The sequence below is a fragment of the Dickeya sp. NCPPB 3274 genome, assembly GCF_000406205.1.
Classification (GTDB): Bacteria; Pseudomonadota; Gammaproteobacteria; order Enterobacterales; family Enterobacteriaceae; genus Dickeya; species Dickeya fangzhongdai.
Map to the genome: position 1 here is coordinate 3,324,266 of NZ_CM001979.1, position 57,542 is coordinate 3,381,807.

Annotated in this window: 46 protein-coding genes (1 of these 46 cut by a window edge); 6 read left to right on the top strand and 40 right to left on the bottom strand. The window is 57.7% G+C overall.

Annotated elements, in window-relative coordinates:
• Nucleotides 1–458: the start of a formate dehydrogenase accessory protein FdhE gene (fdhE, locus tag DXX3274_RS14855; RefSeq protein ID WP_042860449.1), read on the bottom strand. 496 nt of this gene lie to the left of the window's left edge; 458 of the gene's 954 nt are visible here — the first part of the coding sequence; the start codon lies at nt 456–458; its stop codon lies off the left edge, out of view.
• Nucleotides 459–841: 383 nt separating this feature from the next.
• Between fdhE and DXX3274_RS14860 the strand changes: the two genes are divergently transcribed.
• Nucleotides 842–2,146, top strand: coding sequence for an MFS transporter (locus DXX3274_RS14860; protein WP_042860450.1), 1,305 nt, complete (start codon nt 842–844; stop codon nt 2,144–2,146).
• A 357-nt stretch (nt 2,147–2,503) separates the two neighbouring features.
• Here the strand turns inward: DXX3274_RS14860 and fdoI are convergent, their stop codons facing one another.
• From fdoI to DXX3274_RS14955, 19 genes are all read right to left on the bottom strand, one after another.
• On the bottom strand, nt 2,504–3,139 hold the full coding sequence (gene fdoI / locus DXX3274_RS14865) for a formate dehydrogenase cytochrome b556 subunit (RefSeq protein ID WP_042860451.1): 636 nt from the start codon (nt 3,137–3,139) through the stop codon (nt 2,504–2,506).
• Nucleotides 3,126–4,028, bottom strand: a complete 903-nt coding sequence (fdxH, locus tag DXX3274_RS14870) for a formate dehydrogenase subunit beta (protein ID WP_042860453.1) — start codon at nt 4,026–4,028, stop codon at nt 3,126–3,128. Before fdxH ends, fdoI begins: the two co-directional genes overlap by 14 nt.
• Nucleotides 4,029–4,043: 15 nt before the next feature.
• A complete protein-coding gene (gene fdnG / locus DXX3274_RS14875) occupies nt 4,044–7,094 on the bottom strand; it encodes a formate dehydrogenase-N subunit alpha (RefSeq protein WP_071603968.1) in 3,051 nt (1,016 codons plus the stop codon).
• Between the two features lie 834 nt (nt 7,095–7,928).
• Entirely contained in the window at nt 7,929–9,350 is a 1,422-nt protein-coding gene (locus DXX3274_RS14880) for a PLP-dependent aminotransferase family protein (protein ID WP_042862147.1), read from the bottom strand.
• 11 nt (nt 9,351–9,361) lie between these two features.
• Complete coding sequence (locus tag DXX3274_RS14885; RefSeq protein ID WP_071603969.1) at nt 9,362–10,087, bottom strand: glutamine amidotransferase; 726 nt, start codon at nt 10,085–10,087, stop codon at nt 9,362–9,364.
• 126 nt (nt 10,088–10,213) lie between these two features.
• Nucleotides 10,214–10,699: a YlaC family protein gene (locus DXX3274_RS14890; protein ID WP_042860454.1), complete on the bottom strand. Its 486-nt coding sequence runs from the start codon at nt 10,697–10,699 to the stop codon at nt 10,214–10,216.
• 94 nt (nt 10,700–10,793) lie between these two features.
• Nucleotides 10,794–13,094, bottom strand: a complete 2,301-nt coding sequence (gene hypF, locus DXX3274_RS14895) for a carbamoyltransferase HypF (RefSeq protein WP_042860455.1) — start codon at nt 13,092–13,094, stop codon at nt 10,794–10,796.
• A 373-nt stretch (nt 13,095–13,467) separates the two neighbouring features.
• Complete coding sequence (hypE, locus tag DXX3274_RS14900; protein WP_042860457.1) at nt 13,468–14,496, bottom strand: hydrogenase expression/formation protein HypE; 1,029 nt, start codon at nt 14,494–14,496, stop codon at nt 13,468–13,470.
• Entirely contained in the window at nt 14,496–15,611 is a 1,116-nt protein-coding gene (hypD, locus tag DXX3274_RS14905) for a hydrogenase formation protein HypD (protein WP_042860458.1), read from the bottom strand. The genes hypE and hypD overlap by 1 nt, the downstream gene beginning before the upstream one ends.
• On the bottom strand, nt 15,598–15,885 hold the full coding sequence (hybG, locus tag DXX3274_RS14910; RefSeq protein ID WP_038667529.1) for a hydrogenase maturation factor HybG: 288 nt from the start codon (nt 15,883–15,885) through the stop codon (nt 15,598–15,600). The genes hypD and hybG overlap by 14 nt, the downstream gene beginning before the upstream one ends.
• A 2-nt stretch (nt 15,886–15,887) precedes the next feature.
• Complete coding sequence (gene hypB / locus DXX3274_RS14915) at nt 15,888–17,009, bottom strand: hydrogenase nickel incorporation protein HypB (protein WP_050569886.1); 1,122 nt, start codon at nt 17,007–17,009, stop codon at nt 15,888–15,890.
• A 66-nt stretch (nt 17,010–17,075) separates the two neighbouring features.
• Nucleotides 17,076–17,417 (bottom strand): hydrogenase maturation nickel metallochaperone HypA, encoded by a 342-nt coding sequence (gene hypA, locus DXX3274_RS14920; RefSeq protein WP_042860459.1) that lies wholly within the window; start codon nt 17,415–17,417, stop codon nt 17,076–17,078.
• A 4-nt stretch (nt 17,418–17,421) separates the two neighbouring features.
• Nucleotides 17,422–17,973 (bottom strand): hydrogenase-2 assembly chaperone, encoded by a 552-nt coding sequence (gene hybE / locus DXX3274_RS14925; RefSeq protein ID WP_084478804.1) that lies wholly within the window; start codon nt 17,971–17,973, stop codon nt 17,422–17,424.
• Complete coding sequence (locus tag DXX3274_RS14930; protein ID WP_042860460.1) at nt 17,966–18,466, bottom strand: HyaD/HybD family hydrogenase maturation endopeptidase; 501 nt, start codon at nt 18,464–18,466, stop codon at nt 17,966–17,968. The genes hybE and DXX3274_RS14930 overlap by 8 nt, the downstream gene beginning before the upstream one ends.
• Nucleotides 18,466–20,172, bottom strand: a complete 1,707-nt coding sequence (gene hybC / locus DXX3274_RS14935) for a hydrogenase 2 large subunit (RefSeq protein ID WP_042860461.1) — start codon at nt 20,170–20,172, stop codon at nt 18,466–18,468. Before hybC ends, DXX3274_RS14930 begins: the two co-directional genes overlap by 1 nt.
• Entirely contained in the window at nt 20,150–21,349 is a 1,200-nt protein-coding gene (gene hybB, locus DXX3274_RS14940; RefSeq protein WP_042860462.1) for a Ni/Fe-hydrogenase cytochrome b subunit, read from the bottom strand. The genes hybC and hybB overlap by 23 nt, the downstream gene beginning before the upstream one ends.
• Nucleotides 21,336–22,352: a hydrogenase 2 operon protein HybA gene (hybA, locus tag DXX3274_RS14945; protein ID WP_038667515.1), complete on the bottom strand. Its 1,017-nt coding sequence runs from the start codon at nt 22,350–22,352 to the stop codon at nt 21,336–21,338. Before hybA ends, hybB begins: the two co-directional genes overlap by 14 nt.
• 3 nt (nt 22,353–22,355) lie before the next feature.
• Nucleotides 22,356–23,483 carry a hydrogenase 2 small subunit gene (hybO, locus tag DXX3274_RS14950; RefSeq protein WP_071603970.1) on the bottom strand — a complete coding sequence of 376 codons (1,128 nt, stop codon included), beginning with the start codon at nt 23,481–23,483 and terminating at the stop codon, nt 22,356–22,358.
• Between the two features lie 592 nt (nt 23,484–24,075).
• Nucleotides 24,076–25,668, bottom strand: a complete 1,593-nt coding sequence (locus DXX3274_RS14955; protein WP_042860463.1) for an ABC-F family ATPase — start codon at nt 25,666–25,668, stop codon at nt 24,076–24,078.
• Nucleotides 25,669–25,879: 211 nt separating this feature from the next.
• Between DXX3274_RS14955 and DXX3274_RS14960 the strand changes: the two genes are divergently transcribed.
• Complete coding sequence (locus DXX3274_RS14960) at nt 25,880–26,761, top strand: PhzF family phenazine biosynthesis protein (RefSeq protein ID WP_042860464.1); 882 nt, start codon at nt 25,880–25,882, stop codon at nt 26,759–26,761.
• Nucleotides 26,762–27,150: 389 nt separating this feature from the next.
• Here DXX3274_RS14960 and DXX3274_RS24295 read toward each other — a convergent pair whose 3' ends face one another.
• The 16 genes from DXX3274_RS24295 to lrhA form a co-directional block, all read right to left on the bottom strand.
• Nucleotides 27,151–28,392, bottom strand: a complete 1,242-nt coding sequence (locus DXX3274_RS24295) for a multicopper oxidase domain-containing protein (RefSeq protein ID WP_238556046.1) — start codon at nt 28,390–28,392, stop codon at nt 27,151–27,153.
• Nucleotides 28,393–28,435: 43 nt separating this feature from the next.
• Complete coding sequence (locus DXX3274_RS24300; protein WP_238556047.1) at nt 28,436–29,572, bottom strand: multicopper oxidase domain-containing protein; 1,137 nt, start codon at nt 29,570–29,572, stop codon at nt 28,436–28,438.
• A gap of 185 nt (nt 29,573–29,757) precedes the next feature.
• Entirely contained in the window at nt 29,758–31,215 is a 1,458-nt protein-coding gene (nuoN, locus tag DXX3274_RS14970) for an NADH-quinone oxidoreductase subunit NuoN (protein WP_042860465.1), read from the bottom strand.
• A 6-nt stretch (nt 31,216–31,221) separates the two neighbouring features.
• Complete coding sequence (gene nuoM / locus DXX3274_RS14975) at nt 31,222–32,757, bottom strand: NADH-quinone oxidoreductase subunit M (RefSeq protein WP_038669442.1); 1,536 nt, start codon at nt 32,755–32,757, stop codon at nt 31,222–31,224.
• A 96-nt stretch (nt 32,758–32,853) separates the two neighbouring features.
• A complete protein-coding gene (gene nuoL / locus DXX3274_RS14980; protein WP_042860466.1) occupies nt 32,854–34,704 on the bottom strand; it encodes an NADH-quinone oxidoreductase subunit L in 1,851 nt (616 codons plus the stop codon).
• On the bottom strand, nt 34,701–35,003 hold the full coding sequence (nuoK, locus tag DXX3274_RS14985; protein WP_012769142.1) for an NADH-quinone oxidoreductase subunit NuoK: 303 nt from the start codon (nt 35,001–35,003) through the stop codon (nt 34,701–34,703). The genes nuoL and nuoK overlap by 4 nt, the downstream gene beginning before the upstream one ends.
• Nucleotides 35,000–35,551 (bottom strand): NADH-quinone oxidoreductase subunit J, encoded by a 552-nt coding sequence (gene nuoJ / locus DXX3274_RS14990; protein ID WP_038667497.1) that lies wholly within the window; start codon nt 35,549–35,551, stop codon nt 35,000–35,002. The genes nuoK and nuoJ overlap by 4 nt, the downstream gene beginning before the upstream one ends.
• Nucleotides 35,552–35,561: 10 nt before the next feature.
• Nucleotides 35,562–36,104, bottom strand: a complete 543-nt coding sequence (gene nuoI, locus DXX3274_RS14995) for an NADH-quinone oxidoreductase subunit NuoI (protein WP_013318702.1) — start codon at nt 36,102–36,104, stop codon at nt 35,562–35,564.
• 16 nt (nt 36,105–36,120) lie between these two features.
• Complete coding sequence (gene nuoH / locus DXX3274_RS15000; protein ID WP_042860467.1) at nt 36,121–37,095, bottom strand: NADH-quinone oxidoreductase subunit NuoH; 975 nt, start codon at nt 37,093–37,095, stop codon at nt 36,121–36,123.
• Nucleotides 37,092–39,818, bottom strand: coding sequence for an NADH-quinone oxidoreductase subunit NuoG (gene nuoG / locus DXX3274_RS15005; protein ID WP_042862152.1), 2,727 nt, complete (start codon nt 39,816–39,818; stop codon nt 37,092–37,094). The genes nuoH and nuoG overlap by 4 nt, the downstream gene beginning before the upstream one ends.
• A gap of 113 nt (nt 39,819–39,931) precedes the next feature.
• Nucleotides 39,932–41,281 (bottom strand): NADH-quinone oxidoreductase subunit NuoF, encoded by a 1,350-nt coding sequence (gene nuoF / locus DXX3274_RS15010; protein WP_013318705.1) that lies wholly within the window; start codon nt 41,279–41,281, stop codon nt 39,932–39,934.
• Nucleotides 41,278–41,808, bottom strand: coding sequence for an NADH-quinone oxidoreductase subunit NuoE (nuoE, locus tag DXX3274_RS15015; RefSeq protein WP_042860468.1), 531 nt, complete (start codon nt 41,806–41,808; stop codon nt 41,278–41,280). The genes nuoF and nuoE overlap by 4 nt, the downstream gene beginning before the upstream one ends.
• A gap of 2 nt (nt 41,809–41,810) precedes the next feature.
• Nucleotides 41,811–43,610, bottom strand: coding sequence for an NADH-quinone oxidoreductase subunit C/D (gene nuoC, locus DXX3274_RS15020; RefSeq protein ID WP_042860469.1), 1,800 nt, complete (start codon nt 43,608–43,610; stop codon nt 41,811–41,813).
• A 117-nt stretch (nt 43,611–43,727) separates the two neighbouring features.
• Nucleotides 43,728–44,402: an NADH-quinone oxidoreductase subunit B family protein gene (locus tag DXX3274_RS15025; protein WP_012885398.1), complete on the bottom strand. Its 675-nt coding sequence runs from the start codon at nt 44,400–44,402 to the stop codon at nt 43,728–43,730.
• An 18-nt stretch (nt 44,403–44,420) separates the two neighbouring features.
• On the bottom strand, nt 44,421–44,864 hold the full coding sequence (locus DXX3274_RS15030) for an NADH-quinone oxidoreductase subunit A (RefSeq protein ID WP_038667485.1): 444 nt from the start codon (nt 44,862–44,864) through the stop codon (nt 44,421–44,423).
• A 637-nt stretch (nt 44,865–45,501) separates the two neighbouring features.
• Complete coding sequence (gene lrhA, locus DXX3274_RS15035; protein WP_042860470.1) at nt 45,502–46,452, bottom strand: transcriptional regulator LrhA; 951 nt, start codon at nt 46,450–46,452, stop codon at nt 45,502–45,504.
• A gap of 1,329 nt (nt 46,453–47,781) precedes the next feature.
• Here lrhA and DXX3274_RS15040 point away from each other — a divergent pair.
• Together DXX3274_RS15040 and yfbR are read left to right on the top strand one after the other, a co-directional pair.
• Nucleotides 47,782–48,996, top strand: a complete 1,215-nt coding sequence (locus DXX3274_RS15040) for a pyridoxal phosphate-dependent aminotransferase (RefSeq protein ID WP_042860472.1) — start codon at nt 47,782–47,784, stop codon at nt 48,994–48,996.
• Between the two features lie 146 nt (nt 48,997–49,142).
• Nucleotides 49,143–49,742 (top strand): 5'-deoxynucleotidase, encoded by a 600-nt coding sequence (yfbR, locus tag DXX3274_RS15045; RefSeq protein ID WP_038667475.1) that lies wholly within the window; start codon nt 49,143–49,145, stop codon nt 49,740–49,742.
• A 68-nt stretch (nt 49,743–49,810) separates the two neighbouring features.
• Here the strand turns inward: yfbR and DXX3274_RS15050 are convergent, their stop codons facing one another.
• The 4 genes from DXX3274_RS15050 to yfbV form a co-directional block, all read right to left on the bottom strand.
• Entirely contained in the window at nt 49,811–51,646 is a 1,836-nt protein-coding gene (locus DXX3274_RS15050) for an SLC13 family permease (RefSeq protein ID WP_174213748.1), read from the bottom strand.
• Nucleotides 51,647–51,792: 146 nt separating this feature from the next.
• Nucleotides 51,793–52,449, bottom strand: a complete 657-nt coding sequence (locus tag DXX3274_RS15055) for a sugar phosphatase (RefSeq protein ID WP_042860473.1) — start codon at nt 52,447–52,449, stop codon at nt 51,793–51,795.
• A gap of 36 nt (nt 52,450–52,485) precedes the next feature.
• The gene (locus tag DXX3274_RS15060; protein WP_038667469.1) at nt 52,486–52,980 is read right to left on the bottom strand and encodes a YfbU family protein; all 495 of its coding nucleotides are present in this window, start codon (nt 52,978–52,980) and stop codon (nt 52,486–52,488) included.
• A 136-nt stretch (nt 52,981–53,116) separates the two neighbouring features.
• Entirely contained in the window at nt 53,117–53,572 is a 456-nt protein-coding gene (gene yfbV / locus DXX3274_RS15065) for a terminus macrodomain insulation protein YfbV (RefSeq protein WP_038667467.1), read from the bottom strand.
• Nucleotides 53,573–54,037: 465 nt separating this feature from the next.
• Here yfbV and ackA point away from each other — a divergent pair, with 465 nt between their 5' ends.
• The gene (ackA, locus tag DXX3274_RS15075; protein WP_038919647.1) at nt 54,038–55,240 is read left to right on the top strand and encodes an acetate kinase; all 1,203 of its coding nucleotides are present in this window, start codon (nt 54,038–54,040) and stop codon (nt 55,238–55,240) included.
• A 91-nt stretch (nt 55,241–55,331) separates the two neighbouring features.
• Nucleotides 55,332–57,473 (top strand): phosphate acetyltransferase, encoded by a 2,142-nt coding sequence (gene pta, locus DXX3274_RS15080; protein WP_038667461.1) that lies wholly within the window; start codon nt 55,332–55,334, stop codon nt 57,471–57,473.
• The last annotated feature ends 69 nt before the right edge of the window (nt 57,474–57,542 follow it).

Consider the following 57,542-nt stretch of genomic DNA (forward strand, 5'->3'; position numbering starts at 1 on the left):
ATCAGCGCGTCCGCCAGTGCGTCCCACTGCTGCGCCGGCATCTTTTCCAGGTTTTCCAGCGTGGTCAATACCTGGCCGCTGGCGGTGGCTTTCAGTTCTTCAATCAACGCCTGCAGCAGAGTATGCCAGTGCGGATCGCGCGCAAACGTGGCGGCGTCCAGCGGCGGGCGGCGGGCGCTGTTTTGCTCGTGACTGTTGTGCACGCTATCGTGCAACAGGCCGGCGAGGTCCTTATCCAGCGGATGGTCATGCCGCACTTTTTCCTGCGCGTCCACCACTTCGGCGGCAAACAGCAGGTAATCCGCCAGCGGGTGATCCTGCGCCAGCTGGCGCAGGCGCTCGGCACGACCGCTGTACAGGCTTTTTAGGTTAGCGAACAGCAAGGGAGGAATCGTGCCGATGGTTGAGGTTTTCTCACTGTCGGCCAGTTGCTCCTGCGGCACAATACGAATACTCATCAGGTTATGTTTCCTGTTTATCCACGTGGCAGGGGCCGTGCGAATACCACGCCGGCCCCCGTTCTGATGCCCTCATGTTAGCAGGTTATTCCTCACAATAAGGAGTGATTTTCCGAGCCGTGCCTGGGAATGGAAAACATCAGCCAAACTGGATAGACACGACCGGCTATCGACAGCAAAATTGGGTGGCTGTCTTTCGCCGACAGAACTCAGGCTGTGCCGTTACGATTAGCGTCGCTGGCGCGCCGGCAGGCACGCGGCGGCGATCCGTCGCACAGGTTCAAACACCGGGTGAAAGGACGTCAGTCACGGATGCGCACGACCAAGGGACACCGCCTGATTAGGTATAACGATAACTCCGTCTAATGCTGGAAACGACATACATGACCGCAGTTTATTCTCAGACACCCACGCCGGGCGCTATCGCGTCGGTTTACCGCAAAATCACCTGGCGGCTGATCCCGTTCCTGTGCCTGTGTTATCTCGCCGCTTACCTTGACCGCATCAATATCGGTCTGGCGAAACTGCAGATGGCGAGTCAGCTGGCGCTCAGCGATGTCGCCTTCGGCCTCGGCGCCGGGCTGTTCTTCGTCGGCTATATTCTGTTCGAGGTGCCGAGCAACCTGATTCTGCAACGTGTCGGCGCCCGAATCTGGATCGCGCGCATCATGATCAGTTGGGGATTGCTGTCCGCCGCGACGATGTTTGTCACCACGCCGGTTCAATTCTACGTGCTGCGTTTTCTGCTTGGCGCGGCGGAAGCCGGTTTTCTGCCCGGCGTGCTGTATTACCTGACGCGCTGGTTCCCCTCCTGGCGGCGCAGTCGCATCATTTCGCTGTTCATGATCGGCCTGCCGCTTTCCAGTGTGGTGGGCGGCCCGTTGTCAGGCTGGATTATGTCGCATTTTGATTCGGCCCACGGGCTGCACGGCTGGCAGTGGATGTTTCTGCTGGAGGGGCTGCCGAGCGTACTGCTTGGCGTGCTGACCCTTTGGCTGCTGCCGGACGGCGTCGATCAGGCGCGCTGGCTGAGCGAGACGGACAAAGCGCAGGTGCGCGCCGACCTGGCGATCGACGCCCGCGAAGCGCCGTATATGAAACACCGCTTTCGCGACGGTTTCCTCAACCTGAAAGTCTGGATGCTGGGCGGCATCGATTTCTCGATTCTGTTGTGCGCCTATGCCATGGGGTTCTGGTTGCCGACCTTCATTAAAAAAGCCGGCGTGGCCGATCTCGGGCAGATTGGCCTGCTGACGGCGATCCCCAGCATTGCGGCGCTGGCCGGTATGGTATTGCTCGGCGCCAGCTCCGACCGGCTGCGCGAACGGCGCTGGCACATCATCGTGCCGTTCTGGCTGGGCGCGGCGGCGATGGTGGCGAGCACCTTCTTCACCCAGAATATCGTGATGACGGTGCTGCTGTTCTCGGTGGCGCAGGCCACCATCATTGGCACCGTGCCGGTGTTCTTCAGCCTGCCCGCCACCTTCCTCACCGGCACCGCCGCCGCTACCGGCTTTGCGCTGGCCTGCTCGCTGGCGAATATCGCCGGTCTGGTCAGCAATTCAATCATGGGTTTCGCTATGGAGCTAACCGGCAGCGGCAGCGGCGCGCTGTGGTTCTTCGCCTTCTGTCTGCTGCTCAGCTCGCTGCTGGTGGTGGCGCTGCCGGCAAAACTGGTAAATCGCTAAGTTGGGCTGTAGGCAAACAGCCGTGTTGCTTTGTGAACGGTTAAGTTTGTCTGATCAGGGAATAGTTTCGTGCGAGATAAACGGTGTCGTTTCTTTGTTATCTCATCGCACGCACGACAAGGAGAGGCTCAGCGCCGCCTCTCCTTGACCTCTGGCTGACGGCTAAACTGTGCCGCTGACGCGGTCCCTTCGGCGTTCGCCTTCGCTGTTCGGACCGCCTGTGACGTGCTCCCAGCACGGCACAGGCTTTCGCGGCGTCCATGCCGCTCATCCGGCGAAGTCGCCCACCTCAGCACAGTTTTTGACGCTGAAAAACCTCACCATCAACCACAGACTTCACCAGTTTGCGAATTAGGATCAGTGCTGCTTATCCTGCGCTTTGGATTGCAGCTCGCGATACCAGCGCGGATGGTGTTTCTTCGCCCAGGAACTGGAAACCCAGCCCTCCACCATCGCGGTGATGGTGCCTTTCACCCACAAGGCGGCGTACACATGCACCATGATGGTCAGGATCAAACCTACCGCGGACACCGAATGTACCACCAGCGCCGCCCGGATCACCGGGATGGAGAACGACGGCGCGAAGTACGGCCGCCAGATCACGATCCCGCTCGCCAGCAACAGCAGCAGACAGCTAATCGCCAGCCAGAACACGCATTTCTGACCGAAGTTATAGCGACCGGTATCGCCGACTTCTTCGTTACGGGCGATCTTGTGGATGTTTTTCGCCCACTCCAGGTCGCTGCGCTCAATCAGGTTGTGTTTCCAGTAACGTAAAAACATCAGCAGGAAAGCAACAAACATCACCACCCCGACAAATGGGTGCAGGATGCGCGCCAGCTGCGGCGTACCCAGCACATTCATCAGCCAGTTGAGCGACGGGAAGAAAAACCCCAGCCCGCTCAGTGCGGCGAACACAAAGCAGAACGCCACAATCCAGTGATTAATGCGCTCGGGTGCGCTGTAACGCTGAATCCGATTACTCTTTTTCATGCTGCTTGCCCTCGTGGTGCGCGTCGTCATCGTCTTCCACCCGGTTCGGCCCGATACCCACGTAGTGGAATACGCTGGCGGCGAAGGTGGCGGCAAAACCGATAGCGGCCAGCGGTTTCCAAATGCCTTTCCAGAAGGTCACCGCCGGGCTGATGCTCGGGTTGGCCGGCAGGCCGTTGTACAACTGCGGCCTGTCGGCGTGATGCAGCACGTACATCACGTGCGTACCGCCGACGCCGGCCGGGTCGTACAGACCGGCATTGCTGTAACCGCGGCTGTTCAGGTCTGTTACCCGTTCGGCCGCCAGCACTTTCATCTCTTCCTTGGTACCGAAATGAATCGCCCCGGTCGGGCAGGTCTTCACGCAGGACGGTTCCTGCCCAACCTCCACGCGGTCGACGCACAGGGTGCATTTGTACACCTTGTTGTCGTCCTTGTTCATGCGCGGCACGTCGAACGGACAACCGGCGATACAGTAGCCGCAGCCGATGCAGTGCTCCGACTGGAAGTCGACGATGCCGTTGGCGTACTGGATGATCGCTCCTTCCGACGGGCAGGCCTTGAGGCAGCCCGGATCGGCGCAGTGCATACAGCCGTCCTTGCGGATCAGCCATTCCAGTTTGCCGTTTTCCTCGAATTCGGCGAAACGCATCACCGTCCAGGATTTGGCGCTGAGATCGGTAGGGTTGTCGTACACCCCGACGTTGTGCCCGACATCATCGCGGATGTCGTTCCACTCGGAACAGGCCACCTGACAGGCTTTACAGCCGATACAGGTGGTCACGTCGATCAGTTTGGCGACCTGTTCTTTGTGATTGCGGGCCTGCGGCGGCGGCGTCAGTGAGTTGGTCGCAGAGCGACGGATGATATCTTGTGATTGCATTGCCATAGTGTTTCTCCGCGACTACGCCTTTTCCACATTGACCAGAAACGCCTTGTACTCCGGCGTCTGACTGTTGGCGTCACCGACATGCGGCGTCAGGATATTCGCCATAAAGCCTTTCTGGGTGGTGCCCTCAAAGCCCCAGTGACAGGGCACGCCGATGGTTTCCACCGGTTTGCCCTGAATCGTCAGGGTGCGGATACGCTTGGTAACGACGGCTTTCGCTTTGATGTATCCCCGCTTGCTGCTGACCTTCACCACATCGCCGGCCTGAATCCCCTTCTGCTTCGCCAACCCTTCGCCGATTTCGACAAACTGCTCCGGCTGCACGATGGCGTTAAGGCGCGCATGCTTGGTCCAGTGGCGGAACAACTCGGTGATCGAATACGTGGTGGCGACGAACGGGAACTCATCTGCCGTTCCCATACGCGAGCGGTCCGCCTCCAGAATACGCGCCACCGGATTAATCAGCGCCTTGCTGTACACCGGGTTGGTTTTCAACGGCGATTCGGTCGGTTCGTAATGCGCCGGGAACGGGCCTTCCGCCATTTTGTCGATGGCGAACAAACGGCCCAGCCCTTCGGCCTGCATAATGAACGGCCCGGCGGCGCTGCCCGGCGGCACGGTGGCGGCGAAGTCCGGCACGTCGATACCGCTCCACTTCTGACCATTCCAGCTCAACAGCACGCGTTTCGGATCCCACGGGCGGCCTTGTTCGTCCGCCGAGGCGCGGTTGTAGAGAATGCGGCGGTTCTGCGGCCAGCACCAGGCCCAGCCCGGCGTACAGCCCAGACCAGACGGATCGGCGTTGTCGCGTCGCGCCATCTGGTTGCCCGCCTCGGTCCAGGAACCGGCGTAAATCCAGCAAAAACTGGCGGTGGAGCCGTCATCGCGCAGCAGGGAGAAATCAGGCAGCAGTTGCCCTTTCTTCAGCAACAGGTTGCCTTTGTCATCGAACAGATCCGCCAGCGCGCGACCGTTGGCCTCTTTGGTGATCTCCTCGGCGGACGGATCGTCCGGCTCCAGATAATCCCAGCTCATGTTCAGCACCGGCGCCGGGTTGGCGCCGCCTTCTTTGGCGTACAGCTCGCGCAGACGCAGGAACAAACCGGCGATAATCACGCCGTCGTGGCGCGCTTCACCCGGCGGCTCGGCGCCCTGATAGTGCCACTGCAACCAGCGGCCGGAGTTGACGATGGAGCCGTTTTCCTCGGCGAAACAGCTGGACGGCAGGCGGAACACCTCGGTCTGGATTTTGCTCGAATCGACATCGTTCAGTTCGCCGTGGTTTTGCCAGAAGTTGGAGGTTTCTGTCGCCAGCGGGTCGATGACCACCATATATTTCAGTTTCGCCAGCGCGTCGCGCGCCTTGTTGGAGTCGGCAAACGCGGCTATCGGGTTAAAGCCCTGCACGATGTAGCCGTTGACCTTGCCGTCCAGCATCATGCGGGAGTAAGCCAGCGCATCGTAGCTCTTGTCCCATTTCGGCAGCCAGTCGTAGCCCCAGTCGTTTTCTTTCTGCGCCTTATCGCCCCAGAAGCTCTTCATCATGCTGATAAAAAACTTGGGCGTGTTCTTCCAGTAGTTGACCTGATCCGCCAGCAGCGCTTTCGGGGTGATCTGGTCCAGATAATCTTTCAGCGAGGTCTGTTTTTCCGACGGCAGCGGCATGTACCCCGGCAGGTTCAGCGACAGCAGCCCCAGGTCGGTATAACCCTGAATGTTGGAGTGGCCGCGCAGCGCATTCACGCCGCCGCCCGCCATGCCGACATTGCCCAGCAACAGCTGGATCATCGCCGCGGTGCGGATCATCTGGGCGCCGGAGGTGTGCTGCGTCCAGCCCAGCGCGTACATGATGGTGGCGGTACGATCCGGCACGCTGGTGGAAGCCAGCAGGTCGCAGATGGTGAGAAAGTCCTGCTTTGGCGTGCCGCAGACACTGGTCACCAGATCCGGCGTATAGCGGCTGACGTGCGTCTTAAGCAGGTTCCACACACAGCGTGGATGGCTTAGCGTCATATCGCGTTTAGCAAAACCGTTCTCATCCAGTTCGTACTGCCAGGAGGTGCGGTCGTACTTGCGTTCTTTCTCGCTGTAGCCGCTGAAAATCCCCTCGTCGAAACTGAAGTCGTCGCGCACGATCAGGCTGGCGTTGGTGTATGCCTGCACATACGGCATCTGCACCTTGTCGTGGCTCAACAGGTAGTTCACCACGCCGAGCAGAAAGGTGATATCGGAGCCGGCGCGAATCGGCGAATAGAGATCCGCTACCGCGGCGGAGCGGTTAAAACGCGGGTCGACCACGATCAGCTTGGCGCCGTTTTTCACCTTGGCTTCCACCGCCCACTTAAAGCCGACCGGGTGCGCTTCCGCCGGGTTGCCGCCCATCACCAGAATGATGTTGGCGTTCTTGATGTCCACCCAGTTGTTGGTCATGGCACCGCGACCGAAGGTCGGCGCCAGCGCCGCCACGGTCGGGGCGTGGCACAGGCGCGCCTGGGTATCGATGCCGACCATCCCCAGCGCGCGGGCAAATTTCTGATCCAGAATGCCGGTTTCATTACTGGCCGCCGACGAGCACAGCATCCCGGTGGTCAGCCAGCGGTTAACCGTCACCCCGGCGCTGTTTTTCTCGATGAAGTTGGCGTCGCGGTCTTTTTTCATCAACCGGGCGATGCGATCAAACGCCTCTTCCCAGCTGATGCGCTGCCACTTGTCGGAGCCGGGCGCGCGGTATTCCGGGTATTTCAGGCGCTGGTCGCTATGGATGAAGTCCACCAGTCCGGCACCTTTCGGGCACAACGAGCCGCGACTGACCGGATGATCCGGATCCCCTTCGATGTGGTAAATGGACGCTTTGGCGTTTTTGGCGCCGTCGCCGAGACTGTACATCAGAATCCCGCACCCGACTGAACAGTAGGTGCAATTATTCCGGGTTTCTCTGGCGCGTAATAATTTATATTGCCGCGTTTCGGCTAACGCGGCACTGGGAGAAAAGCCGAGCGCGGTGACCGTGGTTCCGGCCATACCGCCTGCGCATATTTTAAAGAACTGCCTTCTGCTGACCTGCATGGAGATTCCTCGCACGACATCACTCAGAGCGATACCCTTCATACTTCAAGTTGCAGGTGCGTTGGCTTTATTACTCGGCCCATCCCTGGGCCTCGCCCCTTCGGGGCCGCTGTCAGCAGCGTTCAACTCTGCGCCCGGCAGAGTTGTCACTCACCCCAGTCACTTGACTTCAGTAAGCGCCTGGGGATTCGCTGCGTCGCCGCCTTCCTGCAACTCGAATTATTTTGGGTATACATCGTATTTATGTATTAATGCTTTATTGATATGAATGGATGATGGCAGGAATAACGCATAAACCCCCACCAAACATATGTATTATGAACTGATGAATAAAAAGCGCCAATTAATTATCTCAACAACAACAAATCCATCACAATTCACCACAGACAGGCTGTTTTTTAACGTTATCACTAGCTTAAATAGAATAATTCTCATTACCAAATCGAGCTAACATGCTGTGTCGTTGTATATTTTTTTACATAGCGACTACAAAAAACGGCCGCAGCGATGTTATTCCAACTGGAAATAATTAAGAGTTTCTTTATAAAAAACCCGCTATCTATACCCTATTTTTAGGCCTTCGCTAATAACAAGAAAATAACGACGATAATCTTCCGGCTGAAAATAAATAAACCAGTCAGATTGAAAAGAAATAAATCAGAAAATTAAATAATAATATTTCCGCCAGCGCTTACGCCGAAAACCGGCAGCCATCGTTACCGGAGTAAAAATAAAAATGAACGTCCTGATAGGAATAAACGACCTGTATCTATGCGGCAGTAAACGGGGGAGTAATGAGTCGACGCCGTCGGGCATCCAAACAGCGCGTCGGCGTCAGGAAGAGGACAGCCTTTTTCTCAGCAAAGCGGCCAGCGCGATGATGGCGTTTTCCGTTTTTTCCTGCCATTCGAAAGACGTATTGATGCGGAAATAGCGGTCAAATTTATCGCCGGTGGTGAACATTCTGCCCGGCGCAATGCTGACGCCCTGCGCCAGCGCCTGCTGATACAGTTCAATGCTATTGAACGCTTCCGGCAGTCCCAGCCATAGAAAATAGCCGCCTTCGGCGTAATAAATGTCCACTCCGGCGGGGAAATGCGCCTTCATCGCCTGATACAACCGGTGTTTACGCTGCTCCAGCGTACGCCGTAAACGCCGCAAATGGCTGTCGTAGCTGCTGGTGGCCAGATAATCCGCCACCGCCAGTTGCATCGGCGCGCTGGCGGAGAGCGTACTCATCAGTTGCAGCCGCTGAATACCTTGCGCCCACCGCCCCGCCGCTACCCAGCCAACCCGGAATCCCGCGACCAGATTCTTCGAAAAGGACGAACAGTGCAGCACCTGCCCGTCACTATCAAGCGCCTTGACCGGCAGCGGGCGATGGATGCCGGCGTACAGTTCGCTGTAGACATCATCTTCAATCAGCGGCACCTGATGCTCGCGCAACAGCGCGGCCAACTGCTGCTTTTTCTCCCACGCCAGCGTGCAACCGAGCGGATTGTGAAAATTGGTCATCAGCCAACAGGCGCGAATCGGATAATCGTGCAGCGCCTGGCGCAACGCCGCCAGATCGACGCCGGTGTGCGGATGGGTGGCGATAGCGATGGCTTTCAGTTGTAAACGTTCAATCGCCTGCAACGCGCCGTAAAACGACGGCGACTCCACCACCACATAATCACCGGGCCGGGTCAGCATCTGCAGGCTCAGATTAAGCGACTCCATCGCGCCGCTGGTGATCACGATCTCGTCCGGCGACACGGCGATGCCCTGCAGCGCGTAGCGCTGGGCGATCTGCTTGCGTAGCCGCTCGTTGCCGGGCGGCAGGTTGTCCACCGCGTTTTCAGGTTGCATACGGCGCGCCACCGTCGCCAGCGAGCGGGTCAACTGGCGCTGGGGAAACAGCCGCGGATCGGGAAAAGCGGAACCGAACGGCACCACGCCGGGCGAGCGGCTGGCGTGCAGCACATCGAAGATAAAACGGTTGACGTCAACGTGTTCCGTCAGGTGAACCGCGTCGCCGCTGGCGGGCGGCGCGACCGGCCGTTCGATACGCGGCGCGGCGTAGTAGCCGGACTGCGGGCGTGAAATGATCCAGCCCTGACTTTCCAGCAACTGGTAGGCATGCAGCACCGTCATCAGGCTCAGACCGGAATGCACCGCCTTTTCGCGCAGCGACGGCAATTTTTCTCCCGGTTGCCAGATGCCGGCCTGTAACTGCGCCTGCATCTGGTCGGCCAGTTGTTCGAATTTCGCCAGCGGAGAACTCCTTAGCGGGACAACGCCAGCCGGACAAAATCCAGCAGCAACCGCCGCGCCCACACCGGCTCGGCGCTGTCGGCCATTTCCGGCAACGCGCAATGACGCAGACAGGCATTCATCACCGCCGCATCCATCTCCGGGTGGAACTGAAATGACAAGGTATGCGGCGTATAGCGGATAATCTGGCAACCATCCTGTTCCGATGCCGCCAGCACCTGTGCGCCGGGCGGCGGCGCCACTACCGACTGAAGATGGCTGAGGTAGGCGCTGAACTGCGTCGGTATCGCCGTCAGCAGCGCGTCGTCAGCGGCGTCGTGATGCAGCGTCACGGTCTTCAAGCCCATTTCCCGGCCATTCGGGTTATCCGCTACCGTGCCGCCCAGCGCATGCGCCAACAGCTGATGGCCGTAGCACACCCCCAACACCGGCAGCCCGGCATCCACACTCTGGCGCAACCAGTCGGCGGTGCGTTCGCTCCAGTCCAGCCGGTCGGTCACCATCGACCAGGAGCCGCTGATGATGGCGGCGTCATGCTCGCCGGGATTCGGCAAAGCATCGCCGGCGTCCGGCCGCACCACATGCAGGCGCACGCCTTCATCGGCCAGCGCGCTGCCGAACCAGTCGGCCTGCTGGCCGACGGCGTGAGCGATCGGTTCGGGCGGTTCGCCCATCTGCACAATAAGCAGTGAAGGCGGTCGGGATGAAGCGGGGAAATTCGCGGTTAACGTCGTCATGGCACGTCGCTTGCCTCGGGGACTTTAAACAAGATGAGTTTTGAACGTACCACGCGGGGCGCGCCCTGTCACCGCCTCATGCCGTTGATCTTTATTCATATCGGCAACAGACGGCGACCCTATCGATCAGCCGGGGATTGACCGGGCGGATGAGCGGTATGCCAGAGAAAAGACGTCGTAAAAATAGAGGTAACCCTTGGTCTGCAACAGCCTGGCGACGCCGTCTTTAACCGGCCCGGCCACCTGCGGGCTCTGCAGCAGCAACTCCAGCGTCTGGGGCGACACATGGCGGCGGTTGTACCACTCGCCGTTGTAACATACCCGCAGATCCAGCGCGTCGATATCTTCGAAACGGTAGCGCGGGTTGATATCCATCGACATCGCCAGCGACATCAGCAACAGAAACAGCGTAAACCCAGCCACATAAGGGGCACCGAAATAAGGCGCGTACCACAGAATCAGCGCCACCGGCACATAGCTCACCAGCATACCGCCGAACAGATAGGGGTGGCTCACCATGAATTTACGGCTAAAGCGGATGCGATTGTCGCGCCGTTCTTCACGGTTCAGACGCTCGATTTCTTCGCTCAGAATACGTTTGACTTCGTCCACGCTAATCCTCCCGGCACAGCGTTATTCGTGCGAGAAGATAGCATAGACGCGTAAATCAGAACAGATACAGTCTGGCGTGAAAAAACCATAACAGTTAGTGCTGCGCTGACAGGCGGCTGGCGGCAATCAGCGCCTGACCCAACGCCAGTCCGCCATCGCCGGCCGGCAAACGCGACGGCATCAGCAGGGTAAAATCCGCCAGCCTCTCACGTAACAGATTGACCAGCAAACGGTTATGCATCACCCCGCCGGAACACGCCACCGTATCCAGGCCCTGTTCCCGCGCCGCCTGACGCACCAGCGCCGCCAGCCCGTCGGCCAGCGCCAGATGAAAGGCAAAGGCGCGGTCGGCCGGCGCAGCGTGATACGCCAGCCACTGCCGCCAGAACGTCGCCAGATCCAGTTGCTTGCCGGAAAGCGGCATGGTCACCGGCGGCGTTTCATCATGATGCTGCCGGGCCAGCGCTTCCAGCCAACAGGCCGCTTCGCCTTCCCAGCTTTGCTCGCTGGTAAACCCACAGGCGGCGGCCACTGCGTCGAACAACCGCCCGGCGGACGACGCCAGCGGCGCGTTGAGACCCCGCTCGATAGCGCGCGTCAACAGCGGCGTCGCGTTGGCGGGGATCGCGCCGGCTTGCGGTAAGGTTTCCCAGTTCGGCACAAACGCCAGAAACTGCGCCAGCAGATTGCGCCACGGCTGACGCGCCGCCAGATCGCCGCCCGGCAGCGCCACCGCAGGCAAACCGCCCAGATGCCGGCACTGCGCGTAATCCACCCGCAGGCATTCGCCGCCCCACCAGCGGTTATCGCCGCCGTAGCCGATGCCATCCAGCGCCAGCCCGATCACCGGCCCGGCATCGCGCGGCCACTGGTGCTCGGCCATGCAGGCGACGATATGCGCGTGATGGTGCAGCACCTCAATGCAGGGTATCCCCAACTGCGCCGCCTGTTGCTGCCCCAGACGGCGGCTGGCGTAACCGGGGTGCGCATCCACCGCGATGGCTTGCGGTGTAAACCGGTAGATATCGGCGAACAGCGCCTGCGCCTGCCGGTACTGCTGCTCCACCTCGTCATCCGCCAGATCGCCCAGATGCTGGCTGACGATCGCGGACCTATCGCGCAGCAGGCAGAAGGTATTTTTGAGATCTGCGCCCATCGCCAGCAACGCCGGCTGCGCGCTGAACCCCGGCGGCAGCGGCAAGGCATTCGGCACATAGCCGCGCGCACGCCGCAGCATTTCCGCCCGATCGTCCTGCATCCGCACCACCGAGTCGTCGGCCCGCTGCACGATATCACGATCGTGCAGCAACCACAGGTCGGCGATGCCCGCCAGATCGGCCAGCGCCGACGTATTATCCAGCGCCGGCGGCTTACCACCGGCATTGCCGGAGGTCATCACCAGCGGCCGCGCCACCGCCGCCAGCAGCAGATGCTGCAACGGATTGGCGGGCAGCATCAATCCCACTTCATCCAGACCGGGCGCAATGCCTGCCGCCAGCGCGCCATCCTGCCGCAGCGGCAGCAGCACAATCGGCGCCGCAGGGCTTTGCATCATGCGCAGCGCCGACGCGGGCTCCGCAACCGAGCTGCACTGCGCCAGCCAGCTGGCGTCCGGCAACATCACCGCCAGCGGCTTGGCCGGGCGATGCTTGCGCGATCGCAACCGCGCTACCGCCTGCGCATCAGTGGCGTCGCAGGCCAGATGAAACCCGCCCAGCCCTTTTATCGCCACGATTCGCCCGGCGCACAAGGCTGCCGCCGTCTGCATGATGGCGTCATCGCCGTGGGCCACGATGCGGCGAGCGTCGCTCAGCCATACCTGCGGGCCGCAGGCATGGCAGGCGTTGGGCTGAGCATGAAAGCGCCGCTCCGCCGGGTGCTGGTACTCCTGCCGACACGTCGGACAAAACGGGAACGCCGCCATCGCGGTATTGGGGCGGTCGTAGGGCATCCGGCGAATGATGGTAAAACGCGGGCCGCAGTGGGTGCAGTTGATAAACGGATAACGGTAGCGGCGGTCATGCGGGTCAAACAACTCCTGACGACACGCCCCGCAGGTGGCGGCATCCGGCACGATGTGGGTATCCATCTGCCCGGCGCCGCTGTGCTCAATCACGAAATCGCCCGGCGGCGTCTCCCAGCAATAGGGCTGGCATACTACCTGGTCGATCTGCGCCAGCGGCGGGCATTCGGCGTACAATGCCGCCACGAAAGCGGCCTCAGCGCTCGCCGGCCACAGCCGGATCAGCACGCCCGCGCCGTCGTTGAGCACGCTGCCTTTGGCGCCAAGACGATGGGCGATTTGCCAGACATAGGGGCGAAACCCCACCCCCTGCACCTTACCTTTAACGCGGATTTCAACGCCTGATGTCGTAGTTACATGAATAGCTGACATAGGTAAGAACCTATATTGGGGATCTGTAGGGTGGATTTTCTGTAGCAAAGATGCCGATGTTCGTTTTTTTGGCGTCAAAAACTGTGCTGAGGTGAACGGCTTCGCCGGGTGAGCCGCATGGACGCGGCGAAAGCCTGTGCCGCGCCGGGAGCGCGTCACAGGCGGCCCGAACAGCGAAGTCGAACGCCGAAGGAACCGCGCTAGCGGCACAGTTTAGCCACCAGCCAGAGGTCAAGGAGAGGCGGCGCTGAGCCTCTCCTTGTCGTGCGAGTGATGAAATAACAGAGAAACAATGTGGCTTATCCCGCACGAAACCTCCCACTATATTGCCGATGCGATGAAAACAGTACGGCTGTTTACCAACAGCTGCGTGTCAGCAAATCCTCGGCATCGGTTCGCTGTGGGGTAAATCCAGCAGCCGAGAGGCGCCGAACACGCCGCACAGGCGCACCTGTTTTTTATCGGTGACGCTGCCGATGACCGCGGCATCGCGCCCCAGCGGATGCGACCGCAAGGCGTCGAGCACCCGGCTTTCCGCCTCCGGCGACACCACCAGCACCAGCTTGCCTTCGTTGGCGAAATTCAGCGCCTCCAGCCCCAGCAGTTCGCAGATGCCGCGCACCGCCGGTTTGACCGGCAAGGCGCTCTCCTGCACTTCCATACCGCAGCCGCTGGCCTGAGCGAACTCATGCAGGATCGCCGTCACCCCGCCGCGGGTGGCGTCACGCAGGGCGCGAACGCCGTCAATCTGACGCAACGGCGCAATCAGCGGCGTCAGCACTGCGCAATCGCTGGTCAGCTCCGCTTCCAGCCCCAGCTTCTCACGCAGATTCAGAATCGTGGCGCCGTGATCCCCCAGCGTACCGCTGACAATGAGACGATCGCCGGGACGGATTTCACCAGTACCCCAGCGCAGGTGGTGAGGAATCACGCCGATACCGGCGGTATTGATGAAAATTTTGTCCGCCGCGCCGCGCGGCACCACTTTGGTATCACCGGTAACAATCTGAATCCCGGCGTCGCGGGCGGTCTGCGCCATTGAGGTGACAAGACGCAGCAACGTCTCACCCGCCAGCCCTTCTTCCAGAATAAAGCCGCAGGAGAGATAACGCGGCAGCGCGCCGCTCACCGCCAGATCGTTAACCGTGCCGCACACCGCCAGTTTGCCGATGTCGCCGCCGGGAAATTCGATCGGATCGATGACGTAGCTGTCGGTGGTAAACGCCAGCCGGTCGCCCTGCTCGCTTAATGCGGCCAGCGGCAAACGCGCCTGATCCTCGCGCTCCGCCAGCAACGGATTATCAAACGCCTGCAGAAACAATCCTTCGATCAGTTGCTGCATCGCCTGCCCGCCGCTGCCGTGCGCCAGGGTAATCTCTTTGGGTAATAACGTGTTCTTCATCAGGCGCACTCCCGGCGATACTGATAATAAGCGGCGCAGGCGCCTTCCGAGGACACCATCAGCGCGCCGATAGCGTTTTGCGGCGTGCAGCGTTGGCCGAACAGCGGGCAATCGCCCGGTTTGCAACGCCCGGTGAGCACCTCGCCGCAGCGCGACAACGGCTCGTCCGCCACCCGCTGTTGCTGCGGATTGAAGCGGCGCTCGGCGTCGAATTCAGCGTATTCCGCCCGCAGTTGCATGCCGGAATCGGCGATTTCCCCCAGTCCGCGCCACTCGCTGCTGGCTTTGGTTTCGAACACCTCCGCCATCGCCTGCTGCGCCAGCGTATTGCCGCTGTCCGGCACGATGCGCCGGTACTGGTTTTCCACCTCGCAGCGCGCGTCGTGCAGTTGCTGCACCAGCATCAGCAGCGCCTGCAGAATATCCAGCGGCTCGAAACCGGTGACCACAAACGGCTTGTGGAACTGCTCGCACAGCGGCTGATAGGGATAAGCGCCAATCACCATGCTGACGTGCCCCGGCGCCAGAAAGCCGTCGATACGCAGATCCGGCTGTTCCAGCAGGCTTTTCAGCGTGGGAATAATGGTGATGTGCTGGCAGAACAGCGAAAAATTACCGATACCGCGGCGTTTGGCCTGTTGCAGCGTCAGCGCGGTGCTCGGCATGGTGGTTTCGAACCCCAGCCCGAAAAACACCACCTGCCGGTCAGGAAACTGTTCCGCCAGCGCCAGCGCGTCCAGCGGCGAGTAGACTACCCGCACATCGGCGCCGTGGCGGCGGGCGTCCTGCAACGATCCGTTGCGGCCCGGCACCCGCATGGCGTCGCCGAAGGTGCAGAAAATCACCTCCGGACGGGCGGCGATCTCCAGACAGGCGTCAATCCGCCCCATCGGCAACACGCACACCGGGCAGCCCGGCCCGTGCACAAACTCGATTTCCGGCGGCAATAACCGGTCGATACCGAATTTAAAGATGGCGTGGGTATGCCCGCCGCACACTTCCATCAACTGCAACGGGCGCGTTTTCAGTTGCGGCATCGCGTCGACCAGCGCCTGAATGCGCTGCAACAGCGCTTTCGCCAGCTCAGGATCGCGAAATTCATCAACGTACTGCATAAATGGCTCCGGTTTGCCGTACTTCATCCAGCTCCAGCCCGACCGCCTGCATGGATTGCAGCGCCGCCAACGTCTCCTGCGCTTCCTGCTCGTCCAGCAGGCTCATGGCGAAGCCGACGTGCACCAGCACCCACTGCCCCACCAGCGCCGCCGGGTCGCCCTCGCATACCAGCGCGATATTCACCTCGCGCTGCACGCCGCAGACATCCACCCGCGCCGGGTAATGCAGATCCGGCCCGACCGCGACCACTTTTCCGGGAACGCCCAGGCACATGATTAGGCTCCTGATAACAGCGACGGTTGTGAAGGCGTATTCGCCAACTGGGTTCCCAGCAACTGTGCTTCCAGCCAGGCCAGCCACGCTTCCATCCCCTCGCCGGTGCGGGCGGACAGCGCAATCACCTTGATGTGCGGATTGACGCGGCGCGCATTGGCGACACAGGCTTCCAGATCAAAATCCAGATACGGCAGCAGGTCGATCTTGTTAATAATCATCAGCGAGGCAGCGGCAAACATATGCGGGTATTTGAGCGGCTTGTCTTCCCCTTCGGTCACCGACAGCACCGCGATCTTGTGACGTTCGCCCAGATCGAAACCGGCCGGACACACCAGATTGCCGACGTTCTCGATAAACAGCAGGCTGTGCGCCGGCAGTTGCAGCCGATGCATGGCGTCATGCACCATTTGCGCGTCCAGATGGCAGCCTTTGCCGGTGTTGACCTGAATCGCCGGAACGCCGGTAGCGCGGATACGCTCGGCGTCGTTGGTGGTCTGCTGGTCGCCTTCAATCACCGCGCACGGCACCTGTTCACGCAGCAGATGCAGCGTACTGGTCAATAGCGTGGTTTTACCGGAACCGGGGCTGGACACCAGATTCAGCGCCAAAATCTGATCGGCGTCGAAATGCTCGCGGTTGTGCGCCGCCAGTTGGTTGTTTTTGCTCAGCACATCCATCTCGATCTGCAACAGGCGTTGTTGACCTATGCCCGGCGCGTGGGTGCCGGCCGCCCCTTGCCCATAGTGCAAATGCTGCTCCCGCTCCACCGGCTGAAAGCGCGCTTCCGACTGGGCGTGCTCATGTGCATGATGAGAGTGCGAATGATCATGATGAGAGTGTGAGTGATCATGCGCGCGACGCGACGCCAGCGGACGTGACGCGCCGTGATAATGGTGATGCACATCGCCGTGATGATAATAGTAGTGGTGATGATGAATGATCACGCCGGGCGCGGTCGACGCATCGTCATGTTCATGGTGATGGGGATGCGAGTGGACATGGTCATGACTGTGGCTATGTTCGTGGTGGTGATCGTGCGTATGGGGATGGTCGTGTGAATGGGTCAGCTCATCGCCTTCGATTCGACGTTCTCCCTCGCCACAACCGCATGTGGTACACATTGATACGACTCCTCCGGTCAAGCAGACCGTTTTTTACTGATTGCACGCCGGCATGGCGACGGCGTGTTATTCAATCGCCAGTTGCTTCAGTTGCAGGCTATCGCCGCTCTCGACCCGCAGGCTATGGCTGCCGCAATGCGGGCAACCGCTGTCGTGGTCGGTTACTTCTACCGCCTGACTGCACTGCCAGCACCAGGCCTGCGCCGGACGCACCGCCAGATGTAACTGGCAACCGTCCGCCAGCGTCTGACGACAGACCGATTCAAAACAGAACCGCAACGCGCGCTCTTCGATACAGGACAACGCGCCGATCTCCAGCCAGACGCCGGTCACCCGCCGGGCGCCGTGCTGACGCGCCTGCTGCTCAATCAACTCCAGCGCGTTGTAGCACATGGAAATTTCATGCATCCCGCTAACTCCGGTAACGGCTGAACAGCGCGCGGCGGCTGAGGTTTGCAGGAGCGTCGGCGTCGCGCACCGGCAACGACAGCGCCATACACGCGCTTTGCTGCGCCAGTTGCAGCGCCTGCCTGGCGTCGAGCGCCGGGTCCAGCGGCGACATCAGCGAGCAGGACAGGTACTGCTGTCCGTCGTCACTTTCGCTCACGACAAATTTTACGCTGCCGCAGGGCAGGTCCAGCGCCAGTCGGGTGGAAACCTCACGCCGGGGCCACTGCTGTCCCGGTCCCGGCAACACCAACAGGCTGATCATCCACGGCGTCAACAGGCAACCGAACCACTGCTGTTCAAACAGGGTAAACCCACAGGCCTGCACCGGAATGCCATCGCGATAAAACGGCAACAGCCGCATACGCTCTTGCGCGATACGGCTGAACTCGGCCTCCAGCCAGGCCACCGGACTCTGATCATGCCCCTCAATCCAGTCCGATTCTTTGCGCTCACCGGGTATTGCGGGCGGATTATTACCGACGTCGAGTGGCGAGGCGGAAAAAATGTCAGTCATCGCACACCTCCTGCGCGGCCTTCTCCGTTACCGCAACGCCGCTCTGGCGCAGCGCAGCGATGATATGCTGCAACGCTGGTTGCAGCGCGCGGGTAACGGTATCGGACAGGCCGATACCGGAGTCGAGCGCTTCCGGTTCCACCCCCACCAGCGTTAGCTGGCGGGGAAATTCGCCGGTCAGTTGCAGCGCCATCAGCACATCGGCCAGCCCTAACTGGTGCGGGGAGATCTTGCGGGTAAACAGCGCCGGCACCTCACGGTCGCGCAGCACCGTCACACTGCCCGGCGCCTGACCGGTGAGCACGGCGTCGGCTACGATCAGGTGATCGCGCCCGGCCATGCATTCCATCAGCTCCATACCGCAGGTGCCGCCGTCCACCACTTCAATGGCGGGCGTGCAGTCGAACCGCTGCTCTAGCCGTTCCACCAGCCTCACCCCAACCCCTTCGTCACTCAGCAGGATATTGCCGATCCCCAGCACCAGTATGTTCATCACAGCACCTTCACCCGGGTTACTTCATTGCCGTTGACGGTATCCACCACATGCACCGCGCAGGACATGCACGGGTCGAAGGAGTGGATGGTCCGCACCACTTCCAGCGGCTTGTGCGGGTCGGCCACCGGCGTGCCCACCAATGACTGCTCGTACGGGCCGGGCTTGTCGTCGCCGTTGCGCGGGCAGGAGGTCCAGGTGGACGGCACCACCGCCTGATAGTTGGTGATCTTGCCGTTTTTGAACACGATCCAGTGCGACAGCATGCCGCGCGGCATCTCCCCGAAGCCCACGCCGTGAAATTCGGTGTCCGGCGACAGATCCGGCTTGATGAAGGTCTGGTGATCGCCTTTGCCGATGTTGTCGACCAGCGCCTGCCACTGCTGCGCCAACGTATCTTTCAGCACGCAGCAGTGCACGGTGCGGCCAATCACCCGGCCTAACGTAGAGTGCAGGTGTTTCTCTTCCAGTTGATGGCCGCTAAGCGCTTTATAAGCGGCTTTTACCTGATCGAAATGCGCCAGCGTGTCTTTATGCTTCGCGGCCAGACCGCACAGCAGCCAGGCCAGCGGCCCTACTTCCACGGTTTTGCCGTAGAAAGTCGGCGATTTCACCCACGAGTACTTGCCGTCTTCATGCCAGCCGGTGTAGTTAGGACGGGTCAAGCCCTCCCACGGCGCCAGCGGTTGATCGTCCTGATACCAGGCGTGCTTGCCGCTCTCGCGGATGCCGTCGATCAGGAACTTATCGCTGTGGCTGGTGATCGGCCGGTAGCGCGACAGGTCGCTGTTTTCGATATACCCGCCCGCCAGCAGGAAACTGCCGTTTTTGTTGTCGGTCGGCAGTTCCGGCACGCTCAGGTAGTGATCGGCGCCGCGCCCCAGCGTCAGCCACTGCGGGTAGTGAGCGGCAATCACCGCGCAGTCCACCTTGTAGACCTGCTCGATGAAATCGCCCAGCCGATCGATAAAGCTTTTCACGTACATCAACCGTTCCAGGTTGAGCACGCTCGGCGCGTCCAGATTGATCGGGTTAGCCACGCCGCCGACCGCCAGATTCTGGATGTGCGGCGACTTGCCGCCCAGAATCGCCACAATGCGGTTGGCGTCGCGCTGGCATTCCAGCGCTTGCAGATAGTGGGCGACGGCGATCAGGTTCACTTCCGGCGGCAGCGACATCGCCGGGTGGCCCCAGTAGCCGTTGGCGAAAATGCCCAACTGGCCGCTGGCTACCAGATCTTTGAGTTTCTGCTGCACCTTGGTGAACTCGGCGGCGGTATTCAGCGGCCAGTCGGACAATCCTTTAAGCAGCGCCGCCGCTTTCTGCGGATCGGCTTTCAGCGCCGAGGTCACATCCACCCAGTCGAGCGCCGACAGTTGATAGAAATGCACGATATGGTCGTGGATGCTGTGCGCCGCCAGAATCAGGTTGCGGATGTACTGGGCGTTGACCGGCACGTTCAGACCGAGCGCGTTCTCCACCGCGCGCACCGAGGCGATGGCGTGCACCGTGGTGCACACGCCGCAGATGCGCTGCACGATCATCCAGGCATCGCGCGGGTCGCGCCCTTTGACGATCTCTTCCATACCGCGCCACATGGTGCCGGATGACCAGGCTTTGGTGACCTTGCCGTTTTCAATTTCGCAATCAATGCGCAGATGCCCTTCGATACGGGTAATGGGATCAATGGTGATGCGTTGGCTCATGCTTTACCTCAGCCTGATGATGCGTATGTTCGCCTTTCAGCGCGGGCAGTACCGGCAGCAGGCGGATTAACAAGATGTAAGCGCAGACCTCAATGGCGACGAAGCCAATGGAAATCAGGATCTCCTGCGCTTTGGGGAAGTAGTGGTAGCCGTTGCCCGGATTGAACGCCAGCAGCGAGTAACTCAGTCGCCACAGGGCGGCGCCGAACAGCATGCTGAGCGCGCTGACGAACAGCCAGCGGGCGTCCTGACGGCAACGTTTCAACCGCAGAATAACCAGCGGCAGCAGCATCAACCCTGCTTCGCACCAGAACATGACCGAGAACCGGTCGCCGGCGAACAGCAGCACGGTTTTCTGGTGCCAGACGATCTCGCCGAAGCGCAGCACCACAAACAGCAGCACCAGCACGTGGGCCAGCCCGGTCAGCTTGCGAAACAACGCCTGTTCGTCCGGCCCGCGCCCTTTCAGCCCGGCCTGCACCAGCGAACCTTCGAAAATCACAATCGAGAAGCCCATGATGAACGCAGTCAGCAGCGACAACAGCGGCAGCAGTTCATAGCTCTGCCACAGCGGATGCACCTTATAGCCGGCGGAAATCATCAACGACCCCATCGACGACTGGTGCATGGTAGGCAGCAACGCCCCCAGCGCAATGATGAAAAACATCACCTTGTTGAGCCGTTTCAGCGACACCTTCCAGCCGAAGCGTTCCAGCACCACCGGCGCGAACTCCAGCGCCATCACCCCGATGTAGATGGTCATACACACCGCGGTTTCGAACAGCACCGAGTTGGTATTGAAGTAGCCGGGAATGTAGAAGTACGGCAGGTTCCAGTAACGCCCAACGTCGATGGTGATCGACAACCCGCCCAACGAGTAGCCGAACAGGCTGGCGAGCAGCGCCGGGCGCACCAGCGGGTGGTATTCGCCGCGATTGAACACGTACACCGCCCAGGCCAGCGCCCAGCCGCCGCAGGCGAACCCGGTGCCGACCAGCAGGTCGAAGGCGATCCAGATCCCCCACGGGTAGCCGCCGTTCAGATCCGCCACCGAGCCGATCCCCAGAAACAGACGTTTCACGATCAGGATCGCGCAAATCGCCACCAGCGGAGCCAGCAGCATTACGGGCCAGCTCACCAGCCGCCCGCCCAACGGACTTGCTTTATGCGCCGTCATGAGGTTTCTCCTGTGAGTCGTGCGTCTCTTCCCGCTCGGCGCGGGTATTGCGATGCACCAGCACCGACAACCCGGCCAGCACCGCCAGCGGCAGCACCATCCCCTTGTACAAGGTATGCTGGATATGCTCCGAACGCGCGCCGGTAGACAGCGAATCCAGCGTCGGCATTTCCAGGTTCTGGTACGGCACCCCGGCCAGCACCAGCACCTGCGTGCCGCCCGCTTCGTTCTCGCCATACACATAACGCTCGTAAGTCGGCACGGTGTGCAGGTAGGTGTCTTTGCTACTCAGCGTCTGGCGCGGATAGGCGTACTCGTCGCCCGGCTTGAGCGCCAGCCGACGTTTCGCCTCATCCAGCAACTGCTCGCGGGTGCCGTAAATCACCGCCCCGGTCGGGCAAACTTCTACGCACCCCGGCATGCCGCCCTTATCAAGCCGCGCCAGTTCCGGCTGGTTGCACAGCTCGCATTTGTGCAGCTTACCGAGCGGGTTTTCATAGTCGTACTTCGGCACATTGAACGGACAGGCCACCATGCAGTAACGGCAGCCGGTACAGACGCTGGCGTCGTAATGCACCACGCCGGTTTTCGGGTCTTTCTTCAGCGCCGAAACCGGGCACACCGACACGCAGTTGGGGTCGACGCAGTGCATGCACTGCTTCTTGATGTAGGCGTAGCCGTCTTGTACCTGATCCTTGTTTTTGCCGTCGCCGCTGCGCCATACCTGAATGATGTTGTTGGTATAGGGACTGAGCTTGTCGTTGTTGGACCAGGTCGCCGCGCCGCCGCTGTAGACCGAGCTATCCGGTTTATAATCCAGCTTGTTGACCTGCTGGCATTTGCTTACGCACGCCTGACAACCCACACACAGTGTGGAGTCGTACAGCATGCCGAGCGAACCGGGAATCGGCGGCCGGTTGGTGGCCGCCGCTTCAGTCGCCAGCGGCGTGCCCGCCAGCAACGCCCCGGCGGAAGCCAGCTTGAAGAAATTGCGTCTGTTCACGGCTTAACCCTCCCGGGATGCGTTGCCGGCGTCCTGCTGTTTTTGCTGACGACCCAGTTCACGCACCGCCATCAGGCTAACGCCTGCCACCGCCCCCAGCACGCCGCCGATAAGCCCCGTGGCCGTAGCGGAACTGTTGCCGCCTTCCGGGCTGGTGACCGCCGGCTTCTCAACGCGCGGCGTCGGGTTTTCCACGTTGGCCAACTGGAAAATGCCCTTGGTGAACCCGATGCCTTGCTCGTTGCAGCCATAGCACGGGTGACCAATCCCTACCGGCCAGATGCCGCCGCCCACGTCGCAGAACTCCAGCGTCGGGCAGTTGCCGTAGGTTTCCGGCCCTTTGCAACCCAGATGGTAGAGGCACCACCCTTGCCGGTGTCCTTCATCGCCAAACTCTTTGGCGAAGCGGCCGGCGTCGAAATGCGGGCGACGCTCGCAGTTTTCGTGGATCAGTCGGGCATAGGCGAAGGTGGGACGGTTCTGGCTGTCGAGCGCCGGCGCGCGCTGATAAGTGATGATGTGCGCCACGGTCGCCAGGAAGTTGTGCGGGTTAGGCGGACAACCGGGAATATTGATAACGGTTTTGCCCGGCAGCACGTCCTGCAAGCTGGCGGCGCCGGTCGGGTTGGAACCGCTGGCCGGCACCCCGCCCCAGGCGGAACAGGAACCGATGGCGACGATCGCCGCGGCATGCTCGGCGGCGGCGCGGATATGCTCGACGATCGGCTTGCCGGCCACCATGCAGTAGATGCCGCCATCCTTCAGCGGGATGGAGCCATCCACCACCAGTACGTATTTGCCTTTGTACTGTTCGATGGCGCGGTGTTTGTTTTCTTCCGCCTGCTCGCCGAAAGCGGCGGAGAGGACTTCGTGGTATTCCAGCGAGATGGTATTCAGCAGCAGGTTTTCAATGGTCGGGTGGGTGGCGCGCAGCAGGGACTCGGTACATCCGGTACATTCCTGCGCGCCAATCCAGATCACCGGCGGACGCTGGGGAGACGTCAGTGACTGGGCCATATCTGCGGCGGCGGCTTCTTTCAACCCCATGGTGGCGGCAAGTGCTGCACATAGCTTCATAAAATCACGGCGATTGATGCCGTGATGGGAAAGCATCATATTTTCCCCATTCATTCTTTATTATTCTCCTGTAGCCAGGTCGAAGTAACACATTTACGTGTCGGCATAGAATAATGAGGAGAATAACGTCACCGATTTGATCTCTATCAATCGGCCGGGGAATAACCATTTTATTTGTACGTCTTCTGTGAGGCTCTCCGCGACATTTCTTTTTTAAAAGCACGGAATGTCAGATTAAATGAGAAAATATCTCAATGCGTAACAAACGGATAATTTTTTTGTGATCTACAATAGCTTAATCGATTTAACAGCGACTTATATCAGTTATAATAAAATTATTATCATATTGATTTTTAATGTTTTTATTAGAAAACAACTTCAGAGTGGTTTTATTTTTCCATCACTCGTTTACATTCGTCATCAGCCCATCAGTCAGCTCAGTTATTTTAGATACTTTACTTTTAAAAGTGTGATTACAGGATAATGTCTCTGTCTAAACGAAAGATAAAAGCGATGGCTGCGGTTGTTTTTCACACAGGACTATTTCTCCCTCGCCGCGCCTGATTTCAGGTCGCCGTCTTTTTAACATTTCAGGCAATAAAAAAAGCAGCCGACAAGCGGCTGCTTTTTTCCGAAAGGCAAAACGTTATTGGATTCCGCGGCTGCGCAGATAATCTTCGTAGTTGCCGCTGAAATCGATCACTTTACCCGGGGTGATTTCCACAATGCGGGTCGCCAGCGAGCTGACGAATTCACGGTCGTGAGACACAAACAGCAGCGTGCCCTGATACATCTCCAGCGACATGTTCAGCGATTCAATGGATTCCATATCCAGGTGGTTGGTCGGTTCGTCCATCACCAGAACGTTCGGTTTTTCCATCATCAGCTTACCGAACAGCATCCGTCCTTTTTCGCCCCCGGACAGCACCTTAACCTTTTTACGGATGTCGTCCTGAGAAAACAGCAGACGCCCCAGCACGCTGCGCACCGCCTGCTCGTCGTCGTTCTCCTGCTTCCACTGGCTCATCCAGTCAAACACGGTGAGATCGCCATCAAACTCGTATTCGTGATCCTGCGCGTAGTAACCGATACGGACGTTTTCCGACCATTTGACCATGCCGGATTCCGGCGCCAGTTCACCCACCAGCGTTTTCAGCAGGGTGGATTTACCGATCCCGTTAGTACCGAGAATCGCCACCTTCTCCCCCACTTCCACCAGCATTTTCAACTGGCTGAACAGCGGACCGTTATCAAAGCCTTTGGTCAGCCCATCGATTTCCAGCGCGTTACGGAACAGTTTCTTGTCCTGTTCGAAACGGATGAACGGGTTCTGACGGCTGGACGCTTTCACTTCTTCCAGCTGGATTTTATCTATCTGACGGGCGCGGGAAGTCGCCTGACGCGATTTGGACGCGTTGGCGCTAAAGCGGCTGACAAACGACTGCAATTCGGCAATCTGCGCCTTCTTCTTGGCATTGTCCGCCAGCAGACGCTCGCGCGCCTGCGTCGCCGCCGTCATGTACTCGTCGTAGTTGCCGGGATAGATCCGCAATTCGCCGTAATCCAGATCCGCCATATGGGTGCAGACCATGTTCAGGAAGTGACGGTCATGGGAAATGATGATCATGGTGCTGTTGCGCTCGTTCAGCACCTGCTCCAGCCAGCGGATGGTATCGATGTCCAGGTTGTTGGTCGGTTCGTCCAGCAGCAGAATATCCGGATTGGAAAACAGCGCCTGCGCCAGCAAGACACGCAGTTTCCAGCCTGGCGCCACTTCGCTCATCGGACCGTAATGTTGCTCCAGCGGGATCCCCACGCCCAGCAGCAGTTCGCCGGCGCGCGATTCAGCGCTGTAACCATCCATTTCGCCGTATTTGACTTCCAGATCCGCGACCCGATAGCCGTCTTCCTCGCTCATTTCGCTCAGCGAATAGATACGGTCGCGTTCTTCTTTGACTTCCCACAGTTCGGCGTGCCCCATGATCACCGTATCCAGCACGCTGTATTGCTCAAACGCGAACTGATCCTGACGCAGTTTGCCGATCCGCTCATTCGGGTCGATGGCGACATTGCCTGTGCTCGGCGCCAGATCGCCGCCGAGGATCTTCATAAATGTGGATTTGCCGCAGCCGTTAGCGCCGATCAATCCATAGCGGTTACCGCCGCCAAATTTGACAGAAATGTTTTCAAACAACGGCTTACTGCCGAATTGCATCGTAATATTATTGGTTACCAGCACAGCACTTACTCGATTCGGAATGTGATTTGGCGCGCATTATGCCACAAGCGGAACACAGAATCCCGGCGATTATCGGACGTTTTTTAATCAGATGCGGATTTGATGCCCCCGCCAACGGCATCAGCAGCGACCGCGCCTGACGACAGACACGACAACATCTTGTTAACCGTACATAATGAGCACTGCTCCCGATCGCAGAAGGAAAGATCAGATGCCGTCATCACGCCGTTTTAAACAGGTCGATGTGTTCAGCCATCATCCCGCCAAAGGCAATCCGCTGGCCGTCATTCTCGACGCCGATGGCCTCAGCGATGAACAGATGCAGGCCATCGCCCGCTGGACCAATTTGTCGGAAACTACCTTTGTGCTGCCGCCGGACGATCCGCTGGCTGATTATCGGGTGCGTATTTTCACCCCGTCGGCAGAATTGCCGTTCGCCGGACACCCGACGCTGGGAACCGCGCACGTCTTGCTGGAATCCGGCCTGACACCGCATGTACCGCATCAGGTGATCCAGCAATGCGGCGTCGGGCTGGTGCCGGTGGCTATCGGCGATAACGGCCAGCTCGCATTTCGCGCGCCGGACGTCACGACGACCGAGCTCGACCCTCAGCATGACGCATTGCTCGACAGCGCCATCGGAAGCCATCTGCGTCATCCAGGCCATCGTCCCGTCAACGTGCAGATGGGCATCCGCTGGCTGACAGTGCGGATGGAAAGCGCGCGTGCCTGTCTGGAGGCACGCCCGGACGCTACGCATCTACAACGATTGCAGCAACTCGGACAGACCGACGGCGTAGCGATTTACGGCCCGCATGACCACGCCGGTCCCGCCGATTATGAAGTACGGGCCTTCTTTGTCATGAATGATGCGGTGGTGGAAGATCCGGTAACCGGCAGCGCCAACGCCTGTATTGCCAGAGTGATTCAGCACAGCCCGTTGCCGGAGCAGGCGGACCACACGCTCGGTTATCGGGTACGTCAGGGCACCATGTTGTACCGGGACGGCCGGGTCAATGTTTCCTACATTGACGGCCAGCCGTGGATTGGCGGCCTCAGCAACACCTTGATTGACGGGCATATTACCGTCTAATACGCGGCTCTACCCGCTAACCGGCCGTCAGAGCGGCGGCCGGTTATTCCTCCGACACGGCCATTACCTTCAAAATAATGTGACTTTCATCACGAAAAAGTTGAAATGACGTTCCTTATCCATTATTATCAAAACCGTGATGAACATCACATAAAACCTCAACGACGATAATGGAGACACCACATGAACGCATTCATCAACTTCTTCAAAAAACTGGGCGACATCTACGTAAGCTACTGCGAACGTATCGGTTCCATCATCAGCCCGTTTTAACATGAGCGCCGTAAACTAAAAGCCGCCATCATCATTCTGACGAGGCGGCTTTAGTTTTTTCATTCCCTTCTGACATATATCACGCAGTCTTTTTCATCCCTGTATCTGATTTCTGCTCACTTCGTTGACGATGTCTGAGCCTTTTGCGTTTGCGGCAGCACTATCTCGACATTTTCCATCATCCCCTGATCCTCATGGTCCAGAATGTGGCAATGCAGCACGAATTCGCCGATATAGCGCTGATAGCGCGTTCTCAGCAGTACGCGATAATAATTTTGCGGCGTACCCGTCAACTGGCCGGGCAACAGGTTGGTTTTGACGAAAATCGTGTCTTTCCACTGCCCTTTCAAGCCGGCGAACTGGCTGTCGCCATCGGCTTCCGTGACACCGGGCAAACTGACGTCACGCCCCTGCGGGTCATAAATCGCGACAATCTGGAACGGATTCACATGGATATGAAACGGATGGCTGACGCTGTACGAACGCAGTTCCCACTCCTGCGACGCCCATAGCGGCAAAGTTATATCAATTCGCTTCGGGTCATAAGCTTGTATGTGTTTCGGCAACCACACACCGTTAACTTTCTCGACGCCAAAATCGTGACCAATAGCGAAGACGTTGTTTGTATTCGGCCGCGTGCCGCCGGCAAAGAAAACGATTTTCTGTTTTGGCTGACCGGCAATCTCTTCATCGCTCACATCCCTTGTATGCGGCGCGAACCGGGTGAGATAGATCTGATTATCGTCACGATTCAGATCACGAATAACCGCCTGCCGCACCTCTTCCGGCATCAGCTTCTGCGCCGAATAGGTCAGTTTCCGCCGTAAGGTAGGGACAAAGTCCTGCACGGCAATACTGTCCGTGCCGGATACGGAAACAAACCCCAGCAAACTGTTGCCCTGAGCCTTACCGGTAATGCTGCCCGTCATGGATTGCTGCGGCTGAATCATGCAATAACCGCCCGCCTGCGGAAACATCGCCAGCAGGTCATAACGGTACCCCGGTTGTAACGTTACCTTATCCGCCGTCAGCGAGTGGGACATGGTCAGGCCATCGGCGGCGACCACCTGGAATGGCACCTTTTCGCCGGAGCAGAGTTCATTAATCAGCGCTCCTACCTCCTGACGGCGTAAATTGCCCAGATAAGCCTTGCGATGTAATTCGTTAAGACTCAGGCCCGGCTTTATCTTGCGGAATTCCAGATTGATGGTTTCCCGCACGCCAGCGTGAATCAACCGCCAGCGCTCTACCTGCCCGGCGGTGGCTTTAAAGGTCGGCAGCACCACGCCGTTGATGCTGGTCCAGCGGCCGGACGCCTGCCAGGTGCCGGGGCCGAACTGATCGTAATCTTCAATCACGCCGGTCTCATTCGGGAGGCAATTCCAGTTGATATTGCCCTGCTTATCCCGTTTCAGCTTGCCGTCCTCGCCCCAGGCAGGCGTACTGAATCTGCTGAAACAATACCGTGTGCTCGGGAAACGGCTGCTGACTGTCGGGATCGATCAGAAGCGTATCCAGATCGCCGTTCGACGCTTCGGTGGGTTTGCGGTTGCCATGAACGATAAGCGCCCCCGCCATGCCGCTGGAAACCTGCAACGCGGTGGAACCGTGCCGGTGTGAGTGATACCAGAAGGTGCCGGCCGGAATATCCTGCGAGAAGTTGTACTGGTATTCGAAGCTGTTGCCCGGATTCACCGACAGCAGCACATTGTCGCTATTGCCTGTCGGGCTGATCCAGATACCGTGGGCATGCAGGTTGGTGCCATTAAAACAGTGAGGCGGGTCGAACAACTTCGGCGATGACCGCGAATCGTTCGCCGCAGGTTGCGCCATGTTGGTATGCGAATGGGCAGTCGCTTCACCATTCATCTGATGCGGCTGGCAACTGCTATCCACCGGCAAATTGTTCTTGAGCAGGATACGCACCGTATCGCCGGGCATAGCATCAATCTGCGGCGCCACAAACGGCGCCCCGATAACCGGTTGCCTGTCCGTACTGCCGGTGTAACCCCGTAAATGCACCTTTTGGAAACGGTTTTGCGACGGATCATAAATCTTTCCGTCTACATATCCGACATCCAGTTCATAATATTTTTCCCTGTTTCCCTCCTGCACTCCGCTAAAATGATTCTGCAATAGCGACCTGACCAGTCGCTGCAAGTGCGGCGGGTTTTCAAATAGAAAATCAGCCTCTTTATTTTCATCCGGCGTATTTTCATTGACTGCCGACGGGCCATCGGCATGGCTATCAAATACCACTAATGTCAGCAGGAAAATAAAAACATCCCGCAATGTCATTCTGTATCCAACCTTGTCACATGTTGCCATCTCACCATCCCCCTTGACCTGACACAATTCATTATTTATTGAATTTAATGGATAAAATAACAAATCCTCTTTATTAGCCCGATGTATTGCAGAAGGGCTGTAAATAACAAAAGATCTTGTCATTATTTCCAGACCGGAAACGTCTGGGGGAAAGTAAATAGCACGTTCATTTCGGGCAATCAGATATTTTCCTAAACCCGGAAAAGACACTGTATCGATATTTTTCCGTAGATAATGAAACCCGATAACTGATTAAAAAGAAGGGGAATTAAAACCAGAGGCAGGATTTGGAAACAGAACCTCGAAGATGAAGGCGATTAACCCGCAATACGATTAACCCGCAATAATAGAAAAGCCGCGATAATTCGCGGCTTTCAGTACGGTATACCGAGGGATTACATCAGCGGCTGCGCCAGTTGTACCAGCGAAATCAGCGGCTGCGGGTAGAGACCCAGCAGCAGAACCAACACCGACGAAATCAGTACCACCACGCCGCCCGCGGTCAACGCCCAGTTATTCGGCGTATCGCGGTTCAGGGTTTGCGGCGCGCTCAGATACAAACTTATCAATACGCGCAGGTAGTAATACAGACCGATGGCGCTACCCACCACCACTGCCGCGCTCAACCACCACAGGTGGGCATTCACGCCTACCGCCAGCACGTAGAATTTGCCGAAGAAGCCCAGCGTCATCGGAATACCCGCCAGCGACAGCATCATCACCGTCATCACCGCAGACAGGATCGGCTTATGCCAGAACAGACCGCGGTAAGAGAACAGCGAATCCGCATCCGGACCCCGATACGGGCTGGACATCAGGCTGACCACGCCAAACGCGCCCAGGCTGCTGAACAGGTAACCGGCCAGATATACGCCGATGGTTTCCAACGCCAGTTGCTGAGTCTGCACCGCAATTAGCGCCACCAGCAGGTAACCCAGATGCGCGATCGACGAGTACCCCAGCAGGCGCTTGATGTTGCTCTGCGCCACCGCCATCAGGTTACCGAACAGAATCGACGCGAAAGCGATCACGCCCAGCGTGGTGCGCACCGATTCAGCATCCACCAGCGGCGCATACAGGAACAAACGCATCACCGCGCCGAAGATAGCGATCTTGCTGGCGGTCGCCAGGAAGGTAGACACCGGCGCCGGCGCCCCCTGATACACATCCGGCGTCCACAGGTGGAACGGCACCAGCGACAGCTTGAAGCCCAGCCCGACCAGCATCATACCCAGACCGGCCAGCAACAGCGGCGCATGCAACTGGTGGTCGTTCAGGCTCTTGCCAAGGCTGGCGAAGCTCAGGCTGCCGGAGTCGGCATACACCAGCGCCATGCCGAACAGCAGGAACGAGGACGCAGCGGCGGACAGCAGCATGTATTTGATGGCGGCTTCCAGCGAACGCTTCTGCCGGAAGGCATACCCCACCAGACCGAACAGCGGCAGGGAGATCAGTTCGATGCCGATGAAGAACGCCGCCAGATGGTTGGCGCTCGCCAGCAGAATACCGCCCAGTGCGGCAATCAGCACCAGCAGATAGAACTCATCTTTGTTGTCCGGGTAGCCTTCCAGCCACGGGTAGGCGAACGTACTGGTCGCCAGACTCGCCGCCAGCACCAGGCCGGTATAGAACATCGAGAATCCGTCCACCCGGATCAGCGGGGTGACATCGGTCGGCCCAACCTGGCCGACCAGATACAGCGATAACAACGCGATGTTCAGGCCGATGACCGTCAGCGTAGCGTTGACAAAATGGTTGCGTCGCCACGCAATGCACAGCATCACAACCACGACTGTCAATCCAACGATTAACAGTGGCGATATCGCGATTAGTTGTTGAAGAGTTATTGTCATGGCGAATTACAGCCCTGTCGTTGAAATTGTTGAACCCTGAACCGATGACGTAAACCATTGCTGGATATTGGCCATCGCCGCGCTGGACGTATCCAGGATCGGCTGCGGATAAACGCCCAGCAGCACCAGCAACACCACCAGCAGCAGAATAAGCGACAGTTCGCGCGCGCTCATCGCCTGCAAAGGCGTGTCCGATTTAGCGGCGCCGTAGAAAGCGCGCTGCATCATCACCAGCGAATAAACGGAAGCAAACACCAGACCGAAGGTGGAAATCACCGTAATCACCGGCACCACCGGGTAGCTGCCGAACAGAATCATGAATTCGCCGACAAAGTTACCGGTACCCGGCATCCCGAGCGTGGCTACCGCGAAAAACAGCGACAGCGCGGGCAAGTAGCGAATCCGTCCCCACAAACCGCCCATCTGACGCAAATCGCGGGTGTGCAGGCGTTCATACAGCTGACCGCAAATAATGAACATACCGGCGGCCGACAGGCCGTGGGCAATCATCTGCACCACCGCGCCCTGATAGGCCAGTTGACTGCCGGAATAGATGGCAATCATCACAAAGCCCATGTGCGACACCGAGGTGTAAGCGATAAGACGTTTGATGTCGGTCTGTTTGAACGCCATCCAGGCACCGTAGAAGATGCCGATGACACCCAGCCACATGGCGATCGGTGCAAAATCGTGAGAAGCGTTCGGGAACAGCGGCAGGCTGAATCGCAGCAGACCGTAGGCGGCGGTTTTCAACAGAATCCCCGCCAGGTCCACCGAACCGGCGGTCGGCGCCTGACTGTGCGCATCCGGCAACCAGCCATGCAGCGGCACCAGCGGCATTTTCACCGCGAAGGCGATGAAGAAGCCCAGCATCAACGCATATTCCAGACCGTAGGACATCGGCGTTTTCAACAGGCGGGGATAATCGAAGGTCCATTCGCCGGTAGCATTATGATGTACGAACACCAGCGCCAGAATGGCGATCAGCATCACCAGGCCGCTGGCCTGCGTATAGATGAAGAACTTGGTTGCTGCCGCGATACGGGTCTTGCCATCAGAGCCTTTGTGTCCCCACAGTGCGATCAGGAAGTACATCGGCACCAGCATCATTTCCCAGAAGAAGAAGAACAGGAACATGTCGATGGACAGGAAGACGCCAATCACACCGCCGAGAATCCACAGCAGGTTGAGATGGAAGAAGCCCTGATAGCGTTGAATCTCACGCCAGGAACAGAGGATCGCCAGCACGCCCAGCAGGCCGGTCAGCACAACCATCAGCAATGACAGTCCGTCCAGCGCCAGGTGAATCGAGATACCAAAACGCGGTATCCAGTTCAGCACGAACTCCGACTGCCATTGCGGCAGGCCCGTCGGTGTCGCCAGCGAAAAGCCGCCCTGCAGCCACAACTGCAGTGACAGCGCCAGTGTCAGCCCCATGGAGATCAGCGCGATCCAGCGCGGCACGCGAGTGCCAAAACGCTCGAGCTGCCAGCACAGCAGGCCGCCGATAAAGGGGATAAGAATCAGCCAAGGTAGTAGCATGGCGTTTTGTGTCCCTAAATTAAAGAAAACGAAAAACTTGCTGCCTGCGGGGCCACCCATCAGCGAACGCCCCGCCCCTCTGCATTACCGCATCGCTTAGACCAGCAACAGCAGCGCCAGCACCACCACGGCGCCGACCCCCATTGAGGCGACATACCAGCGCACCTGCCCGTTTTCGCTGACGATCAGCGCACGGTTGCCCCAGCGGGTCAGGATGGCCGGAATGTTCATCAGCGCATTGAGCGGGTCACGCTGCAGCAACGTCGCAATAGCCAGATACGGTTTGACGAAGACCTTGTCATACAGCCAGTCGAATCCCCATGCATGGAACCACCATGTCGAGAAGAAACGACCCGGCGCGCTGTTGGCGACGCTCGTCACCAACTGACGTTTGCCCAGCCACAGCGCGGCCGCCAGCAGAATACCGGCAATCGCCACCACGCCGGAGGCGATTTCCAGCGTCATGACCTGACCGTGCTCAAGCTCGGTCGTGGCCGGCAGTACGCCGTGCAGCGGCAGCGCAATCTGAGCGCCGACAAAGGTGGACAGCACCAGCAGCACCAGCAACGGCAGGTGATGGGAAATCCCCTTGCCTGCGTGGGCCTTGGTTTTTGCTTCACCGTGGAACACGATAAAAATCATCCGGAAGGTGTACAGCGACGTCATGAACGCGCCCACCAGACCGGCAATCACCAGATTAATGTGACCGTTGGCCCAGGCGCCGGCCAGAATTTCATCCTTACTGAAGAAGCCGGCGGTTACCATCGGCAACGCTGCCAGCGCGGCGCCGCCCACCAGGAAGCAGGCATACACCAGCGGAATGGTTTTACGCAGACCGCCCATCTTGAAGATGTTCTGTTCGTGATGGCAGGCCAGGATCACCGAACCGGACGACAGGAACAGCAGCGCCTTAAAGAACGCATGGGTCATCAGGTGGAAAATAGCGGCGTCCCACGCCTGTACGCCAAGCGCCAGGAACATGTAACCAATCTGGCTCATCGTCGAGTAGGCCAGTACGCGTTTGATATCGGTTTGCACCAGCGCGGCGAAACCGGCCAGCAACAGCGTGACGGCGCCCACATTAGCGACCAGATGCAGCACGTCCGGCGCCAGCAGGAACAAGCCGTGGGTACGGGCGATCAGATACACGCCCGCGGTCACCATGGTTGCGGCGTGGATCAACGCCGAAACCGGCGTCGGACCAGCCATCGCATCCGCCAGCCAGGTCTGCAACGGCAACTGTGCCGATTTACCGACCGCGCCACCCAGCAGCATCAGCGTCGCCCAGGTGATCGCCGGGGAGCCTTCGGCCAGATGTTGCGGCGCCAGTACCATCAGATCGCGGAAGTTCAGCGTACCCAACTCGCGGTACAGGATAAACAGCGCGAACGCCAGGAACACGTCGCCCACGCGGGTCACGATGAACGCTTTCATCGCCGCGGCGCCGTTGTTCGGGTTGGTGTAGTAGAAACCGATCAGCAGATAGCTGCACAGCCCCACGCCTTCCCAACCGAGGTACATCAGCAGCAGGTTGTCCGCCAGTACCAATACCACCATGCTGGCGATAAACAGGTTGGTGTAGGCGAAGAAACGGGAATAACCCTCTTCACCGCGCATGTACCAGGAGGCGAACAGGTGGATGAAGAAACCCACGCCGGTTACTACCGACAGCATGGTCAGCGACAGCCCATCCAGCGCCAGCGTGACGCCGATGTCAAACTTGCCGACCGTCATCCAGCTCCACAGATGCTGGCTGAAGAAGGTCACCCCGCCAGGCTGTTGCTGGCTGAGGAAATCCACCACGGCTCCGCCAGTCACCAGCGCAGCCAACCCAATAGACCCCACCCCGACGGTGGCGGAAACATTTTCCGACCAGCGCCCGCGAGAGAAGGCCAGCAACAGGAATCCGATCAGCGGAAACAGAATTGTTAAGTAGAGTAAGTTCATCCGCGCATCTCACTGACAGTATCAATATTCAGGGTCTGACGGCGACGATACAGCTGCAGCAGCAGCGCCAGGCCAATACTGGCTTCCGCCGCGGCCAGCGTAATAGCCAGGATATACATCACCTGACCATCCGGTTGCCCCCAATAGCTGCCGGCGACCACGAAAGCCAGCGCCGCAGCGTTAATCATGATTTCCAGGCAGATCAGCATGAACAGAAGATTGCGGCGAATCACCAGCCCGGTCAGCCCCAGCACGAAGAGGATGGCCGCCAGCAGCAAGCCATGTTGTAGCGGAATCATGCGCGTTCCTCCGTTATTTTTTTGTCGGCATCCTGATCTTTGGCAATCAGCTCTCCGCGCTTGTCTTCACGGCCGATGTGGAAAGCCACCACCAGACCCGCCAGCAGCAGCATCGACGCCAGTTCCACCGCCAGCACATACGGCCCGAACAGGCTGATGCCGACCGCTTTGGCATCCACGATATTGCCAGCGATATTCTGGCCGGTGACGCTAAGAATCCCTTTGACGATAACCGCCAGCAGAATCAGGGACAGCACACCCGGTCCTATCCATACGCTGGGTTTCAGCCACAGTTTTTCCTGCTCATCCACCGAGTTGCCGAGGTTCAGCATCATCACCACGAAGACGAACAACACCATGATGGCGCCGGCGTAAACGATTATCTCCAGCGCCCCGGCGAAATACGCCCCCAGCGAGAAGAACACACCGGCCACCGCCAGTAACGAAACAATCAGATAAAGTAATGCATGTACTGGATTGGTATGGGTAATGACACGCAATGTTGCCAGTACCGCAATAATCGCAGTCGCATAAAAAGCGAATTCCATGCTTGGCTCCTTAGGGCAGCAGGCCTTTAACGTCAATGGGTTTGGCTTCGTTTTCGGCTTCGCCCTTCTCTTTCCCATCAACAGCCATACCGGCCATCCGGTAGAAGTTGTATTCCGGATATTTACCCGGCCCCGAGATCAGCAGATCGTCTTTTTCGTACACCAGGTCCTGACGCTTGAACTCACCCATTTCGAAATCGGGAGTCAGCTGAATAGCCGTGGTCGGGCAGGCCTCCTCGCACATGCCGCAGAAAATGCAGCGGGAGAAGTTGATGCGGAAAAACTCCGGATACCAGCGGCCATCCTTCATTTCCGCCTTCTGCAGGGAGATACACCCTACCGGGCAAGCCACGGCGCACAGGTTGCAGGCTACGCAACGCTCCTGTCCGTCCGGATCGCGGGTCAGCACAATGCGGCCGCGAAAACGCGGCGGCGGATTCACTGGCTCTTCCGGATACATTTTGGTTTCACGCTTTTTAAACGCGTTGGAACCCACCATGCAGATACTGCGTACCTGGGTGCCGAAACCAATCAAAAGTTCTTTCAGTGTCATGGTTTATTCACCCCTATCAAGCGTTGTACAGAATGACTGCGGCGGTCGCCAGCAGGTTCAGCAGCGTCAGCGGCAGACACACCCGCCAGCCGAATGCCATTACCTGGTCATAACGCGGACGTGGCAGCGAAGCGCGAATCAGGATGAACATCATCATGAAAAACGCCGTCTTCAACGCAAACCAGACGAACGGCGGCAGGAAAGGTCCGTGCCAGCCACCGAAGAACAGCGTCACGATCAACGCGGAAACCGTCACGATACCGATGTATTCGCCAACGAAGAACAGACCGAACTTCATCCCGGCGTATTCGATATGGTAGCCATCCGCCAGTTCCTGCTCGGCTTCCGGCTGGTCGAACGGATGACGGTGACACACCGCTACGCCGGCGATCGCAAAGGTAATAAAACCGAAGAACTGCGGGACGACGTTCCACACCGTGGACTGCGAATTGACGATATCGGCCATGTTGAACGAGCCGGCCTGCGCCACCACGCCCATCAGGGACAACCCGAGGAACACTTCATAACTCAGCGTTTGCGCAGAGGCGCGCACCGCGCCCAGCAGCGAGTATTTGTTGTTACTGGACCAGCCGGCGAACAGTACGGCATAAACCGCCAGCCCCGCCATCATCAGGAAGAACAGCACCCCAATGTTCAGATTGGCCACCTGCCAGGTCGGGCTGACCGGTACGATGGCGAACGACAGCAACAGCGAAGTAAAAGCAATCACCGGCGCCAGGGTAAAAATCACCTTGTCGGCAAACGGCGGTGTCCAGTCTTCCTTGAAGAACATCTTGAGCATGTCCGCCACCAGCTGCAGCGAACCGCCCCAGCCCACGCGGTTAGGCCCATAACGCCCCTGGAACAGCGCCAGCAGACGGCGCTCCCCCATACTCATGAGCGCGCCGCAGCTCACCACGACCAACAGAATCACGATCGCTTTGCCGACGGTGGCCAGAATGTCCAGTACTTCCGGAGTCAACCAACTCATTGCGCAGCCTCCCGCAGCATTTCAACGGTCGCGCCCGCCAGCACCGGAGCAATCCCCGGGAAGCCCAGCGGCAAACCAACCTGGCCCTGACGCAGCTCAGTGCTCAGACGCACCGGCAGACGCAGCGTCTGACCTCCACAGGTGATGTCCAGCAACGCGCCGGCATTGACGCCCAGCAATGCGGCATCGGCCTGATTCACTACCGCGCAGGCCTGCGGCATACGCTGCTGGATAACGCCGGAGCGCTGCGACAGCTCGTCACTGCCGAACAGATTGTAGTAAGGCGCAACCTGCCACTGCCCCTGTTGCGGAGCAAACGGCGCCGGAATCTGGCTGAAATACGCCAGCGAAGCGTCGCCGGCTTCGATCAGGCGCACGCCCGGATCGCCGTGGCGCAGATGCCCGCCCACTTCATCCTGGAATTTGTTCCACGCCTGCGGTGAGTTCCAGCCCGGCGCCCAGGCAAACGGCACCTGCTGACGCTCGGCCAGCGGACTGTTGTTCCCTTCCATCGAGAAGGTAAACATCGTGTCCTTATCCTGAGGCTGACGCGGCTCATGCACGCTGATGTTGGCGCGCATGGCGGTACGACCGCTATAACGATGCGGTTCACGCGCCAGTTTCTGGCCCTTGACACGGAACGACGCATCCGGCGCCGCGTCTTTGATCGCGGCCAATTGCGGCAATGCGTTAACGCAAGCGTCAATCACGTGGTCCAGTTGCGTCCAGTCAACCTGACGGCTGTTGTAGGTGATGTACAGGGAATGCAGCCAGCGCCAGCTTTCCAGCATGACCACCTTGCTGTCGTAGTAGGTCGGGTCATAAACCTGGAAGAAACGCTGAGCGCGGCCTTCCTGGTTGACGAGCGTACCGTCGCTTTCCGCAAAGCTGGCGGAGGACAACACCAGACCGGCCTTGTCCATGATCGCGGTGCGTTGATGATCCAGCACAATCAGGTTGGCGGCTTTCGCCAGCGCGGCATCCACACGAGCGGCCGGCGCATGACGATACAGGTCGTTTTCCAGCACCACCACGCTGTCGGCTTCGCCGGTTTCCAGTTGCGACAGCGCTTCATCCAGCGAACCGCCGCCCATCATGGTTACGCCCATGCTGTTGGCGGCGGCGGCGACAAAGGTAATGCCGACATCGGAGCCACGGCCTTTCAGCGCTTTGGCGACGTTGGCGGCGGCGGCGATCACATCGTCGCTGCCCGCGTTGGTGCCGGAGATAATCAGCGGCTTACGCGCGCCAGCCAGCGCCTGAACAATCACGTCCACTTTCTGGCCGAGATCGGCCGGCAGATCGCTGACCGCCGGCGCGGCATTATCGAGTGCGTGAGCAATCGCAAAACCAAGTCGGGCCTGCTCAGCCACCGGCGCGCGGTAACTCCAGGCGGCGATATCGTCCAGACGGGTGCTGTCGACGTTGGTGACGAACAGCGGGTGTTTGGCGTGCTGGCCGATATTCAGGATCGCTGCAATCTGCCAGTCGGCCACTTTCTGGGCCGCCGCCATTTCACGGGCTTTGCCTTTCACCGCCTGACGCACCGCCAGCGCAATACGCGCGCCGGTCTGGGTCAGATCTTCGCCCAGCACCAGCACGGCGTCGTAGCCTTCGATTTCACGCAGAGACGGCGTATGCACCCCGCTCTCTTTCAGCACTTTCAGCATCAGTTGCAAGCGATGTTGCTCCGCCTGAGAGACGCCAGTGTAGAAGTTGCCGGCACCGACCAGTTCGCGCAACGCGAAGTTGCTTTCCACGCTGGCGCGCGGCGAACCGATACCGATCACCTTCTTCGCCTGACGCAGCACATCGGCGGCGCCCTGCAACGCCTGCTCGGCGTTCAGCGCGATCCAGTCATCACCGCGGCGTTGCAGCGGCTGACGCGGACGATCCTTCAGGTTGACGTAGCCGTAACCAAAACGGCCGCGGTCGCACAGGAAATAGTGGTTCACGCTGCCGTTATAGCGGTTTTCGATACGGCGCAATTCGCCATAACGCTCGCCCGGGCTGGTGTTGCAACCCACGCTGCACTGCTGGCAAATGCTGGGCGCGAACTGCATGTCCCATTTGCGGTTATAACGTTCGGAATGGGTTTTATCGGTGAAGACCCCGGTCGGACAGACTTCCACCAGGTTGCCGGAAAACTCGCTTTCCAGCACACCGTCTTCCGGACGACCGAAATAGACGTTGTCATGCGCGCCGTAAACGCCCAGGTCTTTGCCGTCGGCGTAATCCTTGTAATAACGCACGCAACGGTAACAGGCGATACAGCGGTTCATTTCGTGGGAGATGAACGGGCCGAGATCCTGATTGTGGTGTGTACGTTTGGTGAAACGGTAACGACGGAAATTATGCCCCGTCATTACGGTCATATCCTGCAGATGACAGTTGCCCCCTTCCTCACAAACCGGACAGTCGTGCGGATGGTTGGTCATCAGAAATTCCACAATCGTCTTGCGGAACTGCTTCGCCTCATCATCGTCAATGGCGATAAAGGTGCCATTCGACGCCGGCGTCATACAGGACATCACCAGACGACCACGGGTATCTTCCGCGTTCTGGTACTGCTTGACCGCACACAGGCGACAAGCACCGACGCTCCCCAGCGCCGGGTGCCAGCAAAAGTAGGGGATATCAAGTCCCAGAGACAGACAAGCCTGCAGCAGGTTATCCGCTCCGTCCACTTCATATTCTTTGCCGTCTACATGAATCGTTGCCATAGTCAGCATGCTTCCATAACAGCCCGCCTCGGCGGGCACTAATCAAAAATTCTGTCTGCGGGATGAATCGGCGTTTAATCCCGGCGTGATGCTCAACACGCCGGATTGCGCGATTACCAGCGCTGTTTCAGCAGGTTGGGCTGAATGCCGCCAATCGGTTTGGCGTTACTGACAACCTGTCTGGCGATGCCTGCCTCGAATTCGTCCCGGAAATATTTAATGGCGCTCTGCAGCGGTTCGACCGCCCCCGGCGCGTGGGCGCAGAAGGTGTTGCCCGGCCCCAGGAAGCGGCACAGTTGCTCCAGCGTTTCAATGTCGCCCGGCTGCCCTTCCCCACGCTCCAGCGCACGCAGAATCTTGACGCTCCACGGCAGGCCGTCGCGGCACGGCGTACACCAGCCGCAAGACTCGCGGGCGAAGAACTCTTCCAGATTGCGCGTCAGCGATACCATGTTGATTTCATTGTCGACCGCCATCGCCAGCGCCGTACCCAGACGGCTGCCGGCCTTGCCGATGTTTTCGAAATCCATCGGCAGATCCAGATGTGCATCGGTCAGGAAGTCGGTACCGGCGCCGCCGGGCTGCCAGGCTTTCAGCGTCAGGCCATCACGCATGCCGCCGGCGTAATCTTCCAGAATCTCACGGGCGGTGGTGCCAAACGGCAACTCCCACAGGCCCGGATTTTTCACCCGACCGGAGAAGCCCATCAGTTTGGTGCCGGCGTCTTTACTCTTACCGGCAGACAGCCCCTGATACCATTCCACACCATGCTCGATGATGGCCGGCACGTTGCACAGCGTTTCCACGTTGTTTACGCAGGTGGGCTTGCCCCATGCGCCGGCGGAAGCCGGGAACGGCGGTTTAGATCGCGGGTTGGCGCGACGGCCTTCCAGCGAGTTGATCAGCGCCGTTTCTTCACCACAGATGTAACGACCGGCACCGGTGTGCACAAACAGCTCGAAATTAAAGCCGGTGCCCATAATGTTTTTGCCAAGCAGCCCCGCCTCTGTCGCTTCAGCGATAGCACGACGCAAATTAGCCGCCGCCTCAACGTATTCGCCGCGCAGGAAGATGTAACCGCGATAGGCTTTCAGCGCATAAGCGCCGATCAGCATGCCTTCCACCAGCAAATGCGGCATCTGCTCCATCAGCAGGCGGTCTTTGTAGGTGCCCGGCTCCATCTCATCCGCGTTACACAGCAGATAGCGGATATTCATGCTTTCATCTTTCGGCATCAGGCTCCACTTGAGACCGGTGGAGAAACCCGCGCCGCCGCGACCACGCAGGCCGGCATCCTTGACCAGGGTCACCACCTCATCCTGCGCCATGCCGGTCAGCGCCTTTTGGGCTCCTGCATAACCGTTCTTGCTGCGGTATTCGTCCAGCCACACCGGCTGTTTGTCTGCGCGCAGACGCCAGGTCAGGGGATGCTGTTCAGCCGTCAGAACAATGTTTTTACTCATTGATACTGCTCCAGTAACGAATCGATATCTTCAGGCTTCAGCTGACTGTGGGTGTCCTCGTCGATCATCATGGTCGGACCCTTGTCGCAGTTCCCCAGGCAGCAGGTCGGCAACAGCGTAAAGCGTCCGTCAAATGTAGTCTGGCCGGGCTTGATATTCAGCTTTCTTTCCAGCGCCGCCTGGATCCCCTGATAACCGGTGATATGGCACACCACGCTGTCGCAGTAACGGATCACATGGCGCCCGACCGGCTGACGGAAAATCTGGCTGTAGAACGTCGCCACGCCTTCCACATCGCTGGCAGGAATACCGAGAACCTGGGCAATGGCGTCAATCGCGCCATCCGGCACCCAGCCACGGTGCTTCTGCACAATCTTCAGCGCTTCAATAGACGCGGCGCGCGCATCTTCGTAGTGGTGTTTTTCATGCTCGATAGCGTCGCGCTCTGTGTCACTTAACACAAAAACATCGCTGGCGGCCTGCGCCGGAGCATCGATCGAATCCTGAGTGTTGTTATGTTCGTGCATAATTAGCGGTCCACATCTGACATGACAAAATCAATACTACCGAGGTATACGATCAGGTCGGATACCAGACAGCCGCGAATCACCGACGGAATCTGTTGCAAATGCGGGAAACTCGGCGTGCGGATACGGGTGCGGTAGCTCATAGTGCTGCCGTCACTGGTCAGGTAGTAACTGTTAACCCCTTTGGTGGCCTCGATCATCTGGAATGATTCGTTAGCAGGCATCACCGGCCCCCAGGAAACCTGCAGGAAGTGGTTAATCAGCGTTTCAATGTGTTGCAGCGTACGCTCTTTCGGCGGCGGCGTGGTCAGCGGATGGTCGGCCTTGAACGGACCTTCCGGCATATTTTTCAGGCATTGTTCCAGAATACGCATACTCTGACGCAGCTCTTCCACTTTCAGCATCACGCGGCTGTAGCAGTCGCTGATGCCGTCGCCTACCGGTACCTCAAAGTCGAAGTTTTCATAACCGGAGTAAGGCCGTGATTTACGCACATCGAATGCGATGCCGGTAGCGCGCAGACCGGCGCCGGTCACGCCCCACTCCAGCGCTTCTTTGGCGTTATAGGCGGCCACGCCTTGTGAACGCCCTTTCAGGATGCTGTTTTGCAACGCCGCCTTGATGTAGGTATCCAGACGCGCCGGCATCCAGTCGAGGAATTCACGCAGCAAACGTTCCCAGCCGCGCGGCAGATCGTGCGCCACGCCGCCGATACGGAACCAGGCCGGATGCATGCGGTAGCCGGTAATCGCTTCCACCAGATCGTAGATTTTCTGACGATCGGTAAACGCGAAGAACACCGGCGTCATCGCGCCGACGTCCTGAATAAAGGTACTGATGTACAGCAGGTGACTATTGATACGGAACAGTTCGGACAGCATGACGCGGATAACCTTCACGCGCTCAGGCACCTCGATTCCAGCCAGCTTTTCCACCGCCAGTACATACGGCATTTCGTTCACGCAGCCGCCGAGGTATTCGATACGGTCGGTGTAAGGGATATAGCTGTGCCAGGACTGGCGTTCACCCATTTTTTCCGCGCCGCGGTGGTGATAGCCGATATCCGGGATACAGTCGACGACCTCTTCGCCGTTGAGCTGGAGGATGATACGGAAAGCACCATGCGCGGACGGGTGGTTCGGCCCCAGGTTCAGGAACATGAAGTCTTCGTTGTCGGTACCGCGCTTCATCCCCCACTCTTCCGGTTTGAAAGTCAGGGACTCCATCTCCATGTCTTCACGCTGTTTGGTCAGCACGAAGGGATCGAACTCGGTGGCGCGCGCCGGGAAATCTTTACGCAGCGGATGCCCCTGCCAGGTCTGCGGCATCATGATGCGCGTCAGGTGCGGGTGCCCTTTGAAGGTGATGCCAAACATGTCCCACACTTCGCGTTCGTACCAGTTAGCGTTGGGGAACAGTTTGGTCAGGGTCGGCATGTTCAGATCGTTTTCCGACAGTGCCACCTTCAGCATGATATCGCGGTTGCGCTCAATCGAAATCAGGTGATAGAAAACGGTGAAGTCGGCGTCCGGCAAGCCCTGGCGATGGGTACGCAGACGCTCATCCACGCCATGCAGGTCAAGCAGCATCACATAAGGTTTGGGCTGTTTTTTCAGAAAAGCCACTACGTCCAGCAACTGCTCGCGTTTCACCCAAACCACCGGCAGGCCAGTGCGGGTTGCCTGAACGGTAAATGCTTCCGGTCCAAAACGGTTACACAGCTCGCTGACGACCGGATCATCCAGATGATCACGGGTTTGCCACGCAGGCAGAGCGACATCGTGCGTCGTTAAATCTGTCATAAATTATGTCACCACAGTAAACGTGCTATTTCTGTGACTGATAATGGCTACACACGATTTATCGTGATATGAATTTATCGTGATCTTACGTAGCCACTACAGCCTTCACTCACAGGGTCAAATCTCATCAGGAGAACGCAGATTGGTTACCGCAATGCGTTCTCCGCGTTTACGTTCGCGCTCGGATTGCATATTGGCGCGGTAAACCCCCTGATCGCCTACCACCCATGACAGAGGGCGGCGCTCCTTACCGATGGACTCTTTCAGCAGCAACAGCGCCTGCATGTAGGCTTCCGGACGCGGCGGGCATCCCGGGATGTACACATCAACCGGCAGGAACTTGTCCACGCCTTGCACCACGGAATAAATATCGTACATACCGCCGGAATTCGCACAGGCACCCATGGAAATTACCCATTTTGGCGCCAGCATCTGGTCGTACAAACGCTGAATGACCGGCGCCATTTTCAAAAACGGCGTACCGGCCACAACCATGAAATCCGCCTGACGTGGTGAGGCACGGATAACTTCGGAACCAAAACGCGCAACGTCATGCACCGAAGTAAACGACGTCGCCATTTCTACGTAGCAGCAGGAAAGACCGAAGTTGTAAGGCCACAGGGAATTGCTGCGCCCCCAGTTGACCATGCTGTGCAGCGACTGTTCGAGGTTGCCCATGAAAACGCTGCGATTGACATGCTGTTCAAGCGGATCGCTGACAATCTCTTGCTTCTGGAGGGGGTAACGGTCGTTCTCACCGTCCGGGTCAATGCGGGTGAGCGTATAATCCATCTTCTAAATGCCTCGCTATTACTGCTGATGAGTGTTAGTGGTCTGAGTCACGACATTGGATTTCACGACTTGTCTTTTGGAACGCGACGGCGTCCAGTCCAACGCGCCGATACGCACCAGATAGATCAAACCAGCCAACAACACCAAAATGAAAATTGTGGCCTCGACGAAGCCTATCCAGCCGCTTTCCCGGATAGATACGGACCAGGCATAGAGATAGAGGGCTTCAACGTCGAAAATAACGAAAAACATGGCGACCAGGTAAAACTTGGCGGAGAGGCGCAACCGCGCGGAGCCAACGGAATCGATACCTGATTCATAAGGAATGTTTTTGTGTCTGGCCCGGGCTCTGCCACCCAACAGGAAGCCGCCGAGCAGCATAAAGCCGCAGAGACCTACAGCAACGATAACGAATAGCGCAAAAGCCCAGTGATGGGCGAGGACTTCAGTAGTTGTTGACATACTCTTGCTTACTCATCAAAAGTGATCAGACACCTGCTCTTTTGTCGGCAGTTCGTCGCCACATCGATTAAAAGGAAGGATTTTTCGCCACAAAAACACCACAACTTATAAGGTTAAGCGGCTGTTTAATGAGGCCTGATTCCCTGTTATGTAACCTTATTTTCAACGCCACTAAAAATAACAGCACATTACTTTACATGCACGCAGTTTCGTTAACATTTTGTGTGTAACACGTTGACTAAATCGAGTCAGTCAACCACTTCACGTTAACGATTCCACCCACACAAAGCCCTTATTGGCAGGGTGACTATAACATTTTCGGCAAGAATTCCTGTTCCCCCATAGTGTTAATAGGGGTATTTTTTGATCCAGGGCACACTTTTTTCATTTATGTTAGTAAAAAAATTGCATCGATTGCTCAACCTGTAACCTTTTCATTCGGTCAACATGGCTTTAAAAAAATAGAAATGCAGTTTTAATAAAAAAAGAACACAAACGGCGCATTAGGCAAAGAGGGATAAAAAGGAAGCACAGAAGTGAACAGACAAACCGTGGTGAGAGAATCAGCATGGAAAAGGCTGACTGAAGGATGGGAGCCTAAGCCATAGCGGGGCCTTTCACCCCGCTATGTTTGTACTCAGGTAATATCTTTTAATGATTCATCTGTCGGCGGTTCCCGCGTATCGTTTTCCGTTCCCGTGCTGACCGGCAGCAAATGCGAACGGGTGCCGGACTCGATAGCGCTGAAAATAGCATTGGTCAGCTCGTTGTCATGATCCGGATTCCTGCACAGGTAATAGCGAGTATCAGGCAGTTTCGGCAAGCCTTCCTCTTCACCCAGCACGCGCAGTTCCGGACTCATCATTTCTACCGAACGCACGGTAATCCCAAGACCGGCTTTTACCGCCGCACGCACCGCAGACAACGTAGAGGCGACGTAAGAGATCTTCCACGGAATACCTGCGGCGGTCAGTTGTTCCAGCGCCAGCGCGCGGAACGGGCTCGGTTCATCCAGCACCACCAGCGAAACAGTCTCTCCCGGCTGGTACTGATAATCGGCCGAGCAATACCATAACGTCGGTGACGTGCGTAGCAACACATGCGGCAAATCGTCGCTGTTGCTCGTAGTAATGACCAGATCAATTTTCCCCTGTTGCAGCATATCCGCCATTTCTGCGCTGCGTTTGATACTGACGGCGATCGACAGTTTCGGGAACACGGTAGTAACGCGCTGCAGGATGAAAGGCAGGATGGTATCCGCCGTGTCATCCGACGCGCCGATAGTCAGAGTGCCCTGAATATCGCTATACATCAGCGAAGCGCAGGCCTCATCGTTAAACTGCAGGATTTTTCTGGCATACCCAAGAAACTGGATGCCATGCTCGGTCAGCAGCTTGTTTCGCCCGTGGCGGGCAAACAGCTCCTTACCAATCAACTGTTCCAGACGCTGCATCTGCTGGCTCACTGCCGACTGTGTTCTGCACACAGCCACAGCGGCGGCTGCAAACGTGTTCAAATCTGCAACAGCGACGAACGTTCTCAACAGATCGAGATCAAGGTTGAGGACAGGGCGACTTGTATTTGTCATACGGTTCTTCACTTATCTATTTTAATTTTTAACAAACATACCTGGTGTTGATGTTGATGCCCCGGCAAGGGCCGGACGCACAATATAAGACGGACAGTATCGCAGACGAACGCTTACGGCAAAAGACCATGTATATTCCTTTGTCCGAATCGCCTCTTCCCTCAGCCTCCTTATTTAAGCATCTTATTACGTAATCAGATTTTCAAAAAGAACCCTTTTATTTATTTTAGATAATAAAATAAAAACCAAAAAAAACCAGCGGTCTCACTTCACCGGCAATTTACAATGAAGAGATATAAGATTTTGATTGCGCTTACGTTACGACACACGCTCACCCAAATAAACGACATCTCTTATTTTTCACTTTTAACGCATGCTTTGTGCATCATTGATTCTCCGTTTGCTTGAAAAAGACATTACGTTTAAAACATCAGCAAACTCTTAAATCGCGCCATTCAATTTGAAATCCCGTTTTAATTCAATCATAAAAACCATCAATCCACCTGATGAATTCACTTCACTATCCTTTCACTTCCCCACAGGTGCCCCTCAGACCGAACCCGGTGCCGTTCGCAGGCAAACACCGTTAATACAGCAAGTTACTATCACTGTATGACTCAGTTTTTATGTAAAGATTGATATATTTTTGTAAATTTGTTAAATAACACGCAAGGATGTCACATGTAACATAAATTTTCATGAAGTTACGCGGAGAGGTTTTCTCCAGTCAAAGAATTATCTTATGAGCAATGAGATATACCCGGTCTTTTTTATTCTTACCCTGACTTTTTCGCTATTCGTTTAAATGACCCCGTTTTTTTATTATCAGTGAGTTGGCTGAATTTTATTTTTTTTGCGGATAAGACACGTCCCTCATTTCCGCAGAGAGAAACATTTGCTTGCTCTTCTGCCATTACCGTATTTAAAAATATGGGTTTTTATAACCCTCACGGTAGCCACCATTTTATGATACCGGTTTCAGCGTTTGAATCAGGTATAAAAAATACCTCAATTGCTGTTGAGATTATTCCTTGCGGCCACTATCTGAACATGATTAATGCTTCGTCATGCGATTCGGCCGGATAATTTACCGGCGCCAGAGGCTGTTTTATGGTTCTCGCTCTCAGTATCGGCCGAAAATCCAAAGCGCCATCACAGATCAATCACACCACATTAACAATAATGTCATTTATCGTGCCGTTCTGACTGCTATCTGGAACCGGCTTCACAGCCATAGTAATGATTCTTCAAAACACACGGCGGGAAGAGTACATTAGACGGGTTAGGCGATTACTCATCAGGAATAGGATCCTGTAAAAGGTTTGTTAAATGTCACCGATAGAAAAATCGAAAAAACTGGAAAACGTTTGTTACGATATTCGTGGTCCGGTACTAAAAGAAGCAAAACGGCTGGAAGAAGAAGGCAACAAGGTACTCAAACTGAACATCGGCAACCCGGCGCCTTTCGGGTTCGATGCGCCGGATGAAATTCTGGTGGATGTCATCCGCAATCTGCCAACCGCGCAAGGTTACTGCGATTCTAAAGGGCTCTATTCCGCCCGCAAAGCCATCGTGCAACACTATCAGGCCCGCGATATGCGCGACGTCACACTGGAAGACGTCTATATCGGCAACGGCGTTTCCGAACTGATCGTCCAGTCGATGCAGGCATTGTTGAATACCGGTGACGAAATGCTGGTGCCGGCGCCGGATTACCCGCTGTGGACCGCGGCCGTGTCGCTTTCCAGCGGCCATGCGGTGCATTACCGCTGTGACGAAGAATCAGGCTGGTTCCCGGATCTGGATGACATTCGCAGTAAAATCACCCCTCGTACCCGCGGGATCGTGATCATCAACCCCAATAACCCGACCGGGGCGGTGTACAGCAAAGAACTGCTGCTGGAAGTGGTCGAGATTGCCCGTCAGCATAATTTGATCATTTTCGCCGACGAGATTTACGACAAGATCCTCTACGATGCCGCCCAGCACCATTCGATTGCCGCGCTGGCGCCTGACCTGTTAACCGTCACCTTCAACGGCCTGTCCAAAACCTATCGCGTGGCCGGATTCCGCCAGGGCTGGATGGTGCTGAACGGACCGAAAAAGCACGCCCGCGGTTATATTGAAGGGCTGGAGATGCTGGCGTCGATGCGTCTGTGCGCTAACGTGCCGATGCAACATGCTATTCAGACCGCGCTGGGCGGTTACCAAAGCATCAGCGAATTCATTCATCCAGGCGGGCGTCTATACGAGCAGCGTAATCGCGCCTGGGAACTGATCAACCAGATTCCCGGCGTATCCTGCGTCAAACCGAGCGGAGCGCTGTATATGTTCCCCCGCATTGACGCCAAACGCTTCAACATTCATGACGACCAGAAGCTGGTACTGGACCTGCTGCTGCAGGAAAAAGTGCTGCTGGTACAAGGCACCGCCTTCAACTGGCCGGAGCCAGACCACCTGCGTATCGTAACCCTGCCGCGTGTTGACGAACTGGAAATGGCGATCAACAAATTTGGCCGTTTCCTGGAAGGTTATCACCAGTAATCAGGATGATGCCCGGCACCGCACTGGCGCCGGGCATGTTTGCTCCCCTGCAGCCTGAGCCTTTTCCCGCTCCCCCCGACCTGATTTGCTTCTTGATGCCGGAGCCGCCACAATGAACCCCTAATGCTGTACACCGAGAGACACTTATGGTTCAAAGTCATTTCTTCGCCCACTTGTCCCGCCTGAAACTGATTAGCCGCTGGCCGCTGATGCGCAATGTCCGGACCGAAAATGTCTCCGAGCACAGCCTGCAGGTAGCGTTTGTCGCTCATGCCCTCGCGGTGATCAAAAACCGTAAATTCAATGGCAACCTCAATGTTGGTCGCATTGCCCTGCTGGCGATGTACCATGACGCCAGTGAAGTGCTGACCGGCGACATGCCCACCCCCATCAAGTATTACAACGCGCAGATTGCCCACGAATACAAGAAGATTGAAAAGATTGCCCGCCAGAACCTGATTGCGATGCTGCCTGCCGAACTGCAGCAGGATTTCAGCCCGCTGCTGGATGAATCCCATATCAGCGAAGAAGAGCACGCCATCGTGAAACAGGCGGATGCGCTTTGCGCGTACCTGAAGTGTCTGGAAGAACTGTCGGCCGGCAATAACGAATTTTTGCTGGCCAAAGCCCGACTGGAAAAGACGCTCCAGCAGCGCCAGAGCCCGGAAATGGATTATTTCATGACGGTGTTTATTCCAAGCTTCAGCCTGTCGCTGGATGAAATCAGCCAGGAGTCGCCGCTTTAGTCAGCCACCAATGAGCGCGGCGCACAGCCTGACAGCAGGTCAGTCAGGCTGTTCACACATGTTTGCATTCAAAATGGGTACAGCCACGGCACCATCACCACGCTGACCGCCATCACCAACAGCGTGAACGGCACCCCAACCCGAACAAAATCACTGAAACGATATCCGCCGGGCGCCAGCACCAGCGTATTCACCGGCGAAGAAACCGGCGTCATAAACGCAGCGGAAGCGGCAATAGCGATAATCATCGCGAAAGGATATGGCGAAACCTGCATCTGCTCCGCCGCCGCCACGGCGATCGGCGCCATCAGCACCGCCGTCGCCGTATTGGAAATAAACAAGCCCGTCAGCGCACACAGCAGGAACAAGCACACCAACATCATATGCGGACCGGCATCGCCGCCAATTTCCATCAACCCTTTGACGGCCAAGGCCACGCCGCCGGTTTGCTGCAACGCCAGAGCAAACGGCATCATTCCCACAATCAGGATCAGGCTCGGCCAGTGCACGGCGCGATAGGCGCTTTCCATGTCGATGCAGCGAAACTGACCCATTAGCAGGCAGGCGATCAACGCGGCGATAGCGTTGGGGATTTCATCGGTAAGCATCATCGCCACCATCAGCGCCAGACAAAACAGCGCATGCGGCGCCTGATTACTGGCTGGCGCCACTTCATCAACTTCCGCCGGCAGGTTGAGCACAATAAAGTGGTGCTTGTGCTGGTGCAGCAGGCGGATGTTTTTCCAGTCGCCAATCACCAGTAAAATATCCCCCAGCTTTAATGCTTCGTCAGCCAGCGTGCCTTCCAGCGCCTCGCCGTCCCGACGAATGCCCACCACCGTCAACCCATAGCGGCTGCGAAACGACGCCTCCTGCAACGTTTTGCCCAGCAGTCCGGAATCCGGGATCAGCGACACTTCAGCCATGCCCACATCCCGCGCCTGTTCGGAGAAATACTCGCCGCGCAGCACCATCGGTTCCAGGCGCTGGGTGGCGCAGAACTCACGCAGATCCACGTCTGATGCCGACATATCGATCAGCAGCACATCATTCAAGCGCAATTCGCTATTGCCGCTGACGCTGACCATAATGCGCCGGAATTTTTGCCAGCGCTCAATCCCCACCACGTTGGCGCCGTAGCGCTGGCGTAATTGCAAATCATCCAGGCGCTGACCAATCAGCGGTGAGCCGGTGCGGATCGCCAGCCGGCGCGCCCGCCCGGTCAGTCGATATTCCCGGATCAGGTCACGAAACGTTTTACGTTTCCACCCTTCCTTGAAGTTATCGCTGTCCGTCGTGGTCAGCCAAAAACGAGCCACCAACATATACGCGATACCGATCAGCAACACCACCACACCAATAGGCGTGACGCTAAAAAAGCTGAACCCGGCCATACCGGTACGCATCAGCTCACTGCTGACCACCATATTGGGTGGGGTCGCCACCAGCGTCATCATGCCGCTGATCAACCCGGCGAAGGCCAGCGGCATCATCAGGCGGGCCGGGGTGGTTTTCATCCGCGCGGCGACGTTCAGCACCACTGGAATAAAAATAGCCACCACGCCGGTCGAACTCATGAAGGCGCCCAGCAGCGCCACGGTGCACATCAGCAGAATCAGCATGCGGGTTTCACTCTGCCCGGCCACGCGCATCAACCAGTCGCCGACCTGATAGGCCACCCCGGTGCGCACCAGACCTTCGCCGATCACAAACAGCGCGGCGATCAGGAATACGTTCGGATCGCTGAAACCGATCAGCGCCTCCTGTAGCGTCAGCGTGCCGCTTAGCACGAACGCCACAATCACCAGCAAAGCAATCACATCCATGCGCAGTTTGCCGGTAGCAAACAGCGCAATGGCAATCAATAACAGCATGACAACCCAGACCAGCGAACTGCTCAACATGCCTCCTCCTGACGTTAACAGTCCTTATTCATCAGGCGGTATTTCAGCCGGAAACGCATTCCCCGGAGAAACCGCTGAAAATCAGCATGCCATAAAAAAACCCTGACAAAGCAGGGTTTTGATCATGTTTATTCCGGTTTGGGGCATCATTTCAGGGTGATGTTGACCCAACCATCCGCTGTACGCGAAATCTGCAATTGCTCAAGAGAATGTAATACGGCATCCACCTCGTCCAGACGCGGCGTATCGGCCGGCGCATTCACCGCGACAACCTTACACCCCGCAGCCAGACCAGACAGCACGCCGGCCGGCGCATCCTCGACCACCACGCACTCGGCAGGAGCCAGCCCCAGCCGCTGGGCGCCCAGCAGATACGCGTCCGGATTCGGTTTTCCATGCTCCACCTGCTCCGCGGTGATGAACTCGCGCGGAGCAGACAGACCCGCGGCGCGGTGTCGAGCATGCGCAATCGGCACCGTTCCCGACGTCACGATCGCCCACGGAATATCCAGCGCGTCCAGCCTGACCAGCAGCGCCTGTGCGCCCGGCATAGCCGCAATACCGGTGGTGTCGGTCGCTTCCACCTGCTCCAGCGCGACAAACTCGCGCTGAATCGTCTCTTCACTGGCGCCAGCCAGAAAATGACGCAACGAGGTGATGGCCTGCTTGCCATGAATAAAATCCAGAACCGTCTGCGGGTCGATATCATGATCTTTTGCCCAGTTGCTCCAGGCCCGTTCCACCGCGGGCAGCGAATCCACCAGCGTGCCGTCAAGATCAAACAGAAAACCTTTACACTCCACAGAAAGCCCCTTCTTTATTTACCGGCCCCGAACTTATCAGGCATTAATGATTTGCGCGATCTCCACCGCACTCAGGTGATACTGACGCGGGCAGGATTGCCAAATCGCCAGCATGCGGATGTATTTATCCCACATTTTGGTCTGTGAGTTAAAGCCATGCGTGCCGGAATCAAAGTGGGGATAGCGCCCTTCCACGTGCACCATGAAGCGCACATAACCCAGGTAGCGCGCTTCGGTGGCGGCATCGAAGCCAAGAAACGCCACACGGCGCTCATCCATGTCCGGTTTCTCTTTCAGGTTGGCCCAGGAAACCTGCAGCGCATGATGCATTTCCATAATATTAATGAGGGTACGGCACACATCTTCGTTTAAATCGCCAAAATCACGATCCAGTTCCCGCATTTGCAACCCATAACCCCGTTCGATAATAGTTTGCAGGCGGCGGTAACGTTCCGCATTATCGGGATCCAGCATTGACATCATTTTGTACTGATTGGACAGGATAAGTCTCTGAGCATTAGTCATTTCCATGGTGCACTCCTGAATCTGATTCCGGCTAAAGGGATATTGACAGCAGAATCGCATACTGGCTGGCGTTCGTTTCTTGATTTAAAACAGAATCCAATGGAAAAAATGTCAGCGTCTTTGGCTAAAAACCGGGTTTACATCAAAGATCGTCCAGGAACGTCTTGTCGAGCTGCCTGAAGGCACGATTCAGCACGTCCGCCAGCATCTGATAAGTGGGCTGCCCTTCCACCGGCGCCAGCGCCATTCCCGACTCCAGCAGCTTATTACGAATTTCATGAAACCACTGTAATAAGGAAGGCGGCAACGGAGTGACCGAACGCCGCCCCAGCCACCATAACCCCTGCATCGGCAAGCCAAGGGCAAACAGCGCGGTAGCCACGCTCGGCCCCAGTTGCCCGCCCAGCGCGATTTGCCAGGTCAGGGTAAAGACGGCCAGCGGCGGCATGATACGAATGGCAAACCGGGTGGCGCGCGCCACGCGATTTTCAGGAAACACCGGCGCCAAACGCTTGTCCGTCGGCCAGGTTTTCATATAGTGCTGGCCCAGACGGAATAATTGTAGCCATCCTGTCTTACCGGAGGGTTTCGTCGTCATGCTCAACCTCAACTTCACATATAAAAAATAAAAATTTTGTATAAATCACCAACTGTAATTGACAAGCTTAAAATATATTTTGTGTTTAATGATTGCTATCGGTATCCTAAAATAGCCTTTTAGGCCGCGATAAAAAGCCGTATGACACCGTTGTTCTGCACTCGCTGTTTAGTCATCCGCTGTTTCTGCCGGCGTTTCGTTATGTCGGCTGGCGAATCCGGCCACGGTTGATTCAGCGCGCAGCGAACGTCATGTGTGTCTGCTGTCGCCGTTTTTGCCGCGCCGATGTCACCTTGCCGGGGGCGTTCAATACGCTGTCGGGCGGTTGCTACATCGGCGTTTTTCGCTGTCATGTCTGGAAAAATCACCCGGCCATGATGTTAATCATAAATGTCAACCGCCTTCTGCGCTACGCTGGCTGTTGTATGACATTTTTTTAACCATGTATAACAAGTAGGTACTTCCATGTCGAGTAAGTTAGTACTGGTCCTTAACTGTGGCAGTTCTTCCCTGAAGTTCGCCATCATTGATGCCGTCAACGGAGACGAATACCTGTCTGGCCTGGCCGAGTGTTTCAATCTGCCTGAAGCGCGCATCAAATGGAAAATTGACGGTGGCAAGCAGGAAGCTGAACTGGGTGCCGGTGCTGCCCACAGCGAAGCACTGAGCTTCATCGTTAACACCATCCTCAGCCAGAAGCCGGAACTGTCTGCTCAACTGGTAGCAATCGGTCATCGTATCGTCCACGGCGGCGAAAAATTCACGCAATCAGCAGTGATCAACGCCGACGTGTTGCAGGGCATCAAAGACGCCGTGCCGTTCGCGCCGCTGCACAACCCGGCTCATCTGATCGGCATCGAAGAAGCACTGAAGGAATTCCCGCACCTGAAAGACAAGAACGTCGCTGTCTTCGACACCGCGTTCCATCAGACTATGCCGGAAGAAGCCTACCTGTATGCCCTGCCGTACAAATTATACAAAGAACATCACATCCGCCGTTATGGCGCTCACGGTACCAGCCACTACTTCGTTTCTCGTGAAGCGGCGAAAGTCCTGAACAAGCCGGTAGAAGAACTGAACGTGATCACCTGCCACCTGGGCAACGGCGGTTCCGTTTCCGCTATCCGCAACGGCAAATGCGTGGATACCTCCATGGGTCTGACCCCGCTGGAAGGTCTGGTGATGGGCACCCGTAGCGGTGACATCGACCCGGCGGTAGTTTTCCACCTGCACGATTCTCTGGGCATGAGCGTGGAAAGCATCAACAAGCTGCTGACCAAAGAATCCGGCCTGCTGGGCCTGACTGAAGTCACCAGCGACTGCCGTTATGTGGAAGACAACTACGAAACCAAAGAAGACGCCAAACGCGCCATGAACGTGTACTGCCACCGTCTGGCGAAGTACATCGGTTCTTACTCTGCGCTGATGGAAGGTCGTCTGGACGCGGTGATCTTCACCGGCGGCATCGGCGAAAACGCGGCTATGGTGCGTGAACTGACGCTGAAACAGCTGGGCCTGCTGGGCTTCGAAGTCGACCACGAACGTAACCTGGCCGCCCGTTTCGGCAAAGGCGGCAACATCGCCAAAGACGGCGCCCGTCCGGCTCTGGTTATCCCGACCAACGAAGAGTTGGTCATCGCTCAGGACGCGCTGCGCCTGACCGCCTGATAAGTCTCCCCACTCCGTCAGCTTCGGCTGACGGAGTTGTTTTAGAAGCATCGTTTTTGAACAACGAGCAACCGCAAACAGAGGTTAAGCCGTGTCCCGTACAATCATGTTGATTCCTACTGGCACCAGCGTGGGCCTGACCAGCGTCAGCCTGGGTGTCATTCGTTCCATGGAACAGAAAGGCGTGCGCCTGAGCGTATTCAAGCCTATCGCACAGCCGCGTTCCGGTGAAAACGCACTGGATCAGACCACCACCATCGTCCGCGCCACTTCCGCCATTCCGGCCGCCGAGCCGCTGACGATGAGCTATGTGGAGTCGATGCTGAGCAGCAACCAGCAGGACGTGCTGCTGGAAGAGATCATCGCCCGCTATCACGAAAACACCAAAGACGCGGAAGTCGTGCTGGTAGAAGGCCTGGTGCCGACCCGCAAACACCAGTTCGCCAACGCGCTGAACTATGAAATCGCTAAAACGCTGAACGCGGAAATCGTCTTCGTACTGGCGCTGGGCAATGATTCCCCGGCTCAGTTGAAAGAGCGTCTCGACATCGCCCGTTCCAGCTTCGGCGGCAGCAAGAATAAAAACATCACCGGCGTTATCATCAACAAGCTGAACGCACCGGTGGATGAACAGGGTCGCACCCGTCCCGATTTGTCCGAAATTTTCGATGATTCCACCAAAGCCAGCGTCGCCAATATCGATCCGAAGCTGCTGTTTGCCAACAGCCCGCTGCCGATTCTGGGTTGCGTGCCGTGGAGCTTCGATCTGATCGCTACCCGTGCCATCGACATGGCCAACCACCTGAACGCGCGCGTAATCAACGCCGGCGACATTCAGACCCGCCGCGTGAAATCGGTGACCTTCTGCGCCCGCAGCATTCCGCATATGCTGGAACATTTCCGTCCGGGTTCGCTGCTGGTCACCTCCGCCGACCGTCCGGACGTCCTGGTTGCCGCCTGTCTGGCCGCCATGAACGGCGTTGAAATCGGCGCCCTGCTGCTGACCGGTGGCTACGAAATCGACCCGGCCATCAGCAAGCTGTGCGAACGCGCGTTCCAGACCGGCCTGCCGGTATTCATGGTCAACACCAACACCTGGCAGACCTCGCTGAACCTGCAGAGCTTCAACCTGGAACTGCCGGCCGACGACCACGAGCGCGTGGAAAAAGTACAGGAATACGTGGCGCGCCATATCGATACCCAGTGGATCGATTCGCTGACCGCTGCGTCTGAACGTTCACGCCGCCTGTCTCCGCCGGCTTTCCGCTATCAGTTGACCGAACTGGCACGTCAGGCAAGCAAACGCATCGTGCTGCCGGAAGGCGACGAACCGCGTACCGTCAAGGCTGCCTCCATCTGTGCCGAACGCGGCATCGCGCAGTGCGTGCTGCTGGGCAACCCGGATGAAATTCAGCGCGTAGCGGCTGCGCAGGGCGTTGAACTGGGCAAAGGCATCGAGATCGTCGATCCGGTCGAAGCTCGTGAGCGCTACGTACCGCGTCTGGTCGAACTGCGTAAGAGCAAGGGCATGACCGAAGTGGTCGCCCGCGAGCAGTTGGAAGACAACGTGGTGCTGGGCACCCTGATGCTGGAACAAGGCGAAGTAGACGGTCTGGTATCCGGCGCCGTTCACACCACCGCCAACACCATCCGTCCGCCGTTGCAGTTGATCAAAACCGCACCGGGCAGCTCGCTGGTATCCTCCGTGTTCTTCATGCTGCTGCCGGAGCAGGTTCTGGTCTATGGCGACTGCGCCATCAACCCGGATCCGACCGCTGAACAGCTGGCTGAAATCGCTATTCAGTCCGCCGACTCCGCCGCCGCTTTCGGCATCGAACCGCGCGTGGCGATGATCTCCTACTCGACCGGTAACTCCGGCGCCGGCAGCGATGTGGATAAAGTCCGCGAAGCGACCCGCCTGGCGCAGGAAAAACGCCCGGATCTGGTGATCGACGGTCCGCTGCAGTACGACGCCGCCATCATGGCCGACGTAGCGCAGTCCAAAGCGCCGAACTCACCGGTTGCCGGTAAAGCCACCGTGTTCGTGTTCCCGGACCTCAACACCGGCAACACCACCTATAAAGCGGTACAGCGTTCGGCCGACCTGATTTCCATCGGGCCGATGCTGCAAGGCATGCGCAAGCCGGTTAACGACCTGTCCCGCGGCGCGCTGGTGGACGACATTGTCTACACCGTAGCGCTGACCGCCATTCAGGCCACCCAGATCGCCTGATCGACGGCATAACCGGCGCGTCTTTCGATACGCCGGTAAGACAGAAACAAAAACGCCAGCAAATACTGG

Excerpts from the sequence above, each read along its gene's own strand:
- yfbR (WP_038667475.1), top strand. The coding sequence starts at position 49,143 with ATGGTTCAAAGTCATTTCTTCGCCCACTTGTCCCGCCTGAAACTGATT.
- hybE (WP_084478804.1), bottom strand. The coding sequence starts at position 17,973 with ATGACTGACATTTTTTCCGCCTCGCCACTCGACGTCGGTAATAATCCG.
- nuoF (WP_013318705.1), bottom strand. The coding sequence starts at position 41,281 with ATGAGTAAAAACATTGTTCTGACGGCTGAACAGCATCCCCTGACCTGG.
- hybG (WP_038667529.1), bottom strand. The coding sequence starts at position 15,885 with ATGTGCCTGGGCGTTCCCGGAAAAGTGGTCGCGGTCGGGCCGGATCTG.
- hypD (WP_042860458.1), bottom strand. The coding sequence starts at position 15,611 with ATGCAGTACGTTGATGAATTTCGCGATCCTGAGCTGGCGAAAGCGCTG.
- nuoK (WP_012769142.1), bottom strand. The coding sequence starts at position 35,003 with ATGATTCCGCTACAACATGGCTTGCTGCTGGCGGCCATCCTCTTCGTG.
- DXX3274_RS15040 (WP_042860472.1), top strand. The coding sequence starts at position 47,782 with ATGTCACCGATAGAAAAATCGAAAAAACTGGAAAACGTTTGTTACGAT.
- DXX3274_RS14885 (WP_071603969.1), bottom strand. The coding sequence starts at position 10,087 with ATGACGACGTTAACCGCGAATTTCCCCGCTTCATCCCGACCGCCTTCA.
- nuoC (WP_042860469.1), bottom strand. The coding sequence starts at position 43,610 with ATGACAGATTTAACGACGCACGATGTCGCTCTGCCTGCGTGGCAAACC.
- nuoN (WP_042860465.1), bottom strand. The coding sequence starts at position 31,215 with ATGACAATAACTCTTCAACAACTAATCGCGATATCGCCACTGTTAATC.
- DXX3274_RS15050 (WP_174213748.1), bottom strand. The coding sequence starts at position 51,646 with ATGTTGAGCAGTTCGCTGGTCTGGGTTGTCATGCTGTTATTGATTGCC.
- DXX3274_RS14960 (WP_042860464.1), top strand. The coding sequence starts at position 25,880 with ATGCCGTCATCACGCCGTTTTAAACAGGTCGATGTGTTCAGCCATCAT.
- nuoJ (WP_038667497.1), bottom strand. The coding sequence starts at position 35,551 with ATGGAATTCGCTTTTTATGCGACTGCGATTATTGCGGTACTGGCAACA.
- DXX3274_RS14930 (WP_042860460.1), bottom strand. The coding sequence starts at position 18,466 with ATGAACATACTGGTGCTGGGGATCGGCAATATCCTGCTGAGTGACGAA.
- DXX3274_RS15060 (WP_038667469.1), bottom strand. The coding sequence starts at position 52,980 with ATGGAAATGACTAATGCTCAGAGACTTATCCTGTCCAATCAGTACAAA.
- hypB (WP_050569886.1), bottom strand. The coding sequence starts at position 17,009 with ATGTGTACCACATGCGGTTGTGGCGAGGGAGAACGTCGAATCGAAGGC.
- nuoL (WP_042860466.1), bottom strand. The coding sequence starts at position 34,704 with ATGAACTTACTCTACTTAACAATTCTGTTTCCGCTGATCGGATTCCTG.
- hybB (WP_042860462.1), bottom strand. The coding sequence starts at position 21,349 with ATGACGGCGCATAAAGCAAGTCCGTTGGGCGGGCGGCTGGTGAGCTGG.
- yfbV (WP_038667467.1), bottom strand. The coding sequence starts at position 53,572 with ATGACGACGAAACCCTCCGGTAAGACAGGATGGCTACAATTATTCCGT.
- hybC (WP_042860461.1), bottom strand. The coding sequence starts at position 20,172 with ATGAGCCAACGCATCACCATTGATCCCATTACCCGTATCGAAGGGCAT.
- fdxH (WP_042860453.1), bottom strand. The coding sequence starts at position 4,028 with ATGGCAATGCAATCACAAGATATCATCCGTCGCTCTGCGACCAACTCA.
- hypF (WP_042860455.1), bottom strand. The coding sequence starts at position 13,094 with ATGTCAGCTATTCATGTAACTACGACATCAGGCGTTGAAATCCGCGTT.
- nuoE (WP_042860468.1), bottom strand. The coding sequence starts at position 41,808 with ATGCACGAACATAACAACACTCAGGATTCGATCGATGCTCCGGCGCAG.
- nuoM (WP_038669442.1), bottom strand. The coding sequence starts at position 32,757 with ATGCTACTACCTTGGCTGATTCTTATCCCCTTTATCGGCGGCCTGCTG.
- ackA (WP_038919647.1), top strand. The coding sequence starts at position 54,038 with ATGTCGAGTAAGTTAGTACTGGTCCTTAACTGTGGCAGTTCTTCCCTG.
- DXX3274_RS15030 (WP_038667485.1), bottom strand. The coding sequence starts at position 44,864 with ATGTCAACAACTACTGAAGTCCTCGCCCATCACTGGGCTTTTGCGCTA.
- DXX3274_RS15025 (WP_012885398.1), bottom strand. The coding sequence starts at position 44,402 with ATGGATTATACGCTCACCCGCATTGACCCGGACGGTGAGAACGACCGT.
- nuoH (WP_042860467.1), bottom strand. The coding sequence starts at position 37,095 with ATGAGTTGGTTGACTCCGGAAGTACTGGACATTCTGGCCACCGTCGGC.
- DXX3274_RS14860 (WP_042860450.1), top strand. The coding sequence starts at position 842 with ATGACCGCAGTTTATTCTCAGACACCCACGCCGGGCGCTATCGCGTCG.
- fdnG (WP_071603968.1), bottom strand. The coding sequence starts at position 7,094 with ATGCAGGTCAGCAGAAGGCAGTTCTTTAAAATATGCGCAGGCGGTATG.
- hypE (WP_042860457.1), bottom strand. The coding sequence starts at position 14,496 with ATGAAGAACACGTTATTACCCAAAGAGATTACCCTGGCGCACGGCAGC.
- fdoI (WP_042860451.1), bottom strand. The coding sequence starts at position 3,139 with ATGAAAAAGAGTAATCGGATTCAGCGTTACAGCGCACCCGAGCGCATT.
- nuoI (WP_013318702.1), bottom strand. The coding sequence starts at position 36,104 with ATGACACTGAAAGAACTTTTGATTGGTTTCGGCACCCAGGTACGCAGT.
- nuoG (WP_042862152.1), bottom strand. The coding sequence starts at position 39,818 with ATGGCAACGATTCATGTAGACGGCAAAGAATATGAAGTGGACGGAGCG.
- hybO (WP_071603970.1), bottom strand. The coding sequence starts at position 23,483 with ATGAATGGGGAAAATATGATGCTTTCCCATCACGGCATCAATCGCCGT.
- hypA (WP_042860459.1), bottom strand. The coding sequence starts at position 17,417 with ATGCATGAAATTTCCATGTGCTACAACGCGCTGGAGTTGATTGAGCAG.
- lrhA (WP_042860470.1), bottom strand. The coding sequence starts at position 46,452 with ATGACAAATACAAGTCGCCCTGTCCTCAACCTTGATCTCGATCTGTTG.